The following is a 57,671-nucleotide window of genomic DNA, read 5'->3' as shown; positions in this document are numbered from 1 at the left end:
GCTGGCACCGTTCTTCGGTGTGCAGAGCGGAGAGTTATTTATTGCCACCACCGGTTATACCGGTGAGTCAGGTTACGAGATAGCGCTGCCGGCGGAGCAGGCACCTGCCCTGTGGCAGCGTTTACGGGAAGCCGGTGTCAGCCCTGCCGGGCTGGGCGCCCGTGACACGCTGAGGCTGGAAGCCGGGATGAATCTCTACGGACAGGAAATGGATGAGGGCGTGTCGCCGCTGGCTGCCAATATGGGCTGGACCATTGTCTGGCAGCCGGAAGAACGACAGTTTATCGGCCGTGAAGCCCTTGAAGCTCAGCGTCAGCAGGGCACCGAAAAGCTGGTGGGTCTGGTGCTGAAAGAAAAAGGCGTTCTGCGTAATGCACAACCGGTGCTGTTTACGGATACCGAAGGGGTCCGGCAGCAGGGCATTATTACCAGCGGTTCGTTTTCACCAACCCTGGGCGTCAGCATTGCCCTTGCCCGGGTACCGGCTTCCATCGGCGACAGTGCCGTGGTACAGATAAGACAGCGCGAAATGCCGGTCACCGTTTGCAAACCGGTGTTCGTTCGTGCTGGTAAACCTTTGGTATAACAATAATTTCAGGAGATAACCCGAATGAGCAATGTTCCGGCTGAATTAAAATACCGTGAGAGTCATGAATGGGTGCGTCAGGAAGCTGACGGCAGCGTTACTGTCGGGATCACCGAACATGCGCAGGAATTGCTGGGCGATATGGTGTTTGTTGACCTGCCGGATGTCGGCGCTCAGGTCACCCGGGGAGAAGATTGTGCGGTAGCGGAGTCCGTAAAGGCCGCTTCTGATATTTATGCACCGCTCAGCGGTGAAGTGATTGCGGTCAATGATGCGCTGGGTGAGCACCCGGAGCTGGTGAACAGCGCGCCCTATGCGGGTGGCTGGCTGTTTAAACTGAAACCTGCCGGCGACAGCCAGCAGGGACTGCTGGATGCGGATGCCTATCTCGCATCTATCGGCGAATAAACGCCCTCCCGTTACCGGCAGAAGGCTGCCGGTATCCTCTGCCAGAGCAGGAACTCTGTGTCCTGCTGTTTATCTTCAAGCCTGATTCAGGATGCAAAGCGAATGACCCGGACTCTCAGCCAGCTCGAAAATCAGAATGAATTTATTGCCCGCCATATCGGGCCTTCACCACAGCAGCAGGAAAAAATGCTGCAAACTATCGGTGCCGGTTCTCTGCCGTCGCTGATCGACGCGATAGTGCCACAGGATATCCGTCTGCCTGAACTGCCGGCAGTCGGTGAGGCCATTACGGAACAGCAGGCGCTGGCAGAGCTGAAGGCGATAGCCGGGCGTAATAAACGCTTTAAATCCTGGATTGGCATGGGCTATAGCGCGGTGATCACCCCGCCGGTTATTCTGCGTAATCTGCTGGAAAATCCGGGCTGGTATACCGCTTACACCCCTTATCAGCCGGAAGTTTCACAGGGGCGTCTGGAAGCGTTACTTAATTTTCAGCAGGTCACCCTCGATCTGACCGGGATGGATATCGCCTCGGCATCCTTACTGGACGAAGCCACGGCAGCGGCTGAAGCGATGGCGATGGCGAAACGGGTCAGTAAGCTTAAAAATGCCAATAAGTTTTTTGTGGCTGATGATGTGCATCCGCAGACCCTTGACGTAGTGCGCACACGCGCCGAAACCTTCGGGTTTGAACTGATTATCGATGCGGCAGAGAAGGCGGTGGATCATCAGGACCTGTTTGGTGTGCTGCTGCAATATTGCGGCACCCGCGGACATCTGCATGACTACCGGGATCTTATTGCTACGCTCAGGGAGCGTAAAGTCATTGTCAGCATGGCCGCCGATTTTATGGCGCTGGTGCTGCTAGCCTCACCGGGTGAGCAGGGGGCCGACATCGTGTTTGGTTCTTCCCAGCGCTTCGGCGTGCCGATGGGCTACGGCGGGCCGCACGCAGCTTTCTTTGCCAGCCGTGATGAACATAAACGCGCCATGCCTGGCCGTATTATCGGGGTATCCCGGGATGTCAGCGGCAACCAGGCACTGCGTATGGCAATGCAGACACGCGAACAGCATATCCGCCGCGAAAAGGCCAACTCCAATATCTGTACCTCGCAGGTATTACTGGCCAATATTGCCGGTATGTATGCGGTCTATCATGGTCCGCAGGGGCTTAAAAAAATTGCCGAACGTATCCATCGCCTGACCGATATTCTGGCTGCAGCCCTGCAGCAGCAGGGGCTCAGCGTACGTAACCGTCACTGGTTCGATACGCTGATGGTGGAGGTCAAAGATAAAGCCGCAGTCCTGAAGCGGGCAGCCGATCATCAGGTGAATCTGCGGACCGATTTACCGCAAGCCGTCGGTATTACCCTGGATGAAACGACCGGTCGGGAGGATCTGCAGGTATTACTGACGATCCTGACCGGCAATGATGCACCGATCGATTTTGACGCGCTGGATGCTCAGGCAGCGACAGAAAGTGCCTCTGTACCGGCGGCATTATATCGTACGGAAGCCATTCTGACCCACCCGGTGTTCAACCGTTATCATAGCGAAACAGAAATGATGCGTTATATGCACCGGCTGGAGAGCAAGGATCTGGCTCTGAATCAGGCGATGATCCCCCTGGGCTCCTGTACCATGAAGCTGAACGCGGTCGCCGAGATGTTACCGGTTACCTGGCCGGAATTTTCAGAGCTGCACCCGTTTTGTCCGACCTCACAGGCAGAGGGATACCTGGAAATGATAGCGACGCTATCCCGCTGGCTGGTCCGCCTGACAGGCTACGATGCCCTGTGTATGCAGCCGAATTCCGGCGCGCAGGGGGAATATGCCGGTTTGCTGGCGATCCGCCGTTACCATGAAAGCCGCCAACAGCCGGAACGGAATATCTGCCTGATCCCGGCCTCGGCCCACGGGACTAACCCGGCGTCTGCACAGATGGCAGGCATGTCGGTGGTCGTGGTCGCCTGTGACAAACAGGGCAATATCGACCTGAATGATTTGCGTGTTAAAGCGGAGCAGGCAGGGGAGCAGCTTTCCTGCATTATGGTGACTTATCCTTCCACCCACGGGGTGTATGAATCGACGATCCGTGAAGTGTGCAACATCGTCCATCAGTTCGGGGGACAGGTGTATCTGGATGGCGCAAATATGAATGCCCAGGTCGGGCTGACTTCACCCGGCTTTATCGGTGCGGATGTCTCGCACCTCAATTTGCACAAAACCTTCTGTATTCCGCACGGCGGCGGCGGGCCGGGGATGGGGCCGATCGGTGTTAAAGCGCATCTGGCACCGTTCGTGCCCGGGCACAGTATTGTCCGGGTGGCAGACGTACTGACCCGTGAAGGGGCGGTATCTGCAGCACCTTTTGGCAGTGCGTCTATTCTGCCTATCAGCTGGATGTATATCCGTATGATGGGGAGCGAAGGCCTGCGGCAAGCCAGCTCTGTGGCTATCCTGAATGCTAACTATATTGCCCGCCGTCTGGGAGAGGCTTATAACATTCTCTATACCGGTGAACAGGGGCATGTGGCGCACGAATGTATTCTTGATATTCGTCCGCTGAAAGAAAAGAGTGGTATCAGCGAAATGGATATTGCTAAGCGACTGATTGATTACGGGTTCCATGCACCTACCATGTCTTTCCCGGTGGCAGGAACGCTGATGGTGGAGCCTACCGAATCAGAAAGTCTGCATGAGCTGGACCGCTTTATTGAGGCGATGCTGGCTATCCGCGCAGAGATAGAGAAAGTTATCTGTGGCGAATGGCCTGCGGAGGATAACCCACTGGTCAATGCGCCGCATACCCAGCAGGAACTGGCCGGTGAATGGTCGCATTGTTATTCCCGTGAACTGGCGGTGTTCCCGGCAGGCAGTGACAATAAATACTGGCCGACAGTGAAACGTCTGGATGATGTTTACGGGGATCGTCATCTGTTCTGTTCCTGCGTTCCTGTCAGCGATTATCAGTAATATGCTCAGCACGGCTGTCCTTCGGGACAGCCGTTGTTTTACGATGAATCTGATCTGTTTGTTACCCGGGAATAGCAATGACTCCGTTTATTACCCCCCGCTTATCCGGCCGTCAGCTGAAGGCAGATGACTGGCCATTTTTCCTGCAACTGTACCGCGACCGGCAGGTCATGCGATTTATCAGCGACCCGCTGAGTGAAGAAAGTATCCGTGAGAAATTTAACAGCCGTCTGCCGCTGTGGCAGCGCAGCAGCGATCACTGGCTGTGTCTGTTGCTGAGTGAACGCGACAGCGGAACTCCTGTCGGCCTGACCGGATTTTGCCTGAAAGAAGATACCGGTGAGGCAGGTTTTATTTTTTCCCCGCAGGCACAGGGCAAAGGCTATGCTGCCGAATCGCTGAACATTTTGGCTGAGCGCTTTTTCAGCGAAGGCTACGGACTCCGTTTGTGCTGTCAGGTCACCGAAGGTAATGAGGCCTGTCAACGGCTGATGCAGCGCTGTGGTTTTCGCCTGACAGAACGGCAGTCACAGAGTTTTTATCTGGCAGGACAATGGCATGATGATCTGCATTTTGTCCGGTACGGCAACGACGTGGTGCCGTGAATGCCGGGTAATCACTGACCACACCGGCCCCGGGGTTTTTCGCTGCCGGTGGACATAGGCATTCACAAAAAAATTCAGCTTACACCTGTACACTGAAAATATTCTTCGCTACGCTACCTGTGCACTATCGGAAACAACGTACTGAAATCAGGAAGCCTGCATGACACAACATCGTTTATTTCCGAAGGGATATTCTCTGGCCGAAGAGGTGGCTAACAGCATCAGCCACGGACTGGGATGCCTGTTCGGAGTTGTCGGACTTGTACTGTTACTGACCCGGGCCATTGAACACAATGCGGGGGCAATAACCCTTATCAGTTATACCCTGTACGGCAGCAGTATGATCCTGCTGTTTCTGGCCTCAACCCTGTATCACGCTATTCCTTCGCCGAAAGCCAAGCCGTGGCTGAAAAAATTCGACCATTGTGCGATCTATCTGCTGATCGCCGGGACTTACACCCCTTTCTTACTGGTCGGACTGAAATCACCGCTGGCGCATACGTTAATGGTGGTGATCTGGGCCTTAGCCCTGGCGGGAATTATTTTTAAACTGACGATAGCGCATCGTTTTAAGATCCTGTCGCTGGTCACGTATCTGCTGATGGGCTGGCTGTCACTGATTGTGGTGTATCAGCTGGCGACCCGGCTTTCATCCGCCAGTGTCTGGCTGCTGGCGATCGGCGGCATTGTCTATTCGCTGGGGGTGATATTCTACGTATCGCGGCGCATCCCTTATAATCATGCGATCTGGCATGGTTTTGTGCTCGGGGGCTCTGTCTGTCACTTCTGCGCTATCTACTTCTATGTTCGTTAAGCTGCCGTGCGGAGCCGTGAAGGCTCCGTTATCGGCGTTAAAGTCGCTGGCCCGTCCGGCCAGCGTGGTTGTCTGCCGGGCCCGGTGAATACGTTTAACGGGCCACCGGCAGATTACTTTTCTTCGCTGAGGGAATAAGGCAGGGGTTGTACCGTTAATACTGCGCCTTCGTCGCCTTCAGGACGCAATACACTTTCTGCTTCCAGGTCATTATTCAGCACAGCCTGTACGGACACCCGGCCATCATTCAGCTTCACGGCGGCCAGCACAGTGCCGGTTTTACGCCACCGGTCTCCCATCTGTAATTCCAGCGCTCCGCCGGTGGCCGGCAGTTGTTCTGCCGTGCCCAGCAGCCAGTACAATGCACGTTTGTTGGCTCCGCGGTACTTCGCCCGGGCAACCATCTCCTGACCGGTATAACAGCCCTTTTTAAAGCTGATCGCCTGTAATGCCTGCAGGTTAGTGGCTTGCGGGATAAACTCACCGCTGGTGGCCGTATCGATCACCGGCTGACCGGCGGCAATGTCCAGCGCCAGCCACTGCTGACTGTCGCCGGTCTGCGCATGGCTTATTGCTGAGCGAAGGGCGGCGGTCTGTTCCTTTCCGGCAATCAGAATAAAGCGTTCCGCCGGACAGTCCTGCCATAGCAGCAGTTGATCTTCTGCCAGAACCCGGGGCTGGTTGTGATCCGGTAACTCACTGAAATGAGCCGCGAGAGCTTCGCGGGCACCTTGTCCGGCAATGCCGGTCAGCTGACGGGTGTCGTCGTCACTCAGCGTCACTTTGGCAAATACCGCATATTTTTTCAGCGCGGCCAGTTGGGCATCACGGACCTGACGGCGCAGGATATAGCCGTAATCTTCCGTATCATGGAACAGACGCAGACTGCTCCACATTTTTCCTTTGGCATCACAATGGGCGGCCAGCCGGTGGTCATTTTCCGGCAGGGCGGCAACATCCAGCGTCAGTTGCCCCTGCAGATAGCTGGTACTGTCCGGGCCGCGGGCAGTGACCAGTGCCCAGTCATCAAGGGCGACGATAGTCAGAGGCAGTGTCTCTGCGGCTGCCGGTTGAGAGAGAGTATTTTCTGGCATAGGGCATCCTGTGGCTTAAGTGGGCATCAGCACGGGGCTGAGCCGGGTTAGCAGTCGTATTCAGGGCATTATTCACCAAAGGCCGACCGCTGAAAAGGGCGAAACCACACGGGAAATGCGTTATACGGCGGGAGCCTGCCGGCAAATGATCACCTGAACAGCAATTTCAGGCCGGTGAAGGCCAGCAGACCGGCACTGCATCGGTCAATCAGGGTACGGTAACGCAGATAAGCATGACGCGGCCGGCGGGCAGAGAGCATGTAACTAGACCCGTTCTAGTTCCATGTGTTTTTTGAAATTTCGGCTCAATAATGGAGGTGTCGATATTACCCCTGCATCATATTATTCAGTGATTCATGTCCGTAAAATTTACCAGAGCGATACAGAGGGGCTGACCTCAGTATCGCTCTTAATATGGTCTTATGTTAACTATTTATTTTAGTTGGGTTTGCTTGTTTTTGTCCAGTTGTAGAATGGGTATTCAATACACAATGAAATAATTATTGATAGAATAATTATGACTAAAAATGTCAAGGTAGACATTTTTATTATATCTGAGTTATTTTTTATTAAATGGAACCCAATAAACCAACATATCCCATGCATTAAATAAATGCTGTAACTAACCACGCCAATCCGGCGTAACCCTTTTACTTCAAGCAATCCAAAAATAGATTTTCCATTTAGTATATTATAAAAAAACACAAAGGCGACCATGGCTGTAGGTATTCCGTAGGTACTTCCAGAAATAATAATAGCAATGGAAAGTAAAATTGTTAGTGATATTGTCGGTTTTGATGTTAAATATAGTGCTAATTTTTTCGACTTTATGAATCTGCAAATGTATCCACAGGAAAAGCAAAAAATGTATTTAAATATATTTGATAGATCAGTGTCATGCATATATTTTTTTATTGTACAATATGCGATTACGCATAGGCCTGCTAGCGCTACACTAGCAATTAACCGCCTTTCTTTTTTTAGAGTTAACGATATGAAAGGTAAGGACACGTATAGTAACCACTCCCAGTGAAGCGTCCATGTAACCCCGGCGTTTATTAAATTACTATTAGGGAATTCGAATAATTCGGGTCTTTTGTTTAATAAACCGCCATCAAGCCAATACGCTATATTTAAAGTATTGAAGGTTTCTTTATTACCCAAAGCGTAGGAAGTAAATATACATATGATAGAGCTAGCCAGGCAAACCGGTACTATTCTGAATATTCTTTTTTTATAAAATATAATCCATTTGGTTATGCTTTGTTTTTCAATTGATGAGAAAAGGTAGCCAGATATAATAAAAAAAAACATATACAGCAAGTGGTCCAATAAAACGGAATATATTGTATCCATTTACATCCCAATTGCCATTTCTCCATAAGAAATAGTTGAACATGTAGTGATGGAAAACTACCATTAATGCAAGCATCCCCCTTAATGAGTCAATGTTGTTGAGTTCTCGCGAGTCAACCTTATCAATGAATCCCATCCTCTTACTACTTAGCGTTAATATGATAAAAAATGATACAAGAAGAAAATATAAAATCATGAAGAATTGATTATGCACTTTTTCGCACCGATTTAACCAAAAAGATGTGCGTAGTGTATCTAATGACCCATAGGGAGTACATAAAAATAACGTGAAATGAAGCGACTATTAGCTGGCTTTGCTTTTGCACATATTCCCTTCAAAAATTTCATTGTGTGTGATATAGATGTCAGACCTTTATAATCACACTGTTTCGCTTGCTGTCAAATCAGATGCTCATTTTATCAAGTGCCAGTTTAAGGGCTTTGTTGCGGAACTCAGGCGTATACTGTTTGCGAGACTTTTTGGTCGTGGATACGGATTTTGTCATGTGAGTTACACCGGATCAAGGGGGGCTCACTTAGTCGCGTGTCCACGAATGCTGATAAGATCAGTTATGGATAATCTGCGGGATGGTGTGATATAGAAAAACTGTATCCCAACATAGCAGTGATGATCCCTTTAGGTAAATATGTATATGTAACGTTTGACGGAGGGTAGTACAATTTCATTGGTTACTTTTTCTGCCAGAATGAGTCAATTCCTCAAGCTCCGGTAATTAACTATATCAATCTGCCGAATGCTTATTCCATATTTCTCTAAATACAGGGTAAAAAAACACGGTAGCCTGACAAGTTTAGTATCGTAGCGGGGCTTTGATATGTGAATATCTTGAAAATCGCGTACATTTCAGCGGTCAGACTAACACGTATTTAATAGGAGAATAAGCATGAAGTACTTATACTCAGTCAGTGAAAACCTGGGTCTGACGTCACAGGCATTCCTTAAATCCGGGACAGTATTAGCCCGTACGCAGCGACAGGCCCGGGCAGGAAATTTCAGTATTCCTGAATAATTGCGTGCCCGCCCGTGTTTTTTAATTTCCGTCACGGGGGAGTGTCGCCTGTCTGTGCATTACGGGGTAAACTGAGTTTTCTCAGGAACCGTACACAGGACAAATCATGCCGGAACAAACCTCCCCGGGTATCAATGATAAAGCCCGTATTCAGTGGGCCTGCCGTCGGGGCATGCTGGAGCTGGATATCGCTATTATGCCGTTCTTCAGATATGAATATGACACGCTTACCGACCCTGAGAAGCAGACGTTTATCGCTTTATTACGGGCAGACGATCCGGATTTATTTAACTGGATGATGGGCAACGGAGAGCCGGCAGATGCGGATCTCCAAAAAATGGTGCAATTGATCCGTGAACGTAACCAGCAACGCGGCCCGGTGGCAGAGTGAATTAGTCCCCTCCCGGCTGGCCTGCCGTATTCAGTGCAGTGTCCAGGCGCTGATCGTGCTGGCTGTCGTTTTTACCCCCTGGACCTGGGGCGGAGGTATCTTAAAACTGATGGCTCTTTGTCTGGTATGGCGTGAGGGGCAGCTGGCCCGCAGACGTTTTCGCGAGCGTTGCGGTGTGCTGGAAGTGGATGCGCAGGGAAGATGGCGCTGGCAGCAACAGAGCTGGCGGACCCGGGGTAATCCGGGCTGGTTACCTTTTGCTGTGTTACTTTCTCTGGAAAACGCTGCGGGGCAGCGCCTGCGCTTCTGGCTGATGCAGGATGCGATGCCCGCACAGGACTGGCGGGCATTACGAATGCACTGGTTCTATTGCCGGAGTTATTCACGCTAGACGGGTTTACAGCAGTTCTTCCACTTCGGTCAGGATCTGTTCACACCAGCGTTCGACCCTGTCATCGGTCATTTCGAACTGGTTAACATCATCCAGAGCCAGCCCGACAAACTGATCACCCTCGGGCAGCACAGCTTTAAGGCTGATAAATTCAAAGCCTTCGGTCGGCCATTGGCCGATAAACTTTACGCCCATCGGTTTCAGCAGGTCATGCAACATGCCGAGGGCATCGAGAAACCATTCACTGTAGCCAATCTGATCACCCATACCATAGAGTGCGACGGGTTTACCGCGCAGCTGCAGGTCAGGCAGCATTGGCCAGATAGCTTCCCAGTCTTCCTGCAATTCGCCGAAATCCCAGGTCGGGATCCCCATAATCAGCAGGTCGTACTGCTGCATCGCTTCTATCGGTCCCTCTTTCACATTGTGTAATGTCACCAGGTCGTCACCGATAAAATCACGGATTTTTTCCGCGACGATCTCGGTATAACAGGTACTGGAACCGTAGAATAATCCGATTTTCATAATTACCTTGTTAATTCAGACAGTCAATTTTAGTGCCGTGAGTGAATTATCTAATAATGCCTGATAAACCCTAAGAAAAAATACATTCTGTCGTCAATTAATGGCTTTTGCGCTACGGATAGCGTTCCGATCCCCGGCTGACTGGCCGGAATAGTTTTTCTTTTTTACTCAGAGCAGGTTCCGCCCGTCATGCGTGAAGTAGTTTCAGTTGCCGGCAGCGTGGGCCAGGCAGCCTGCCTTACCACAAAGCGAACGGAATATTCACCGTGCTGATACAAACAAATTATCCGATTTCCCGCGTATCCACTCTGAGCAGGTTCCGCCCGTCATACGTGAAGTAGTTTCAGTTGCCGCGTGGCGGCGGCCGGGTTAAGGCCCGAAGGCGCGGGCCTTAACAATCCGCGCCTGGCGCAGGTCCTCGCTGTCCCCTCACTTATCGCTCCGGCCTGACGGCCCGCCCGGATTCGCCGTCCTGGCTCAACCGTGCTTTCGCCGGCGTCCCTGCCGGCTCAGCCTGGCCGTCACTCTGCGTTCGGCGCTGCGGATAGCGCCCCAAAACCTGCTCTCCGGGCAGTGGTCCCCGTGTTTAGTCTTTTAAAATACGAAAAATGTCTTCTTGTCTGATGCTTGCACCGTGGGTCGGGCGACATCGCACCGCTGAGCGAATGAATGTGGCCAGGACGAGCCGCATGGACGCGGCGAGAGGTCATGCTGAGCAGGAGCGAATCATGACCAGTCCGTAAAGGACACATGAATGAGTGAAGGCACCGCGAAGCGGCGGGCAGGCCTGTCGCAAGGCCGGGAGTGCAGAGGGCGCGGCCATGCGCCCTTTGCCCGGTCGCCCGCAGCGGGATGCAGGCAGCAAGCCTTACCACAAAGCGAACGGAATACTCACTGTGCTGACACGAACAAATCATCCGGTTTCCCGTGTATCCGCCCTGAGCAGGTTCCGCCCGTCATACGTGCAGTAGTTTCAGTTGCCGCGTGGCAGCGGCCGGGTTAAGACCCGAAGGCGCGGGCCTTAACAATCCCCGCCTGGCGCAGGTCCTCGCTGTCCCCTCACTTATCGCTCCGGCCTGACGGCCCGCCCGGATCCGCCGTCCTGGCTCAACCGTGCTTTCGCCGGCGTCCCTGCCGGCTCAGCCTGGCCGTCACTCTGCGTTCGGCGCTGCGGATAGCGCCCCAAAACCTGCTCTCCGGGCAGTGGTCCTCGTGTTTAGTCTTTTAAAATACGAAAAATGTCTTCTTGTCTGATGCTTGCACCGTGGGTCGGGCGACATCGCACCGCTGAGCGAGTGAATGTGTCCAGGGCGAGCCGCAGGGACGCGGCGAGAGGTCATGCTGAGCAGGAGCGAATCATGACCGGTCCGTAAAGGACACATGAATGAGTGAAGGCACCGCGGAGCGGCGGGCAGGCCTGTCGCAAGGCCGGGAGTGCAGAGGGCGCGGCCCTGCGCCCTTTGCCCGGTCGCCCGCAGCGGGATGCAGGCAGCAAGCCTTATTACAAAGCGAACGGAATATTCACCGGTCTGACATAAAGAATGCATCCGTTTCCCGTGTATCCACTCTGAGCTGGTTCCGCCCGTCATACGTGAAGTAGTTTCAGTTGCCGCATAGCGGCTGCCGGGTTAAGACCCGAAGGCGCGGGCCTTAACAATCCGCGCCTGGCGCAGGTCCTCGCTGTACCCTCACTTATCGCTCCGGCCTGACGGCCCGCCCGGATTCGCCGTCCTGGCTCAGCCGTGCTTTCTCCGGCGTCCCTGCCGGCTCAGCCTGGCCGTCACTCTGCGTTCGGCGCTGCGGATAGCGCCCCAAAACCTGCTCTCCGGGCATCGCCACTGTCTTTCGGTTTTAAAACAAAACCACATTCCGCTTTTCCGGTGATGTTTGCACCGTTGCCCGGTCGCCCGCAGCGGGATGCAGGCAGCAAGCCTTATTACAAAGCGAACGGAATATTCACGGTCTGAGATAAAAATAACAGGTGAGTTTAAAACCCGCAGACCGGCTAACGAAAAATCTTCCGCTTTCCCGCGGAACTACGTACCGACGCGGCGATAGGTGACGTAATAAATTGCGTCTCTGTTCACTGTTTTCTGCCAGGCCTGATGCTACTTTCGTGTCTCCTGGTCTGGATCCATACTGAAGCCTTCCATCAGTCGGCCTGGTGCATAGTCATGCATGTCTGGACAATTTTCGGCGTTCGATTCTGGCGAACTTTTGGTAAGAGGAGTTGTTTGAGTCTGTAAGAGCCTGAAGCGGTAAACGCAGTAAGTGAGATGCAGACAGAACGAACATAGGGAAAGGACACTCAGGATGAGTAAGCGATCAGAAATTATTGATGGCAGAGAGGCAAGCACAGCAAAGTACGGGATAGTTTATACGGAAGTACTTGGCTGGGTAGACCTGGGGCATGCCCGGGGCTCGGACATTCGGGATCTTTTGCGATTAATGTCACAGGGTGAATCATCAGGGAAGGAATTTTATGATGTCAGGTATGCACAGGGAATGACGTCACCTTTTGGATTGATCCGTTCAGGTAAGGTGATGACCTGGCGTATCCGTAGAGGGCGACCTTACCGGGAACAGAAAAGCATTGCCCTGGCGATGATGATGACGATGGCATGCAAGTTTGAGGCATTCCAGGAGATGTTTCCCAATAACTTAGTGACGGATAGCGGTTTCAGCGGTGAGGATTTGGTCTCCGATCTGTTGGGGTTTTACCGTGTGGTATCGATTCAGGATCCTTTTCCTCAGCTCCGGCCTGTAAGCAGGGAGGACGCTCTGAAACGCTGGGATTACTACGGCAAAATCGGTAACTGGAAGAACAAAACGTTTCAACCTCTGTTGTTCCCCGACCCGGAAAGATCCCCAAATTCCCGGCCCCGTAAAGGGGAGTTACCGCTGTTCATGAGAACGGTAATTCCTTATAACGACTTTCTGTCCGGAAACGTGATACTTCCCCGGCATGACAGGACGTTTGTGGTACTGGGTTCCAGCAATAGCAGGATGGGATTATGAGGAAGTCTGGCGTCGCTCTGATTGGGGTGATTGGCATAGTTGGTATTGGCCTGGTTATTGGCTGGCCGTATATCAGGATGGAATTTGCCAGCAGCGCATATTATACCAGGGAAAATCAACGCCAGTATGAATATTACACCCCGGAATTATTAAAAAAAATGCCAAGGGTATCAAGTGATTATAAATTTGAATTTGGGAGGATTACAGGCACAGAAGCTAATGTCTTCACTGTGAAGTTTTATGGTGTTTCTGACACCCGGAGTATCAGGGACTACCTGAAATCAGAGGGGTATGAGCCCCGGGCGTCTTGTGATGTTGAAGCCGAGTGTTGGAAAAGTCGGGCGACCAATGATGAGGTTACGGTCGGCAATATTCATTCTCAAACAGGGGTGTTTGTGCAGATATATCGGCGTTTATATTCAAGCCAATAAGCCGGACACAGAGAATGATCCTCTGGAGATCATTTTATCCGGGCAGTTGTCCCCGTGTTTAGTCTTTTAAAATACGAAACATGTCTTCTTATCTGATGATTGCCCGGTCGCTCGCAGCGGGATGCAGGCAGCAAGCCTTACCACAAAGCGAACGGAATATTCACCGTGCTGACACAAACAAATTATCCTGTTTCCCGTGTATCCGCTCTGAGCAGATTCCGCCCGTCATACGTGAAGTAGTTGCAGTTGCCGCGTGGCAGCGGCCGGATTAAGGCCCGAAGGCGCGGGCCTTAACAATCCGCGCCTGGCGCAGGTCCTCGCTGTCCCCTCACTTATCACTCCGGCCTGACGGCCCACCCGGATCCGCCGTCCTGGCTCAACCGTGCTTTCGCCGGCGTCCCTGCCGGCTCAGCCTGGCCGTCACTCTGCGTTCGGCGCTGCGGATAGCGCCCCAAAACCAGCTATGCGGCATCGCCACTGTTTTTCGGTTTTAAAACAAAACCCCAATCCGCTTAATAACAGATTTAGCACCGTTGATCGGGCGACATCGCACCGCTGAGCGAATGAATGTGGCCAGGACGAGCCGCATGGACGCGGCCATGCGCCCTTTGCCCGGTCGCCCGTGGCGGGGCAAAGGCAGCATGCCTGACAACAAAGCGAACGGAATATCCACCGTACTGAGATGAAAAACAAAGGATAAACTTATTACCTGCAAACCAGAGACAAAAATCTTATCCGCTTTTCCGCGGATGCCAACACCGTTGGTCGGGCGACATCGCACCGCTGAGCGAATGAATGTGGCCAGGACGAGCCGCATGGACGCGGCGAGAGGTCATGCCGAGCAGGAGCGAATCATGACCGGTCCGTAAAGGACACATGAATGAGTGAAGGTACCGCGAAGCGGCGGGCAGGCTTGTCGCAAGGCAGGGAGTGCAGAGGGCGCGGCCCTGCGCCCTTTGCCCGGTCGCCCGCAGCGGGGTGCAGGCAGCATGCCAGACAACAAAGCGAACGGAATATCCACCGTACTGAGATGAAAAACAAAGGACAAACTTATTACCTGCAAACCAGAGACAAAAATCTTATCCGCTTTTCCGCGGATGCCAACACCGTTGGTCGGGCGACATCGCACCGCTGAGCGAATGAATGTGTCCAGGACGAGCCGCAGGGACGCGGCGAGAGGTCATGCTGAGCAGGAGCGAATCATGACCGGTCCGTAAAGGACACATGAATGAGTGAAGGCACCGCGAAGCGGCGGGCAGGCCTGTCGCAAGGCCGGGAGTGCAGAGGGCGCGGCCATGCGCCCTTTGCCCGGTCGCCTGCGGTGGATTACAGGCAGCATGCCGGACAATAAAGCGAACGGAATATTCACCGTACTGATTAAAAAACTACAGATGAACCGAACACTCACAAACCTGAGACAAAAATCACCCGGTGTTCTCCGGGCCACCAACCCGTTGACTTACCGCGACATCGCACCGCTGAGCGAGTGAATGTGGCCAGGACGAGCCGCAGGGACGCGGCGAGAGGTCATGCTGAGCAGGAGCGAATCATGACCGGTCCGTAAAGGACACATGAATGAGTGAAGGTACCGCGTAGCGGCGGGCAGGCCTGTCGCAAGGCAGGGAGTGCAGAGGGCGCGGCCATGCGCCCTTTGCCCGGTCGCCTGCGGTGGATTACAGGCAGCATGCCGGACAATAAAGCGAACGGAATATTCACCGTACTGATTAAAAAACTACAGATGAACCGAACACTCACAAACCTGAGACAAAAATCACCCGGTGTTCTCCGGGCCACCAACCCGTTGACTTACCGCGACATCGCACCGCTGAGCGAGTGAATGTGGCCAGGACGAGCCGCAGGGACGCGGCGAGAGGTCATGCTGAGCAGGAGCGAATCATGACCGGTCCGTGAAGGACACATGAATGAGTGAAGGCACCGCGGAGCGGCGGGCAGGCAGCAGCCTTATTACAAAGCGAACGGAATATTCACCGTGCTGATAATAAAAAACGCATCCGGTTTCCCCGGTTATCCGCTCTGAGCAGGTTCCGCCCGTTATACGCGCAGTAGTTTCAGTTGCCGCATGGCGGCGGCCGGGTTAAGGCCCGAAGGCGCGGGCCTTAACAATCCGCGCCTGGCGCAGGTCCTCGCTGTCCCCTCACTTATCGCTCCGGCCTGACGGCCCGCCCGGATTCGCCGTCCTGGCTCAACCGTGCTTTCGCCGGCGTCCCTGCCGGCTCTGCCTGGCCGTCACTCTGCGTTCGGCGCTGCGGATCGCGCCCCAAAACCTGCTCTCCGGGCAGTGGTCCCCGTGTTTAGTCTTTTAAAATACGGAAAATGTCTTCTTATCTGATGCTTGCATCGTTGGCAAGGCGACATCGCACCGCTGAGCGAATGAATGTGGCCAGGACGAGCCGCAGGGACGCGGCGAGAGGTCATGCTGAGCAGGAGCGAATCATGACCGGTCCGTAAAGGACACATGAATGAGTGAAGGCACCGCGAAGCGGCGGGCAGGCCTGTCGCAAGGCCGGGAGTGCAGAGGGCGCGGCCATGCGCCCTTTGCCCGGTCGCCTGCGGTGGATTACAGGCAGCATGCCGGACAATAAAGCGAACGGAACACTCACCGTACGGAGATAAAAATAACAGATGAGTTTAAACCCCGAAAACCGGCTAACGAAAAGTCTCTCGTTTTTCTCCGGGCCACCCACCCGGTGAATTACCGCGACATCGCACCGCTGAGCGAATGAATGTGGCCAGGACGAGCCGCATGGACGCGGCGAGAGGTCATGCTGAGCAGGAGCGAATCATGACCGGTCCGTAAAGGACACATGAATGAGTGAAGGTACCGCGAAGCGGCGGGCAGGCTTGTCGCAGGGCCGGGAGTGCAGAGGGCGCGGCCATGCGCCCTTTGCCCGGTCGCCCGCGGCGGATTACAGGCAGCAAGCCTTACCACAAAGCGAACGGAATACTCACCGTACTTACACAAAAAAGCCACGAATGGGATACTCACCGGCCTGAGACAAAAATCCCCCGTTTTTCTCCGGGCTACCCACCCGCTTTCCCCTGGCCCCCACTTTGTAAAACTCTCCCCCCTCCCCATATTGTTTTAGCCATTACCCGGGAATTTCAGGCATAATAGCGCGTCAAAACCTGTGGCAAAGCACCCAAAAGAGCGGAGGAACAGTGCAGGATAATCAGCAACACGATGACAATCTGCGCATAGCAGAGGTGTTTCTCGATACTGTCTGGATTGAACGTAATCTGGCAGAAAACACTCTGTCTTCCTACCGTCAGGATCTGCAGCAACTGACCGACTGGATGAAACCTCAGGGGCTTTCTCTGCTAACCATCACCGCGGCGGATTTGCAGAACTTCCTTGCTGAACGCCTGGAGCAAGGGGCCAAAGCAAGCAGTTCGGCCAGGCAACTCAGTGCGATGCGACGACTGTTTCAGTACCTGTACCGCGAGAAACAGCGTAGCGATGATCCGACGGCCGTACTATCCTCTCCTAAATTGCCACAACGTTTACCGAAAGATTTAAGTGAGTCGCGAATAGAACGTCTGCTGCAGGCACCCTCGACCGAAATCCCGCTGGAATTGCGTGATAAAGCGATGCTGGAACTGCTTTATGCCACCGGCCTGAGGGTTTCAGAACTGGTAGGTTTATCGCTGAGCGATGTCAGCCTGCGTCAGGGGGTTGTGCGTGTGTTAGGTAAAGGCGATAAAGAGCGCCTGGTTCCGTTGGGTGAAGAAGCCATCTACTGGCTGGAACAATATCTGGAATACGGTCGCCCATGGCTCATTCAGGGGCAGACGCTGGATATCCTGTTTCCCAGTTCCCGCGCCCGGCAAATGACCCGGCAGACATTCTGGCACCGGATTAAACATTATGCCGTGATTGCCGGTATCGACAGCGAAAGTCTGTCACCGCATGTGCTGCGCCATGCCTTTGCTACGCATCTGCTAAATCACGGGGCAGATTTACGGGTAGTACAGATGCTGCTTGGTCACAGTGATCTCTCGACGACTCAGATTTATACCCATGTAGCCAATGAACGGCTGCGTCAGTTACATCAACAGCACCATCCCCGGGCCTGAGCTTCGGGATGAAAAGGACATCCGTTTCATGAAAAAAACTCTCTTAGCAGTCGCACTGCTGTGCTCCGCATTTACCGGACTGGCACAGGCAGATGATTCCGCCATTCAGAGCACCCTGCAGAAACTGGGGGTGAAAGTCACCGATATCCAGCCTTCACCCCTGCCAGGCATGAAAACAGTGCTGACCGACAGCGGTGTGTTTTACATCACCGAAGACGGCAAACAGATGATTCAGGGACCACTCTATGATGTCAGTGGCCCGCATCCGGTGAATGTCACTTTCCGCCAGTTGGATAAGAAAGTGGAACAGATGGTACCGGATATGATCATTTATAAAGCAGCGAAACAGCAGCATGTGGTCACCGTATTTACCGACATCACCTGTGGCTATTGCCACAAGCTGCATCAGCAGATGGCTGACTATAATGCATTAGGTATTACCGTACGTTACCTGGCCTTCCCAAGGGAAGGAATGGGCGGAGATGTTGCAAAAGCGATGACTTCCGTCTGGTGTGCTGCAGATCGTAAAAAAGCGTTTGATGATGCCATGAACGGTAACGTGCCGCCCGCAGCAACCTGCAATATCAACCTGGCCCGTCAGTACCAGCTGGGCCTGATGTATGGTATCCAGGGCACGCCGGCCATACTGACGGATACCGGGGTGATGATCCCGGGTTACCAGGGGCCGGAAGACCTGAAAAAATATCTCGATAGTCTGAAAGCAGGGCAGTAACTTTTGACAGAACAACAGGTTTCACAGCTGCGCCGTCGGCAGCCGGAAGGGGATGTGCAATTGCCGGCGGAGATGCCGGCATTATTGCGTCGTCTGTATCATCTGCGCGGGGTCACTGCGTCCAGCGAACTGGAGCGCGGGGCGTCAGCCCTGTTACCCTGGCAGGCGCTGAACGGTATTGAGTCGGCCGCTGAACTGCTGCACCAGGCGATCCTGAGCGGCAAACGCATTGTCGTGGTAGGCGATTTTGATGCCGATGGTGCGACCAGTACAGCACTTTCCCTGCTGGCACTGCGGGCGATGGGCACAGAAAATATCACCTTTCTGGTGCCTAACCGGTTTGAGGATGGCTACGGGCTAAGCCCGGAAGTCGTCGAACAAGCCAGATCCCTTGGGGCCGAACTTATACTCACTGTGGATAACGGGATCTCTTCCCACGCCGGTGTGGCGCTGGCAAACCAGTATGATATTCCGGTGGTGATCACCGACCACCATTTGCCTGGCGATACGCTGCCGGAGGCCGCAGCGATTGTTAACCCGAATCTGACCGGTTGTCGCTTTCCTTCCCGCTCGCTGGCCGGTGTCGGGGTCGCATTTTACCTGATGCTCGCTTTACGAGCCCGTTTGCGTGAGCACAATGGTTTTGCTGACCGTCCCCAGCCTAATCTGGCCGAATTACTGGACCTGGTTGCCTTAGGGACAGTGGCGGATGTTGTTCCGCTGGATGCTAATAACCGCATCCTGGTATGGCAGGGCTTGCAGCGGATCCGGGCCGGTAAATGTCGCCCGGGGATCCGTGCCTTGCTGGAGGTCGCAAACCGTCCTTCATCCCGGCTGGTCGCCAGTGATCTCGGTTTTGCCCTTGGTCCACGGCTGAATGCGGCAGGGCGTTTGGATGATATGTCGGTCGGCGTTTCATTGCTGTTAACCGACGATATACAGCAGGCGCGGATGCTGGCCAGCGAACTGGATGCGTTGAACCAGACCCGTAAAGAGATTGAACAGGGCATGCAGGCTGAAGCTCTGAGCCTGTGCGATTCCCTGGTACAGCAGCATCAGCAATTGCCTCACGGACTGGCATTTTACCATCCGCAGTGGCATCAGGGTGTGGTTGGTATTGTGGCTTCACGGCTGAAAGAACGTTTCCATCGGCCGGTGTTTGCGTTTGCTCCCGCCGGCGACGGCACGCTGAAAGGTTCCGGACGTTCGGTTCCCGGGCTTCATTTGCGTGATGTGCTGGAGCGGCTGGATACCCTGAACCCGGGGGTGATCCTGAAGTTCGGTGGACACGCGATGGCCGCCGGATTATCGCTGCATGAAGATCAGTTTGAAACTTTTCGTCAGCAGTTCGCGCTGATTGCCGGTGAGTGGCTGGATGCCGCGCAACTGCAGGGCGTGATCTGGTCTGATGGCGAGCTTGCCGGCAGTGAGCTGACGCTGCAGACGGCAGAGCTATTACGTGAAGCCGGGCCCTGGGGCCAGGCGTTCCCTGAGCCGGTATTTGACGGTAAATTCAGGCTGCTGCAGCAGCGACTGGTGGGCGAACGGCATCTGAAACTGATGCTGGAGCCGGTGGGCGGCGGCCCCTTACTGGACGGGATCGCGTTCAATATAGATACGCGCCTGTGGCCGGATAACAGTGTTCAGCAGGCCGAAATTGCCTATAAGCTCGATATTAACGAATTCCGTGGTCAGCGAAATGTACAGTTATTGATTGAGCATCTTTGGCCCGTGGCCTGAGCGGCAGACAATAGGCGGGACTTCCCCTGAAACAAAAGCCATTATGCGATGGCATAAGGGATACCCGAAACATCACCTTTCCGGTAGACTATGTGGCCTGAATTAAGCCATTAACCGACCAACTAAAAGATATCTGAAGCCATGTTTGAAATTAATCCGGTTAAAAATCGCATCCAGGACCTCAATGAACGCAGTCTGCTGCTTCGGGGGTATCTTTGACTATGATGCTAAAAACGAACGTCTCGAAGAAGTAAACGCCGAGCTGGAACAGTCTGATGTCTGGAATGATCCGGAACGCGCCCAGGCTCTGGGTAAAGAACGCTCATCTCTGGAAGCCGTTGTCAGCACACTGAACCAGATGACTCAGGGGCTGGAAGATGTCAATGGCCTGCTGGAACTGGCTATTGAAGCGGACGATGAAGAGACCTTCAATGAAGCGATAGCCGAGCTGGACGAGCTGGATAAGAAACTGGCTGATCTTGAGTTCCGTCGTATGTTCTCCGGCGAATACGACAGCGCAGACTGTTATATCGACCTGCAGGCAGGCTCCGGGGGTACCGAAGCACAGGACTGGGCCAATATGCTGCTGCGTATGTACCTGCGCTGGGCGGAAGATAAAGGGTTTAAAACCGAAGTTATCGAAGAATCCGAAGGGGATGTTGCCGGAATTAAATCGGCCACTATCCGTATTTCGGGAGAATACGCCTTTGGCTGGTTACGTACCGAAACCGGTGTTCACCGCCTGGTACGTAAAAGTCCGTTCGATTCCGGTGGTCGTCGCCATACGTCCTTCAGCTCTGCGTTTGTTTATCCGGAAGTGGACGAAAATATTGATATCGACATTAATCCGGCCGACCTGCGTATCGACGTTTATCGCGCCTCGGGTGCGGGTGGTCAGCACGTCAACCGGACCGAGTCGGCGGTGCGTATTACCCATATTCCGACCAATACCGTTACCCAGTGCCAGAATGACCGTTCTCAGCATAAGAACAAAGATCAGGCGATGAAGCAGATGAAAGCGAAGCTATATGAGCTGGAAATGCAGAAGAAAAATGCCGAGAAGCAGGCACTGGAAGATAACAAATCCGATATCGGCTGGGGCAGCCAGATCCGTTCGTATGTACTGGATGATTCGCGGATCAAAGATCTGCGTACCGGCGTGGAAACGCGCAATACCCAGGCAGTGCTGGATGGCGACCTTGACCGGTTTATTGAAGCAAGTCTGAAAGCAGGTTTATAAGGAAAACCCATGTCTGAACAACAACCACAGCAGGCTGATGCCATCCGGGAACTCAATAACGAGCTGAAAAGCCGTAGTGAGAAACTGGCCGCACTGCGCCAGAACGGCGTGGCATTCCCTAACGATTTCCGCCGCGACACTCAGTCAGATAAGCTGCATGCTGAGTTTGATGCGAAAGAAAACGAAGAGCTGGAAGCGACCGGTATCGAGGTGAGTGTTGCCGGCCGTATGATGACCCGTCGTATTATGGGTAAAGCTTCCTTTGTTACCCTGCAGGATGCCGGTGGCCGTATTCAGTTATATGTGTCACGGGATGATTTGCCGGAAGGTTACTATAACGAACAATTTAAAAAATGGGACCTCGGCGATATCCTCGGTGCACGTGGCAAGCTGTTTAAGACCAAAACCGGTGAGTTATCCATTCATTGTAGCGAACTGCGCCTGCTGACCAAGGCACTGCGTCCGTTACCGGATAAGTTCCACGGTCTGGCGGACCAGGAAACGCGCTATCGTCAGCGTTATCTGGACCTGATTGCTAACGAAGAGTCCCGCAATACGTTCCGTATCCGTTCAAAAATCATGGCCGGTATCCGCCAGTTTATGGTTGAGCGTGAGTTTATGGAAGTAGAAACGCCGATGATGCAGGTGATCCCTGGCGGAGCTTCTGCACGTCCGTTTGTTACTCATCATAATGCGCTGGACATTGATATGTACCTGCGTATTGCTCCGGAGCTGTATCTGAAGCGTCTGGTGGTGGGTGGTTTCGACCGTGTATTTGAAATCAACCGTAACTTCCGTAATGAAGGTATTTCTCCGCGTCATAACCCTGAGTTCACTATGATGGAACTCTATATGGCTTACGCGGATTACAATGACCTGATTGAGCTGACCGAAAGTCTGTTCCGTACACTGGCAGAGTCCGTGCTGGGCCATAGCCAGGTCACTTATGGTGATCAGATTTTCGATTTCGGTAAACCTTTTGCCCGTCTGACCATGCGCGAAGCTATCAAAAAATACCGTCCGGAAACCGAACTGAGTGATTTGGATGACTTTGATAAAGCCGTTGCGCTGGCGCAATCTCTGGGGATCAAAACAGAGAAAAGCTGGGGCCTGGGCCGTGTGGTTACCGAAATCTTTGAAGAGACCGCAGAAAGCCAGCTGATCCAGCCGACATTTATTACTGAGTACCCGGCAGAAGTTTCTCCGCTGGCCCGTCGTAATGATGAAAATCCGGAAATTACGGACCGCTTCGAATTCTTTATTGGCGGCCGTGAAATCGGTAATGGCTTCTCCGAGCTGAATGATGCTGAAGACCAGGCGGAACGTTTCCGTCAGCAGGTTAATGCGAAAGATGCCGGTGATGATGAAGCGATGTTCTACGACGAAGATTATGTCACCGCACTGGAACATGGTCTGCCACCGACCGCCGGTCTGGGCATTGGTATTGACCGTATGGTGATGCTGTTTACCGACAGCCATACTATCCGCGACGTTATCCTGTTCCCGGCACTGCGCCCGGAAAGCAAATAAGCCTGCGGGCAGCGTATTATTTGCACCTCACCACGCCTGGCTCCGGCCAGGCGTTTTAGTTTCATCCGGTAAATCGCGGGGCTGACGCGATCTTGTTTACTCCATCCTCTGATTAATGCCCTCCCGCGGCGTGATCGGCTGGCCATTCAGATTTCAGCACTGACGGTACCCGGTCGTTTGTCAGTATCTTGTGAGTCATTCTTTTGTCTGTGCAGATACGGTGTCTGGCCGGTTCTTCAATGCAGCCTGTGATCGTTTTTCCACGCCAGGCAGGCAGCTTCTGTCACCTCCGCTCCCTTTCGCTTCTTTATGCCAACTCACTGACTTTCTGCCCCCATGGGTCTGAATGTGGGTCCATATCGATGAACTATCAAAAAAGAGTAAATATATCTGTCACGATAAAGATTGCATGCAGGGTAAAAATCAGAGACTTATCAGTCATAAAAAGCAGATGTGGTGGTATTTTAATCAATATTGTCAGTAACAGTAAAAAACCAGGAATTTATCTATATCTTTGCCTTTATTAATTCTTAATAATTGTTCAGAATTTCCTGCGTTGTTTGGTCATTGTTAAGCATTTATCAGGGTTTTCTCAATAAATGAGTACACAATCACCGGCCGGCGAGCGGGATAAACGCAGTGTATGTGCAGGGAAAATATGTTGTCTTTTGCAGGGAGTGTACTGGTAGCTGTGAGCCAGGGGCGGTAGCGTGCCTGAATTTATAAGATTTTTACCATTTTGCGGTAAAATAACACCAGATATTTGTCAATTTCTGCTATTTTCATAGGCATTCAGTAAAGAAAGGGCAGGTGTGCCCGTCAGGCTGGCAGGTCTCCCCACGGACCTCCGGGGGCTGTGACACTTTTCGCAGCCGTATTGTTGGATTTCGTATAACAATACAAAAAACGGATATTATTTCATTATCACTTATTCTTAACCGTCGGTGGAGATCAAGCCGGTGTTCGCGGCGGGACAGCAAAGGAAAGGAGAAAGCTCAGATGCAGAAAACCTTTACCGGGGCGGAATTGCCGCCGGTCAGAAAGCAGCGCAGCATTAAAAAATGCCTGCTCGCCCTGGCTATCGGCCTGGCTGTGTTGCCAGCCACCAATAGTTTCGCCGCCGGCCTGGTTTTACCGGACAGTGATTTGCGCTCGGATCTGAGCTGGCTGGCCGACCGCGGGGTCATTAACCTCAGCCTGAGTACCTGGCCGTTAAGCCAGGATGCCATTGAAGCAGCACTGGACAAAGCCCATCCTTCTTATGCTTCTGAACAGCTGGCGATTGAGCGGGTTCAGCAGCGTCTGCGGACGCTGAAATCAGATGTTCGTGTCAATGCTTATACCTCCACCGGCGATTCCGGCCAGCCTAAACCCTTCGCACAGTCAACACCGGCCGATAACCGTTTGTCGGTGACGGCCAGTAACAGTGGCGACTGGTGGGATGTTAACCTGCAGGGGAACCTGGAGGGTGGCGAACAGATAGGATCGCCTTCCCGTGCCAACCTGAATAACAGCTACGGTGCAGTTAAAATCTGGGGGCAGTGGCTCTCTTTTGGCCAGACGCCGCAGTGGTGGGGCCCTGGCTATGAAGGCAGCCTGATCCGCTCCGATGCCGCACGACCGCTGACCGGCTTTATGCTGCAGCGTGACCAGCAAACAGCCCCGGAAACCTGGTGGCTGAACTGGGTTGGCCCGTGGCAGTACCAGCTTTCTGCATCCCGGGAAGCACAGTATACAGCGGTACCGGGTGTCAAAATTATCGGGATGCGTTTAAGCATCTCCCCGTGGCAGTCACTGGAACTGGGTGCCAGCCGTATTATGCAGTGGGGGGGAGAAAATCGCCCGGAATCCCTGCATAATTTCTGGGATGGTTTTGCCGGTGAAGATAATACTGCCGGTAATGACCCGAAGGAACCCGGCAACCAGCTGGCCGGGTTTGATGCGCGGCTGAAACTGGAACCGACCCTCGGGATCCCGATCAGCATTTACGGGCAGATGATCGGTGAAGATGAAGCCGGGTTATTACCATCTGCCAATATGTATCTGGCGGGGATTGAGGGCCATTACAGCCTCGGGAAAAACGCTCTGAACTGGTATCTGGAAGGGCATGATACCCGTACCGATATGGGCAAACGTACGAACTATAGCTATACACACCATATTTATACCGATGGTTACTATCAGCAGGGCTATGCCCTGGGTGACAGCATGGGCGGTGACGGCCAGTTGCTTGCCGCCAAAACCGAGCTGGTCACCGAAGATAACCAGCGCTGGAGCCTGCGGATGTTCTACGCCAAGGTAAACCCGGATAACCAGAGTATTAACCGTGCGTTCCCGCATGCGGATACCCTGAAAGGGGTCCAGGTGGGCTGGGGCGGAGATGTGTATAAATCGGTCCGTCTGAACCTGGGGACCTGGTATACCGATGCTAACCATAATGATAATAATGACCTGGGGGCCAGTGCCGCACTGGAAGTCCCGTTTAATCTGTAACGAATACTGACTATCAACGATTACAGCTCAGAAGACAGCGGCAGGGATGCCCGGCAGAGAGATGTAAATGCCACGGAACGGCCACAGTCAGCAGTGTCTACTATTAACTGATGAAATAACTTGATGAAAAAAAATGCACTTAAACTGACGGCCGCTGCAGCCCTGGTGGGGCTGCTGAGCGGCTGTACCATGATCCCCGGGCAGGGACTGAATAGCCTGCGTAAAAATGTGGTGGAGCTGCCGGACAGCGACTACGACTGGGATAAACTGGTCAATGTCTACCCGATGACTCCGGACCTGATTGATCAGTTACGTCCGGCCCCGGTGATGGCGCAGCCTAACCCGCAACTGGATAGCCTGCTCAGCAGCTACCAGTACCGTATCGGACCGGGTGATGTACTCATGATCACCGTCTATGACCACCCGGAACTGACTAATCCGGCGGGGACCTACCGCAGTGCCAGCGATACCGGTAACTGGGTCGGTGCCGACGGAAATATTTTTTATCCTTATATCGGCAAAGTCCAGGTTGCCGGTAAGACCCTTGACGAAGTGCGGATAGAAATTGCCCGCCGTCTGGCGACTTATATAGAGAGCCCGCAGGTGGATGTCGCTGTCGCAGCCTTCCGCTCCCAGAAGGCCTATGTGACCGGTGAAGTCAATAAGTCCGGTCAGCAGCCTATTACCAATGTGCCGTTGACGATAATGGATGCCATTAATAATGCTGGCGGACTTTCTGCCGATGCAGACTGGCGCCATGTGGTACTGACCCATAATGGTAAAGATCAGATTATCTCCCTGCAGGCTTTGATGCAGAAAGGTGATTTGATGGAAAATCACCTGTTGTACCCTGGCGATATTTTATTTGTCCCGCGCAATGATGATCAGAAAGTGTTTGTGATGGGGGAAGTCGGGCAGCAAAGCACCCTGAAAATGGATCGCAGCGGTATGACCCTGGCGGAAGCATTGGGTAATGCCCAGGGGATCAATCAGCAGTATGCGGACGCTTCCGGGATTTTCGTTATTCGCCAGATCCCGAAAGACAAAGGCGGGCGTATTGCCAATATCTATCAATTAAATGCGAAAGATGCTTCAACCATGGTGCTGTCTACCGAGTTCCAGCTGCAGCCATACGATATTGTGTATGTGACCACGGCACCAATCGTACGCTGGAACCGCGTGATCTCCCAGCTGGTACCGACCATTACCGGAGTACATGACCTGACCGAAACTGTTCGATATATCAAAACCTGGCCAAATTAATGTTTAATTCAATTTTAGTGGTATGTACCGGGAATATCTGCCGTTCACCGATAGGTGAGCGCTTACTGCGCCGTGCTTTACCCGGAAAAAAAATAGACTCGGCAGGAGTCGGGGCGCTGGTGGATCATGCGGCAGATGCCTCGGCCATCGCGGTTTCGGAAAACCATGGTCTTTCCCTTGATGGTCATAAAGGCCAGCAATTCACCGGTAAGTTAGGACGTCAGTATGATCTGATCCTGGTGATGGAAAAACACCATATTGAGCAGGTGACAAAAATTGCCCCGGAAGCCCGGGGGAAAACCCTGTTGTTCGGCCACTGGCTGGGGAATAAAGAGATCCCGGATCCGTATCGCCAGAGTATGGAAGCGTTTGAATTTGTGTATCAGCTACTGGACCAGTCCGCCACGGAATGGACCCGCAAGCTGGGCGGATAACTTTAGGAAGTAAATGCATGTCTCCTTCTTTAACAAATAAGCCGGCTTCGCCGGACAGCGATGAAATCGATCTGGGTCGCCTGATAGGTGAGCTGATTGACCACCGTAAACTGATTATCAGTATTACCGCACTGTTTACTGTGCTGGCCATTCTTTATGCATTATTTGCCACACCGGTCTACCAGGCTAACGCCTTGATTCAGGTCGAGCAAAAGCAGGGTAATTCACTGATTAATAGTCTGAGCCAGATGTTACCTGACAGCCAGCCGGAATCAGCCCCCGAAGTCATTTTGCTAGGATCACGAATGATCCTGGGTAAAACTGTCGATGATCTGAATTTACAGGCTCAGGTAGAACAGAAGTATTTCCCTGTAATAGGGCGTGGCTGGGCAAGATTGACCGGTCATCAACCAGGAAGTGTTTCTGTTGGAAGAATTTATGTCGCTCCACAGGCTGGAAAAGTACCCACTCTGACACTGACGGCAGAAGAAAACGGTAATTATCGATTAACCGGTGGTGGTTATCATCTGCAGGGCCATATTGGTCAGTTACTGGAAGCTGAGGGGTTGTCATTGCTGATTAGCGACCTTCAGGCAGTGCCGGGTACCGAATTTACTGTTAACTATATTAGCTGGCTGGAGGCTATTAATAACCTGAAACAATCTTTTTCTGCGGTTGACCAGGGGAAAGATACCGGGATGCTAAACCTGACCTTGGCAGGGAGTGATCCGAAACAAGTCCAAAAAATATTGCAAAGTATTAGTGATAATTATCTGGCACAGAATATTGATTTGCAGGCAGCACAGGACAGTAAAAGTCTGGAATTTCTGAATCAGCAATTACCGCAGGTACGAGCTCAGCTGGATAATGCTGAAGATAAACTGAGTGCTTACCGCAAGCGAAGCGATTCTGTCGATTTAAATATGCAGACGCAATCTGCATTAAACCAGATTGTTAATGTTGATAATCAGCTGAATGAACTGACTTTCCGTGAAGCAGAAATATCTCAGCTATACACTAAAGATCATCCAACCTACAAAGCCTTGTTAGAAAAAAGAGCGACATTGGAAAAAGAAAAGGCCCGCTTAAGTCAGCAAGTATCCAAAATGCCGGCAGCACAACAGCAAGTGTTGCAATTAAGCAGGGATGTTGAATCTGGCCGTGCAGTTTATATGCAATTGCTGAACCGTCAGCAGGAGCTAAATATCGCCAAAAACAGTGCTATCGGTAATGTGCGTATTGTAGATGATGCAGTGACTCAGCCTAAACCCGTTAAACCACAGAAAATGTTGACTGTAATTATCGGGATTGTTCTGGGAGCATTAATTTCTGTCGGGCTGGTGTTATTACGGGTATTTCTGCGTCGTGGGATTGAATCACCGGAACAGCTGGAAGAGCTGGGGATTAATGTTTACGCCAGTGTCCCGGTCTCTGAGTGGATGGCACGTCAAAATCCTAAACGTTCTCTGAAGGTAAAAGGTAAGAAACAGGAAAATACCAGTTTCCTGTCAGTGGATAACCCGGCCGACCTGGCTATCGAAGCGATACGTAGCCTGCGTACCAGCCTGCACTTTGCCATGATGGAGGCCGGTAATAATGTTCTGATGATTTCCGGTGCCAGCCCGAACGCCGGTAAAACCTTTGTTACCACCAACCTGGCAGCTGTGATCGCCCAAAGCGGTCAGAGGGTACTGTTTATCGATGCGGATATGCGTAAGGGTTATGCCCATCAGATTTTCAACCACGGTACAGAGCATGGGCTGTCGGATATTCTTTCCGGTAAATCCACGGTACAGCAGGGGATTAAACCGGTAGCGGCGGCAGGGTTTGATTTTATCTCCCGTGGTGCTAACCCGCCAAACCCGGCAGAGCTGCTGATGCATTCACGTTTTCAGCAACTGATTGAGTGGGCGAGTCAGAATTACGATCTGGTACTGGTGGATACCCCGCCAATCCTGGCGGTAACGGATGCCGCAATTATCGGCCGTTATGCCGGCACCACCCTGCTGGTGGCCCGTTTCGAGCAGAACACCGCAAAAGAGATGGAAGTCAGTGTCAGACGCTTTGAACAAAGCGGGATAGAAATTAAGGGCTGTATTCTGAACGGTGTTATCAAAAAGGCCAGCAGCTATTACGGCTATGGCTATAGCCATTATGGCTATTCCTACGACGATAAAAAGTAGTAAAAACGGCCCGCTCTGCGGGCTGTTTCTTATATAAGAGAACCTATTCTTATCTTTTAGCTAAGTTCTTTACCCCGCCCCTTTTATCACCCCCGGTTACGGGATACTGGTGAGGAAACCATGACGCGCGTAACACGTAATTTTTGGGTCAGTGTCATGCTGATCCTGTCAGATTTTATAGGCTTTACTCTGGCGATATATGTTGCCAAGGGAATACTGCAACTTACCCTGAGCCATTTTCCGCAACGAATTCCGGAAGGCCCTACCGAAGGCTGGATTAATCTGCACTGGGGACTGGCGATATGCTGTATTGGCTGGTTTGCCTTTCGTCTGCGTCATTATTTTTATCGTAAAACCTTCTGGTTTGAACTGAAAGAGATCCTGCGTACCCTGATTATTTTTGCAATTTTTGAAATTGCGATTGTTGCCTTTGCAAAATGGTATTTTTCACGTTATCTGTGGGTATTGACCTGGATACTGATCCTGATTATGGTGCCGGCATTACGGATGCTGACCAAAAAACTGCTGAACAGAGCCGGGCTCTGGCAGCGGGATACTATGATTATCGGTAGCGGCAAAAATGCTATTGATGCCTGGCAGGCTATATCGAGTGAGACTAATCTGGGGCTGCGGGTGACCGCGTTTATTAACAGCGACCCGGGCCTGACTGAAAAGAATGAACTGCATGGGATACCTCTGCTACACCATAAAAGTGACTGGCTGGGCGATGTGGTAGATAAACGAATGCAGTTTATTGTTGCCGTCGAAAACCATCAAAGTAAGTTACGAAATACCTGGCTGCGTGATCTTATGATTAAAGGCTACCGCTATGTCTCGGTGATCCCGACCCTGCGGGGTATGCCGCTGGACAGTACGGATATGTCTTTTATCTTTAGCCACGAAGTAATGATCTTCCGTGTGCATCAGAACCTGGCAAAATGGTCCTCCCGTTTTGTGAAGCGTGCTTTTGATATCACTGCATCGCTGGCGATTATTGTGCTGTTATCACCATTACTGCTTTATATCCGCAGTAAAGTAAAAAAAGATGGTGGTCCGGCTATTTACGGCCATGAACGCATCGGGAAGCACGGTAAACCGTTTAAATGTTTGAAGTTCCGTTCGATGGCCGTTAACTCGAAAGAATTGCTGGAACAGCTATTGGCTACCGATCCTGAGGCCAAAGCAGAGTGGAACGCGACCTTTAAGCTGAAAAATGACCCCCGTATCACGCGTATCGGCGATGTATTACGCCGTACCAGTATGGATGAGTTACCTCAGTTGTTTAATGTACTGAAAGGTGAAATGAGTCTGGTCGGGCCGCGACCGATTATTCAGGCAGAGCTGGAACGCTATCATGACCAGGTCGATTACTACCTGATGAGTAAGCCAGGTATGACCGGGCTCTGGCAGGTGAGCGGCCGCAGTGATGTCGATTATGAAACCCGGGTCTATTTTGATGCCTGGTATGTAAAAAACTGGTCAATGTGGAATGATATTGTGATTCTATTCAAAACAATATCAGTAGTTTTGGGAAAAGACGGAGCATATTGAACCGAGCCATGCTATGACAATAAATATCAAGATTCTCAGATCATTTATATTACTTATGTTATGCCCTATCTTAGGCTTCTTAGGTGTAATTCTAAATTTCACCCGTAAGAACCAGGGGTTTAGTATAGCATTGATATCATTGTTTTCCGGGATAATAGTAACAATGATTCCTCCATACGAAGATCTCTCCCGACGCTTTTATGAGACTTATAATATTTATGGAGATACTACAACCTTAAGCGAAGCAATTCAGGGACATGTCGATGTTATATATTATGTATTGACCCTTCTCATTAAAAAAGCAGGACTACCATTTTATTATGTATCAGTCATTGTAGTTACTAGTTCGGTCTTTAATCATCTGACTGCACTAAAGATGGCTGTTAATAAAAACTACGATGCTACCGATAGTAAACTTAAATATTATTATATATTTTATCTTTCATTTGTTAATATCATTGTTATTGCACTAGGTTTAAGAATGGGGTGGGGCGTCTCATTTGTTATACTGGGGGTGTCATCTTATTTTTTTGCAAGTAAAAATAACATGTTAAGATCAATGATATTATTGATTATTGCATGTCTAGTTCATTTTGCGATGATATTTTCCTTTATGATATTAGTGGCATCTTTTTTTATTAAAATACAAAAAAAACACGTACCTCTGTTAGTCGTTGCATCAATAATGTCAGGTAAGTTGATAGTTCCATATATCCTGGGTAACTTCAGTCTTGGCGGTATAAGCCAGTATGCTATAAATGGATACGTGGATAATGACTCGTTTGCTGATGCGAGTACAAACCTGCATGAAAATATGGTTAGCTATTATAATTATATGTTAGCTGCAGTACTTCTTATTTTTTCATTTACCCATGAAAATGAAAGTACACGAAAATACAACAGCTTTGTATCTCTTTATATAAGTGGTTGTTTTCTTTTTTCGTCCTTTTATATCGCATTTAATCGGTACTTCATAGAGTTGGGTGTTTATTTCTACCTGATATCTTTTCTCCTTTCCAAAAGGAAATCACTTGAAAAATACATGTTGTTTGTTTTTGTTTTCTCATTGCTAAATTTATCACTTTCAACAATTTATCTGCAGCGAAGACCGATTATGTTAGGTGAAATGTGGAAGTCATTAGTAACGCCCCCTGTATTTTATCTGAACAGAAGTGAAGAAGATTTCGAGAGTAAGTTGAAATATATAAATTCCGATGGTGACTGGATTGGACATGAATTGGGGAAATAAAGTAATGATGATTAAATTTGCGAAAGGCCTGAGGAAAATATCCTTTCTTTTTATTCGTAATGTACACTTAAGGGAAAAAATAAACAGTCTGTTACATAGAATTATACAGTCTAAAGTATCGGCGATTCTCAAAAATAAAAAATTCGAGTTTGTAACAGAAAAGAAGATCCTTAGTCAGAATATCAAGCATGTTTGGGTATTATGGTTACAGGGAGAAGAACATGCACCGCCACTGGTTAAGGCATGTATTGCCTCAATTAAACGACATGTCCCTGAGGACTATACCGTTACTGTAATCAGTGAAAGTAATATCAGCGAATACATAACATTGCCAGAGCATATTTTAACAAAGTATGCGTCAGGTGAGATTACAAGAACACATTTTAGCGATATCCTGAGATGGGCATTGCTCGCCGTTTATGGCGGATTATGGATGGATTCCACCATATATCTGACGAAAACATTATCCTTAGAAAATCCGAATGGCTTCCTTACCCTGAAAACACCTGCCGAGGAAGATGCTAAATATATTTCTAAGGGACGGTGGAGTATATTTTTTATTGGTGTGCCGGAAGGTTATGCTCCTGCCAAAGAAATGATGAATAGGCTATATCGTTATTGGATAACAGAAAACAAGCTTGTTGATTATTTTTTGGTCGATTATATTTTGGATGGTATCGTTAGTTCAAATTCAGAATTACGCCGTGATATTGAAAATAATAAAAACTTCACAAACAATATGTACTTTTTGCAGGACAATGTTGAGAGTGATATGACTCCCTTACTCTCAGATAAAATTCATGCCATTAATCCTGGTGTTTTCAAGATGAATTACAAATTTAATTTCGCAAAAAATTTATCATCAGAAAGCGTACTTAGTCTCATTTTAGCTGAAGAAATATAAGTATATAACCATGATATCGATTATAGTTACAGTATATAATCTTGAAAAATATATTTCAGATTGTCTTGAAAGTATCAGGAAACAAACTCACACTAATTTCGAAGTTATCATCATGAATGATGGTTCAACTGATAACTCAGAAAAAATAATCAATGAATTCATTCGTAGTGATGAAAGGTTTAAACTATTTAACACTGAAAACAAGGGTGTCTCAGAAGCAAGAAACAGGGCGCTAGAACTATCTTCCGGGGAGTATATCATATTTGTTGATGGTGATGATATGATCACAGAAGATTGCCTGTCGACATGCATGAGATCTATCGGGGACAATGATATTATAGTGTTCAACTATAAAAAACTCGATGATGCGGATGTTGCCAGTAATACAAGATATAATGCAAGCAGCCTGAAAAATCGAAGCATAGATACTCTCTGCATTGAGGCAATAGAGCTTGAGCCTAATCCCTGGGGTAAGTTTTATAAAAGTAGTATATTTATGAATATAAAATACCCTAAGGGATTATTATATGAAGATTATGCTATTTTTTATAAATTATTTAAAGGGAGAAAAGTCGATTTCATAGATGATGAATTTTATGTATATCGCATCAGAAATGGCTCAATTATGCGAAGTTTCGACAGACGTCGTATTGATGATAAGAAAATTATTCTTGCGAAGCTATATAATGATTTGCGAGACCAAGAAGCTGGGGAGATAAAAAAGGCTTATATCAATTCTTATCTATTCCATTTTGTCTTTGTTACGTTTAATGTAATATGTAATAGTAGTAAGGCCCCCTTACTGGATGGTAAGGCTTTGAAAAGCGCTATAAATAAAGAATATTTCACTTGTGCCAATATTTTATCCTCCGGCTCATTAAATTCAACCGCTAAAATTTTTCTGGTTTTAATTAAATTCTCAGTTCCGATATCCTTAATGGCGAAAAAATTATTCTCCTGGGTGAAAAAATAACTGTTAAATTGCATCTCTCGACTGATAAAATAATTATATTTTTTTTCAGTTAACTGGAACAGTTGGTCATATTTTAAAAGCTAAAGAAAAATAACTTTGAGGTATTATGGGTATTTCATTTGTAATTGATGGGGTCTCTAACAGTGGCGGAACTGATAGGGTTTTATCTATGCTGTCAAATACGTTCTCATCCAGGGGACATAAAGTTATAGTTCACTCATTATCTGATGGAGAAGCTTACTATAAACTGAATGATGATGTTGCTCTAAAAAGTTATGGTTCTTTAAGCAGGCTTATGGCCATAAAAAAAATCATTGAAAATGAGAAAAGGACTGGTAACAAAATAATCGTAATATCGATGGGCAAACTTTCTGTTCAATATATTATATTGTCCAGGCTTTTATTCGCAAAGAATGAAATTATATGTTCTGATCATGTTGGGATAAAATCTTTCCCTAAGCACATCAAGTTTCTTAAATTATCTTGCTATTCTCTTTATGATCGAATAGTAACACTGACTGAAAGCGATAGTCGTTATATCGCCAGCACACCTTTTATAAAAAAAAGTAAAGTGACATCAATAAAAAACATGTCTCCTTACCCTGCTTTAGAAGCATCAAAGCTGTCATCTCCCCTTCAGAAAAAATTAGCTATTGCTGTAGGGCGTTTATCCCATCAAAAAAATTTCCTTCGTCTTCTAAAAATCTGGAGTAAAAGTCAAACTGATGACTGGCGGTTATTGATTCTTGGTGATGGTGATGAACGTTCAACGTTAGAATCATTTATCATGAACAACAACATAACCAATGTTGAACTCTGCCATGCAACAAAGAATATTCAGGATTATTACCGCAAGGCAGCATGCTTATTGATGACCTCCAGATATGAAGGGTTACCAATGGTTTTAATTGAAGCCAAGAGCTTTGGGCTTCCTGTAATTGCTTTTGATTGTCCTTCTGGTCCATCAGAGCTGATTAATGGTGATGGGTATTTAATAGACTATAATGATGATGAATCTTATATTAAGCATTTGAATCTGTTAATGTCCGACGAGAATATTAAAAAAAATCTTTCCTGCAAAGCCCTGATAAATTCAGAAGATTTTAGTGAAAGTAAAATTTACTCTTCATGGTGTGATGTATTAAATGATGAAAAAAAATAAATTCTCCGTATTGATGTCTCTCTACCATAAAGAAACTGCAAATAATCTTATCCAGTGCCTCGATAGTTTGGTATATCAGACACTAAAAGCAGATGAGGTTGTTCTGGTTTTGGATGGACCTATACCGGAAGAACTAAGGGATGTTTTCCAAAAGTATATAACGGTACTGAATATAAAAATAGTTCCCATTGAAAATAATGTTGGTTTAGGACGAGCTTTAAACCTGGGAATTGAAAATTGTTCATATGATATTATCGCAAGGATGGATACTGATGATATTTGTCTTCCTGACAGGTTTGCACGTCAGATCGATGAGTTCATTAAAGATCCAACGCTAGTGATGGTTGGTAGTGGAATAATTGAGTTTGATGAGAATAATGAAGAAAGGTTAAAGGTACTTCCTCTGGATTATCCTTCTATTAGAAAATTTTCAGAGAAAAAAAATCCCTTCAATCATATGAGTGTTATGTTCAGGAAAGAGGATATCATCCGTTCGGGTAGCTATATTCATCATTACTATATGGAGGATTATAATCTCTGGCTAAGGCTGATTTCAGAAAATAAAAATATTATGAACCTCGAGGATATTCTGGTTAAGGCTCGAGTAGACAGTAGTACGATGCTCAAAAGACGAGGTCTGAAGTATATAAATAGTGAAATTCAACTTTATAAATTAAAACGCGAACTAAGGATTTCCAAAGGTCCTAAGGCCCTGCTTTATTTTATTATGCGTGTAATACCGAGGTTACTGCCAGTCAGTCTACTTAAGATATTATATTCGTTAGATCGCCACTAGCTGCCCTCGTATTTACAGGTTATATTATTAATATGAAATTTATGCGAAACAGGATTATATCAAATACAATCTGGCTTCTCTCAGAAAGAATTATTTCTATTGCTGGTTTATTCCTGGTGACTTCTGCAGTTGCCAAATATATCGGCCCAGCCAACTTTGGTAAGGTTAACACGGCAATCCTATATTTCTCAGTCCTTCAGGCATTTGTATTCTGGGGGAGTGACACTATCGGTGTGAAATTAATTTCTAAATTCCCAATGAATGGGGTTAATTTCCTGAGGTCATTTGCTTTATTCAAAGTTATTTCTTTTTTCCTTACCAGTGTTCTAGTAATCTTATACTTTTATTTCGAATATGACAGGCTAACTTTTATCTTCTCGCTAGCCGTGGGGATATCAACTTTCTTTGTTATAATTGATTATTTTAATACTTTCAATGAAGCAACTTTAAGATCTCATATAAATGTCATTGCTAACGTCATTGGTCTTTCTATTTCTTTTGGAATCCGTTATATTATAGTTGAGATGAAGTTATCCCCGGAATACCTCTCTATTCCAATTGTTGCCCAAGGTTTAATTCCTTTCGTTATCCGTTTTTGTATTTTTAAAAAAAATAATAAAAATTATACTTTTTTTTATAAGCCGAAGTTTACGCTTATAAAATATGGTATTTCTTCTGGCTTTGGTCTGGTTATATCGACAGTGTCGGTTATGGTATATTTGAATGTTGGTCGGGTTCTCTTATCAAAATTCGATTCTATGTTCGCTCTGGGAATTTATTCAGTAGCTATCGCATTAGGTACCTCATGGAGCTTTGTGAATAGTGCTATCATCGCGTCTCTTACTCCTATGCTGTATGGATCAAAGAAAGAAACTAGCTATGAGATAGCTTCTTTCCTGTCCATGATTTTAATTCTCGTTGGTGGTAGTTACTTCATTTTGTTTTTGGTTTTAGGTAAATATGTCATTACTCATCTTTATGGTGAAGTATATAGTCAGGTTTATTCTATATCTTTAATACTAATACCTGTAACTATACTTTCCTCATTAGGAGTTGTTGCCGCTAGATATATTATTTCTCAAGGGGGTTATAAATTCGAGGCAAAGAAATCATTGATTACAGCAATCTTCACTATATTCATATCGTGGCTTTTGATAATGAAGCATGGGATTTATGGTGCAGCCTGGGGTGCATTATTATGCGAAATGTTATCACTTACTGTTATTAATTATTTTTATAATAAAGCTGAGATATTTACAATTCATCTGAATATTTTCAATATCCCAAAAAATATCGCGGTATTAAAGAGTGCTTTAAAAACCCAATCATTAAAATAAAGCTAAATAGTTTAAACCCTGCTTGTGAATATTTGTGGTGTTTTTTAAAATAAGATTATAATGCAATAGTTAACACTGCGAATTAATTATATCTTTTTTGCTTTTTAGTAAAGGAAGGTTTTTCATTCCTAATTCTATGCCTTTGTTTTCTTCATGTGTTATTTTTAAATAATATATATGCTATTTGATCTATCTAATATTATGCACAGGTTTTATATCTTGGTGGTTCGACTCATATTCGAACATAAATGTGATTTACAAAGCCTTTTTAACCTCTAGCTTTTTCCTTTGAGTTAATCTAGATGGTTGATTGTTCACGATAAAAGCTATTTAATTGGATTTTTTATTTGTGTTTTTAAAAAACTTCTTTTAAAAGAGGTCAGTTAATGATGTTTTTTTATGCAATAATTTGTCATGAGGTCACCCAGCCTTTAATATATACAGTTAAAGAGTTATCAAGTTGCAAATCTAACTTTATTATTATTCATGTCGATAAAAAGTCTGATATAGAAGATTTTATTTTTTTACAGTCAGATAATGTTCTCCTATTTAAGGACAGGGTTGATATCGTTTGGGGGACATCGAGTCAGATCGATGTTACTCATAAAATTTTAAGATATTCACTCAATTTCGATTTCGATTATTTTTTCCTCCTTTCAGGAAATGATATTCCTCTGAAAACTCAGGGGAAGTTCCAGGATTTCATCAATGTTAATTCTGGTAGTGAATTTTTTGAGTTTCAGGGGGAGGGCGATAATTATGTCAACCCTTCGCATAGAGTTAAGTACATTTATCCTTCCTGGTACTTCAAAAGAAACAAAAATTTAGCTGATAAATTGCTGGCTAAACTATATAAGTTTGTAAGACCCTTGTTCTTAAGAAATAAAGTGTACTATAAAAATTTCAATGAATTCCCTGAGTTGTATAAAGGAAGTAATTGGTTTGGTATGTCTAATCGCGCAGTAAAATACACAATTGATTATATTGAAAGAAACCCCTGGTACTATGAATCTTTTATTCACTCTTACTGTTGCGATGAGGTTTTCTTTCACTCTATTATTAAAACCTGGCCGGATGCTGTTTTTTTTGAAAGTAGTGAAATAAGATCCAATTCATTAAGATATATAGATTGGGATACCGGACCAGAATTTCCCAGAGTTTTAACAATGGAGGATGTGGGAAAGGTACTTGACAGCGGATGTTTTTTTGCAAGGAAACTTCCTAACTCAATAAGTGATAGCGACATAGCACTATATAGAAAAAAATAGTTCAATATCCGAAAGGAAAATAATATTTTCACAGTTCTAATATGAAATATCTTGTCTTTACACTTTCTTCATTGCATTTAAAATTTCATATTGATTTAATGTTAAAAAATTAATTAATGATATTTTGGTTCAATGGTCAGTTGTATCTTATGATGTTAATTTATTCCTCTTTATTGAGTAATTCATAGGGTTTCATCTTATCGAAGACTCCTGGTATATTCTACCGGAGTCTTTTTTAATTATGATATATTCCTCGGTAATTTTACTTTTACTGTTAGTGTTCAATTAATTTCAATCTTTTTGGTATCGGTAGGGCGGGGCCAGATTTCAAACTCCCGTTTATCATTAAATTATTGGCGGTAAGTAATATTATAGGTGGTCATAGGTGCGAATATTTTTAACTTTCAATCAGACGGTATCTCCTTCATTTTGGATCGAAGTCCGTTCCCTCTGCCTGCAGACCTTCACGATAAGTACTGCTAATTGATTATTAAATCTTATCACAGTGATTTTAGCATCTCCTCTTTTTCTATCCCATCACTCATCCACCTCTTAATTATATTAGTAAGAGATGCCTGTGTGTCTACGTAAGCCCAACTAATTATTAACTTCAAATAATACTCAGCTTTAGTCAACTTCCTCACCCGTAATTGTGTTTATCCTTCCCTGAACCTCAACTTTTCTTGTTTACCCTTTTTCATAGTTCCAGTTCGTTCAGAAAATTATCAATAAGACAGACTTAATCTGAATTAGAAATTCTCTGATTTACTGATATAAGCTGTGATCCTGCTCTTAAATCCGGCTTCAGCACTTTGCCCCTTCTCCTTCCAGTCAGCATACTGCCTCTGAAGTTTCCCCAACCGTGAGCTTTCCTTCTTCCTGTACTGTGCTCTCCGTGAAATCATGCAGGGGTTTTATCTTCATTTACTGCTATCTGGAGTTGTTATGACATGGACGTATCAGGTGAGAACCCGCAGGTTTTATCATGACGGTATTTATCGGTTTTCTGCTTTGTATGCCGGAGCGCCGGGTTATAAGGATGATCCACAATATCAATGCGTTGTTAACAAAGGGCCTCTCCCTGCGGGCAAATACCGGATTACCGCACCGGTTAACTCTTCAACGACAGGTTATTATTCTCTGCCGCTGATACCGGATGCCGCTAACAGCATGTGTGGCCGCAGTGCATTTATGATCCACGGTGATAGCCGGAGGGACCCCGGTACAGCATCTCAGGGATGTATTGTTATGCGTCCCGGGGATCGCAGAGCTATCTGGCTGAGTCATGACCATGAGTTAATCGTTCTATGAAAATCTATCCTTTGATTCTTGCTTTGTTTATTGGTAATGCCTGCGCAGACAGCACACCTTGTGCTGTACCGGGGGCTGCACCGGAAATTATGCTGAAAGACCAAATCGAAAAAGACACAGGATTGGTCACCCGAAAATTTCCTGTTCCAGTGGTGGAGGTGTTATCTGCCGTCCCGGCAGGGGATTTACTGGCGGGCCAGTTAGCGGATGCGTCTTATGCGGCAGCCAGTAAGCTCCCGGGGGGGAGCATTCTTACCCGTGATGATTATTTCCGTATCTTTACAGAGGCGCATCCCGTGCTGGAGACGGTTCGTTATACCTACCATTTTCCGGATAACAAAACGAATATTTATATTGCAGCTTCGCTAATTAATGATAATGAATGCTCGGTGGGATCCGCAGGGTATATCACTCAGCAAAGAGAATTCTGATCTCAGTCACTATTATTAATTTTATTTAAATGACTTTTGGTTTTTGTGATTTGATTATCGTTTTATTATTGATTGTTCGTTATGTCTCTTTTTATGGTTCTTTTTCCGATATTACCGGAAGTTTAATTTGCGCCTGATCTCAATTTTAATATCTTTCGCCAGAAAGAGCGGTTTTTTCGGGAGTGACCAGGTTACGTTCTGTTGCTGATAATTTCAGAAACAGAGATCAGCCCATGTGGAAACTTATCAACCCGATACAGCATTATGACTGGGGTAGTAAAACAGCCCTCACTGATTTATATGGCATCAGCAACCCGCAACATCAGCCAATGGCTGAACTCTGGATGGGGGCTCACCCGGCGGCCAGCTCCGGGGTGATCATTGACGGTCGGCAGCAAAGCCTGCAGGCGCTTATTACGTCCGACAGCCGCGGGATGCTTGGACCGCAGATTTCAGCACGCTTCGGTCGCCTGCCTTATCTCTTTAAAGTCCTCTGTGCTGAAAGCGCTCTCTCCGTTCAGGTGCATCCTGATAAGCGTTCAGCTGAACTGGGGTTCGCCCGGGAAAACAGGGCCGGTATACCGCCGGACTCCCCGCTACGTAATTATAAAGACGATAATCATAAACCGGAGCTGCTGTATGCACTGACCCCGTTTCTGGCGATGAACGGTTTTCGTGAGCTCAGTGAAATCACGGAATTATTCAGTCCTCTTACCGCTGTCCACCCACAGATTGCCGCTTTTGTCCGGCAACCGGATCGGGCTTCCCTGCAACAGCTCTTTACCCGGCTGTTACGTTTGCAGGGTGAAGAGAAACGTCAGGCACTGCAGCAGCTGGATGAGTGCTGTCAGCGGCAACAGGGGCCAGCCCGGGACGCGGTACAAACACTCCGTCAGCATTATCCCGATGACGCGGGGCGTTTTATGCCGCTGCTGTTAAATGTGGTCACGCTGGCGCCGGGGGAGGCGATGTTTCTGCATACCCGTACGCCGCATGCTTACCTTTCCGGTTGCGGACTGGAAATTATGGCTAACTCCGACAACGTATTACGGGCTGGTCTTACCGCTAAGCATATGGATATCGATGAATTAGTCGCCTCGGTGAATTTCAGCAGTCGTCCGGCCTGTTCTTTACTGACTCCGCCAGAGTTGTTGCCCAGAGAGCAGGTTTTCCCGGTGCCGGTCAGTGATTTCTGTTTCTCTGTCGCAGAATTAACTGCATCACCCCGTCCGCTTCGCTGGCAGGGGCCGAGGATATTTTTCTGCCTGCAGGGGGAAGCCTGCTGTTCCTCGGCAGGGCAAACTCTGAGCTTAGCTCCCGGGGGATCACTATTTATTCCGGCATCAGAGCATGATGTTTTACTCAGCGGGCAGGGGAAGATTGCGGTGGCTTATACCTCATCCACTTAGCCTTAGGCGGTAAAAATGTACGCAGGAAAAATGACTCAGGAGGATTAAATTTATTTAATAAATTAATGAATCATTCTGATAGAAATAATTTAACGAAAGTCACAACGCTACATAACTAAAACACTTATTCTGTAAATTACTGTGACGCAGCGAAGGTTTTCATTCCTATACTTTATTTTCAATAATGTTTTTTTTGTGTGTTGAGTGAATTAATTCCCTCCATTTACCGTGTGTCATCACATATTTTATTTTTTTCAGGGAATAAAATAACTCCGTTCTGAATACGCTTCCCTGATATCTGTAGGGTTCTGAACATAACAATGGCAGATACAGGACTTTTGAGATGTAGTGCATACGGGAGGTAGCAAGTGACTATTGCTATTGTCATTGGTACTCACGGCTGGGCTGCTGAACAGCTGCTGAAAACCACAGAAATGCTATTAGGTGAACAGGATAACGTCGGCTGGATTGATTTTGTGCCTGGCGAAAATGCTGACACATTAATTGAAAAGTATAACGCGCGTTTAAACACGTTGAATACCGAAAAAGGAGTGCTTTTCCTTGTCGATACCTGGGGGGGAAGTCCGTTTAATGCAGCCAGCCGGATAGTGGTCGATAAAGAGAATTACGAAGTGGTGGCCGGGGTCAATGTACCGATGCTGGTCGAAACGTTTATGACCCGTGATGATAACCCGACGCTGGATGCGCTGGTAGCGGTTGCTCTGGAAACGGGCAGGGAAGGGGTGAGGGCGCTGAAATACAGCGCAGAGACGGCCCCGGTGACGAAACCTGTGGTTAACGCCGCTGCCGATATTCCTGTAAAGCCCATGTCCGATAGCGATTACATGAACATCGCTCTTGCCCGTATTGATGACCGGTTAATCCATGGTCAGGTCGCGACCCGCTGGACCAAAGAAACGAATGTCTCGCGCATTATTGTCGTCAGTGACGAAGTGGCGGCTGATGAGGTACGTAAGACGTTGCTGACTCAGGTCGCGCCTCCGGGAGTGACTGCCCATGTGGTGGATGTCGCAAAAATGGTCCGTGTTTATAACAATCCAAAATATGCCGGACAGCGTGTCATGCTGCTGTTTACCAACCCGGCGGATGTTGAACGTCTGGCGGAAGCCGGCGTAAAAATTACCTCGGTTAACATAGGGGGGATGGCATTCCGGCAGGGGAAAACCCAGGTGAACAATGCCGTATCGGTGGATCAGCAGGATATTGATGCCTTTAAAAAGCTGAATGCCCGTGGCATTGAGCTGGAAGTGCGGAAGGTCTCCAGCGATCAGAAGCTTAAAATGATGGCTCTCATTGGCAAAGTCGCACAGTAATCGACTGTCGCCGCTGCCATCGGGTCAGATTAACCTCACAGGAGAAGTACAATGGAGATCACCACACTTCAGATTGTACTGATATTCATCGTAGCCTGTATTGCCGGTATGGAATCGATACTTGATGAGTTTCAGTTTCACCGTCCACTGGTGGCCTGCACCTTAGTCGGTCTGGTCCTCGGTGATATGAAAACAGGGATTATTATCGGCGGTACCCTGGAAATTATCGCTCTGGGCTGGATGAATATTGGTGCGGCCGTTGCCCCGGATGCTGCCCTGGCATCCATTGTCTCAACCATCCTGGTGATTGCCGGGCATCAAGGGATCGGGACCGCTATTGCACTGGCCATTCCTCTGGCTGCCGCCGGACAGGTGTTAACCATTGTCGTACGCACCATTACTGTCGGCTTCCAGCATGCGGCAGATAAAGTCGCCACTAGCGGGAACCTGACGGCATTGTCCTGGATACATGTCTCGGCATTACTGCTGCAGGCAATGCGTATCGCTATCCCTGCCGTGATTGTTGCCATTTCTGTAGGCACCAGCGAAGTACAGAGTCTGCTGGACTCGCTCCCTGAAGAGGTGACCAACGGGCTGAATATCGCCGGTGGCATGATAGTGGTCGTTGGTTACGCTATGGTAATCAATATGATGCGTGCAGGCTACCTGATGCCTTTCTTCTATCTGGGGTTTGTCACCGCCGCCTTCACCAGCTTCAACCTGGTGGCTCTGGGGGTTATTGGTGCAGTGATGGCTATTCTCTATATCCAGCTTAGCCCGAAATATAATCGCTCTGCTGCAGCGCCTGCCGCCGCACCGGGCCGTAATGACCTTGATAATGAACTCGACTAAGAGGTGAGAAAAATGGTTGATTCAACTCGTCCGACAGTTAAAAAACTCACCCCCGGGGATATTCGTGGTGTATTTATCCGTTCGAATCTGTTTCAGGGATCCTGGAACTTTGAACGAATGCAGGCTCTGGGGTTCTGTTTTTCAATGGTACCGGCTATCCGTCGCCTGTATCCCGAAAACAATGAGGAACGGCGCCAGGCGATTAAACGTCATCTGGAATTCTTTAACACCCATCCGTATGTCGCCGCGCCGGTACTGGGCGTGACACTGGCCATGGAGGAGCAGCGTGCGAACGGGGCGCCAATCGATGATGGTGCGATCAACGGTATTAAAGTCGGTCTGATGGGGCCGCTGGCCGGGGTGGGTGACCCTATCTATTGGGGAACCGTACGTCCGGTCTTTGCCGCACTGGGGGCCGGTATTGCCATGAATGGCAGCCTGCTCGGGCCGTTATTGTTCTTTATTCTGTTCAATGCCGTCCGTCTGCTGACCCGGTATTACGGAGTGGCCTATGGTTACCGCAAAGGGGTAGATATTGTTAAGGATATGGGCGGCGGATTTCTGCAGAAACTGACCGAAGGAGCCTCGATACTCGGGCTGTTTGTGATGGGAGCATTGGTTAATACATGGACCCATGTGAATATTCCGCTGGTCGTTTCTACCGTCACAGACCAGACCGGGGTTGAAAAGGTCACTACCGTACAGACGATACTGGATCAGTTAATGCCGGGGCTGGTGCCTCTACTGCTGACCTTCGGCTGCATGTGGCTGCTGCGTAAGAAAGTTAATCCGTTATGGATAATTATCGGCTTCTTCTTTATCGGTATTGCCGGTTATCGCATCGGCCTGCTCGGGGTGTAATTGAGTACTCATCCGGGGGCAGAAAGCCCCCGTTTTTTCAGGAGTCACCTATGTCTCTGACTGATGCTGTAATATTACTGTTCACTGTCTGCCTGATGTGCTGGTTGCTCTTTGAGCAGGTGGTCACCGGCTGGCTGAAAGGAAAAACGCTGCTCAGGATCAGTCTGTTACGCGCTAAGGCTACCGACGGCATGATTTTTATCGTGCTGGTGGCTATTCTTCTCTATAACAATGCCGTCTCTGCCGGAAGTCCGTTGACCAGCTGGTTGCTTTCGTTGCTGTTGCTGTGTGGTATTTATCTGGTCTGGCTGCGGCGACCGTTATTGTTACTTAAACCTGAAGGCCTGTGGTACGGCGCGATCTATATTTCTTATGCACGAATTCAGCAGCTGAATTTGTCTGATGACGGTGTTCTGGTACTCGGTCTGGGAGCGCGTAACCTTTTGATCCGCGTCAGGGATATTGACTCTCTGGAACAGATTTATCAGACATTGAGTACCCTGCGGGCCTGAACCAGGGGAAGAGTATTTGGCCGGATGGCACGAAACCTCACTGCTATGATTATGAATAAAAACGTATGATTTGTTTGGTAGTTGTCGCGCCGGACGGCACAATAGCTATTATTTCGCTCTGCAGTAAGAGTGCAGAGCCTGGCAGCGTCATGCTTACTCAATGGACTTATGTACTATGAAAATTGCAATTGCCGGTACCGGCTATGTAGGGCTTTCGAATGGTATTCTGCTTGCACAGCACAATGAAGTGGTCGCATTAGATATCGATCAGGCTAAAGTCGATAAACTGAATCAGAAAATTTCCCCGATTGTTGACCATGAAATCGAGCACTACCTGGCGACGCGTGAACTTAACTTTACTGCTACTACGGATAAGCAACAGGCTTACCAGGGCGCAGATTTTGTGATTGTCGCTACCCCCACGGACTACGATCCTGTCAGTAACTACTTCAATACCAAAAGTGTTGAATCTGTCATTGCTGACGTGCTGGCGACTAATCCGCAGGCAACCATCGTCATCAAGTCAACCATCCCGGTTGGTTTCACCCGCGATCTGAAAAAACGTCTCGGGACAGATAATATTATTTTCTCTCCGGAGTTTTTACGTGAAGGCCGTGCGCTGTACGATAACCTTTATCCGTCACGCATTGTCGTCGGCAGCCAGTCGCCTGAAGGTAAAACCTTTGCTGAATTGCTGGTGGCCGGGGCCGAAAAAGAAGATATTGCGGTATTGTTTACCGACGATACCGAAGCAGAAGCTATTAAGTTGTTTGCTAATACCTATCTGGCATTGCGTATTTCTTACTTTAATGAACTGGATAGCTATGCCGAACACCATGGCCTGAATAGCCGACAGATTATTGAAGGTATTGGCCTGGACCCGCGTATCGGCAGCCACTACAACAACCCGTCCTTCGGTTATGGCGGTTACTGCCTGCCGAAAGATACCAAGCAGTTGCTGGCAAACTATCAGAATGTCCCGAACAATATTATCAATGCCATTGTGGATGCGAACCGCACCCGTAAAGATTTTATTGCCGAAAGTATCCTGAAGCGTAAGCCTAAAAAAGTCGGGATTTACCGTCTGGTGATGAAAGCCGGATCCGATAATTTCCGTGCATCCGCAGTCCAGGGGATTATGAAACGCCTGAAGTCCAAAGGGGTTGAGGTGATGGTCTATGAGCCAGTCCTGAACGAGCCTTTGTTCTTTAATTCCCCGGTCACTCATGATGTGAACGAGCTAAAGCAGCAGTGTGACGTTATTATTGCTAACCGTCTGGTGGACGAGCTGAAAGATGTCAGCGATAAAGTCTACACCCGCGATCTGTTTGGTAACGACTAACCGTTTTTAATACAGGCCCGCTCACTCCGGGCCTGTAAGCGGTAAGGGCAAAGGTAAGCACCCATCGAAAACATAATCGATGGAAATATGATTCATTCCTGCACAACTCTCGTTGGCTGTGATTGCCAGATTTTTATCCCTTCAGTATTACGGCGCTTGCATGCTGAGATTCGCCGCTATAAATGAAGTTATTAATGCTGAATTATGGTTTTATATTTCCTGTCGTCGTTTTAATCCGGTAAGGGGCGTGGTATCCGGTAGATAGCGATTTACAGCACCAAAAATCTACAGGCCAGACCAGACGAAACATATAACCGAAACTCGTGATTTCCTGTGAGGCTGGTACTCACCCGGCGGAAATCAGTGGGTGATCTGTATTTTTATGTTAAGAGGGCTTAATGGCTGTTGATCAATTGTGAGAGATAATAGCCATAGCCCGTTTTCTCTAATCTCCTGGCCTGCTCTGCCACCTGTTGCATGGAAAGCCAGCCATTGCGGTAGGCAATTTCTTCCAGGCAAGCAACTTTAAAGCCCTGACGTTCTTCAATAGTATGGATAAATTGTGAAGCATCGAGCAGGCTTTCATGTGTACCGGTATCCAGCCATGCAAAGCCTCTTCCCAGGCGCTCCACATTCAGTAAACCGGCTTCCAGATACATCTGGTTAATAGTGGTAATTTCCAGCTCACCGCGAGCAGAAGGCTTAACCTGTTTAGCCATATCCACAACCTGAGTATCATAGAAATAAAGTCCGGTGACGGCCCAGTTCGAGCGAGGTACTTGCGGTTTTTCCTCAAGCGATAAAGCGACAGTATTATCATCGAATTCAACAACACCATATCGCTGAGGGTCCTTAACCTGATAACCGAATACTGTAGCGCCATGGTTTCTTGCGGCCACATTCAGTAATTTACTGCCAAATCCCTGACCGAAAAATATATTATCGCCAAGCACCAGAGAACAGCATTCCTTTCCGATAAATTCTTCGCCAATCAGAAATGCTTCAGCCACACCCGCGGGGCGTGATTGTACCCTGTAACTAATATTAATACCGAAGGTAGTACCATCGCCTAAGAGTCGACGAAAAGATCCTATATCTTCCGGAGTGGTAATGACCAAAATATCCCTGATACCGGAAAGCATAAGCACCGAGATAGGATAATAGATCATGGGCTTGTCGTAGACAGGCAATAGCTGCTTTGATATTCCTTGTGTTATAGGATAGAGCCTGCTTCCAGTGCCACCGGCCAGTACAATTCCTTTCATTATTTTACCCTTATCATTTAGTGACGAACTGCTGCCGCTGCCAGCCATCATTTTTTGCCTGTACACTCTGCCACCAGCGTTGATTTTCCAGATACCACATTACTGTCTTACGTAAGCCGGTTTCAAAAGTTTCAATTGCTACCCAATCGGTCTCTGTGAGTATTTTTGTAGCATCAATGGCATAACGCTTGTCGTGTCCGGGCCGATCCGCAACAAATGTGATGAGATCACTATAAGCTGATATTCCCGCAGGCTTAGCCGGATGTAACTCTTCCAGTAACCGACAGATGTGCCGGACAACGTCCAGATTAGTCAGTTCATTACTGCCACCTATATTATAGGTTTCCCCGGGATTGGCGTGAGTGATGACTTCCCAAAGCGCCCTGGCGTGATCTTCTACATATAACCAGTCCCTGATTTGTTGTCCGTTGCCATATACAGGTATGGGTTTACCCATTAATGCATTAATGATAGCGAGTGGTATTAGCTTCTCCGGATAATGATACGGACCATAGTTATTTGAACAATTCGTCACAATAACAGGCAGGCCGTATGTTTTCCCCCAGGCTCTGACCAGATGGTCACTGGCAGCTTTAGAGGCCGAATAAGGACTGCTTGGTGCATAAGGAGTATCTTCGCGGAAGAAATCATTGCAGCTATGCAGGTCACCATAGACTTCATCGGTTGATATATGATGAAAAATGAATTTTTCGCCAGCCAGTGTTCGGTTATGTTGCAGATAGTGGCGAGTCGCTTCCAGCAGATGATAAGTACCCAGAATGTTGGTATTAATAAACTCAGCCGGACCATCAATGGAACGATCGACATGGCTTTCAGCGGCAAGATGCATAATGGCATCCGGCTGGAAATACTCAAATAATCGATCCAGCCCGGGGCGATCACAGATATCCAGATGCTGAAAGCAGAAACGTTCGTTACTTTCAACGGTAGCCAGAGAGTCCATATTGCCTGCATAAGTGAGGCTATCGACAATGGTTACATGGGCGGTTGTATTTTGAATGATGTGGCGAACAACTGCCGAGCCGATGAATCCTGCACCGCCAGTAACAATAATTTTCATAATAATAGGTTCACTTAATACAGAGGTATGACACTTAAAACCGATACCAGTAACTAAAGCTCTGCTTACCCACTACGGCATACGATTATCTGACCCGATAAACTTCATGGGTTATTCTCCCATACTATTGAGAAATTACCTGCATTTATCCGGTCAAAAAAAATCCGGTAGCGACCGGGAGCCCGGAGAGCCGTACACATTTTAGCGTGATAACGAAAACACTGATTATCAGAATAGGCCGTATTTTCGTTGTTAAGTGATGCTATGACTTATTGACGAAAAAGAGATGGCATGAGGTGGCGACTCCCCGAAAAGAGCCGCCGGAGGGAGTGGCGATTATTTCTGATGCAGTTTACGATCCGCCAGTAACTGATCAACATACTGCGTATCGGCAGGTTGTTCCGCCTCTATCCGGGCGATAGTGTCGGCGAACTGTGGCAGGTATTTTTTATGTGCGTACAGTAACTGATCCAGAACCTGTTTTGCGGTTTCCCCGGCGCGGATCAGCGGGTTAATGGTAAATGCATGCAACGCTGCACCGTAGTCGCCATTGACTGCGGCTTCAATCACGGTCTGTTCCATGGCCTTCATCACCTGCAACATACCACGCGCAGCCGGCGGGAATGTGCCCCAGTTAAGTGGCTCAGCCCCGTGAGAGGTGATCACTGCAGTCACTTCGGCAATGCTGTCGTAAGGCAAATCGGTCAGAGCACCGTTGTTACGGGTACTGACCACCATCATTTTACGGCTGTCATTATGGATAGACTCAATCAGGTCACAGGCCGCATCACTGTAATGGGCACCTCCGCGCTGAGCGAGTTCTTCCGGTTTTTCCTTCAGATCAGGATTTTTATACAGCTCAAACAAGCGGTTCTCTGTCTCTTTTACCACTTCTGCACGGGTCGCATACGCTTTGAAATCTGTGACTGAATGCGCCAGCATCTGCTCTTCCAGATAGTAGTAACGGTGATAACCGCAAGGCAGAATAGAAAGATGGCGCACCAGCTCCGGATAGAAAGGGATCTGATGAATATTGGTCAGCCCTTCATTTTGCATATGCTGACCATAAATAGCATCAATCAGTACCCGGGTTTGCTCTTTTCCGTGGCGATCCCAGACGCGATGCCAGTGGAAGTGATTGAGTCCGGCAAATTTAAAAAATAACGATTCTTCAGGCTGATTGAGAATTTTTTTCGCCTGCTCGATATGGCTGAACGGAACATTACACAGGCCGATAGTTTTTTCCCAATGCCCGTAGCGGATAGCTGCTTCAGTGACCATACCGGCCGGGTTAGTAAAGTTCACCAGCCAGGCCTCCGGGCACTGTTCACGCATATCTTTGATAATGTCCAGAATGACCGGGATGGTACGAAAGGCTTTCAGGATCCCGCCCGCACCGTTGGTTTCCTGTCCCAGATAACCGTGTGATAGCGGAATACATTCATCTTTTTGCCGGGCTTCCAGTAAGCCAACCCGGAACTGCGTGGTAACAAAGTCGGCGTCTTTCAGTGCGGCTTTCCGATCCAGGGTCAGGCGGATTTGCCAGTTCAGGCCGGCGGCTTCGACCATGCGGCGGGCCATTTCACCGACAATCTGTAGCTTTTCTTTACCGTCTTCAATATCTACCAGCCAGATCTCGGTAATGGGCAATTTTTTCTGGCGCAGAATCAAACCTTCAATCAGTTCCGGGGTATAACTGGAACCTCCTCCGATAGTGACAATTTTCATCAGGCATCCTTACTCTGTGAGGTGAGTGAATTAAACTTCCGGTACAGGCAGACGAGCTCCTCAGCCATTTCGCGGCATAGCATGGCATTCATAATATGGTCCTGAGCATGAACCATAATCAGGCTGACAGGGATTTTTCCGCAGCCTTCATCTTCTCCTATCATTCGGGTCTGAGCGTTATGGCACTCCCGGGCGGCATCGTCCGATTGCTTTAATAAGGGCGGTACATTGTCCCATTCACCGTTACGTGCCGCACGGATCGCCTCCATCGCACAGGACTTTGCTTCTCCGGCACTGATGATTAAGCTGATGAGCATCTCTTCATCGATTTCCATATCACTCCTCCGGGTCAGATTCTGCCGCGAGCAGGCTGCGCTCGTAGATCTTATAAAACGGGTAGTAGATCACTGCGGAGATAACGATCAACAGGATCACCAGTAATGCTGCATTGATATTCCAGCCGGCAGCCCATGCCGCACCTATCGGGGCGGGGGCGGTCCAGGGCACCAGTGAGACAATATGCTCCACCAGGCCATATTTAATGGCGAACCAGGCCAGGATGCCGTTCACCATCGGGCTGAGGATAAAGGGAATGAAAAACAGGGTATTCATAACAATCGGGGAGCCGAAAATCACCGGTTCATTAATATTGAAGATGGCCGGAACCAGCGAGATTTTCCCGATAGAGCGCAGGTGGGCAGATTTACTGCGCAGATACAGCAGGACCAGGCCAATGGTGGCACCGGAGCCTCCGAATAAAATAAAGAAGGCCCAGAACGGCTCAACAAAAATACGCTCCGGCGGAATGCCGCTGGCCATATTCATCTGATTCAGGCCAATGTTAGTCAGCCAGAAGGCCTGGAAAACGCCGCCGACGATGCTGGCCCCGTGGATACCGGCAAACCAGAGCACATGGCAGATAACCACCGCCAGGATCACCGCCGGTAATGAGTCCGAGGCGGAAAGCAGCGGACTGAATACCGCCATGATGGCCTGCGGGATAAGCATGCCGCTCAAAGACTGTACGCCGAGGCTGACGGGAAACAGCACAATCAGCATCAGGGCCATCGGGATCAACTGATTAAACGACTTACGAATATTATCCGGCACCTGTTCAGGTAAACGGATACCGATATCCTTCAGGACCAGCAGACGCGAGATTTCGGTAATAATGATGGCGACGATGATCGCGGTGAAAATACCGGTTCCGCCGAGAAACTGCCCCGCCATAACGCCCTCTGCCATCGGGCAACAGAGCAGCATAAAAGCGGCCAGAGCCAGCAAGGCAATATTCAATCCTTCCAGCTTATAATGGCGGGCCAGGCAATAGGCGATAGCCGGGCAGATATACACCGAAATAATGCCCATCGTCATATTATAGGGCGTCAGTAATTGTTCTTTATATTCGCTGGCAAACCACAGCCAGCCACGGGCAATAAAAAACGTATTACCTTCTGTAAATGGCGGGTAGGCAAAGATCAGAACAAAAGAACCTATAATCATAAATGGCATGACGGTAATAAATCCGTCACGGATAGCCATAATATGGCGCTGGGAAGAGAGTTTTGCCGCCAGAGGCAGCATAAACTTTTCCAGCGAGCCGAAAATTTTGTTTATATCCATATTACCCCCGGGTGCATTACATGGCTAAGGCGGATTCCAGGACTTTATCACCGCGCATCATTCCGTAATCCATCGTGTTGATTACCGCGACCGGGATATTCAGGGGGGAAAGTTTTTCTTCAATATCAGAAAGTTTATATTTTATCTGTGGCCCGAGCAGGCAACAGTCACAGTGGTGGATATGGTCTTCCAGCTCATTGATACTGATGGCATTGATTTCTACTGCCAGGTGATTTTCGCTGGCATACTTCTGCATGCGAGCCACCAGCATGCTGGTGGACATTCCGGCCGCACAACACAGTAAGATTCTTTTCATGGTGATTTCCCTGTCGTAGTTAATTTCATCCTGAACAAAAAAGACAACGCCTCTTTTATACCTCAGGGCAGGGATGAATATTGTGCGGGTAATCACATCGAATGAGAATGAACGCTGTGGGTAAATTAAACTTCTGCAGAAAGATCGCGTCAGCGGGTGTTATTAACACTATTAGTAAAATGCACCGGTAATACATTCCGTATTTTGGTTAATTACGATGCTGGCTGAATAATATCGTAATTTCTCCGGGGGTAAACTATAAAGGATGATAACGTAATCCCCCGTCGGCACCCGGGGATAAACGTGATTATTACCGCGTAATTATTGCGTTCAGTACAATAATCCTTTGCATTTTTTGCTATTTGTCTTACCTGACGCCTGTGCTTTACTTAACGAATAATAATTTTATCTCTCTCAGTTCAGCTATCGGCCATGTTTTAGTTTTCGTGCGCTGAACCCATTACCTGTTACAGGAGTCATTATGCCCGTCGCTTTGCTGGCTTTGGCACTCAGTGCCTTTGCCATTGGTACGACTGAATTTGTCATTATGGGATTACTGCCGGATGTTGCCGCTAACCTGCATGTGTCTATTCCTTCTGCAGGCTGGCTGATCAGTGGTTATGCTCTCGGTGTCGCTATCGGTGCACCGGTGATGGCAATGCTGACGGCCAGGCTGCCGCGTAAGCGAACCTTACTGCTGCTGATGCTGATTTTTATTCTCGGGAACCTGCTATGTGCTACCGCGTCAGGTTACTCTTTCCTGATGCTGGCCAGAGTGGTGACTGCACTCTGTCACGGAGCCTTCTTCGGTATTGGTGCCGTGGTAGCGTCGCGACTGGTCGCACCGGAACGGCAGGCGTCGGCGGTGGCATTGATGTTCACCGGGCTGACCCTGGCGAATGTCTTAGGGGTACCTCTGGGCACCTGGTTTGGTCAGTTATATGGCTGGCGAGCCACCTTTTGGGCTGTCAGTGGTATTGGTCTGCTGGCGTTTATTGCGCTGATGATCAGCCTGCCGGTAGATAAAGATGAAAAGCCGGTTTCTCTGATGCGTGAGGTCCGGGCCCTTAATAACGGTAAGCTATGGCTTTCTCTGCTGACGACCGTCTGGTTCTCGGCGGCGATGTTTGCTCTGTTCAGCTATATCGCACCGATGCTGATACATATTACCGGGATCAGCGCAGACGGCGTCAGCTGGACGCTGTTTCTGATGGGGGCAGGCCTGACGCTCGGTAATACCCTGGGAGGCCGGCTGGCCGATCGTAAGCTTTCGTTAAGCCTTCTGCTGAGTTTTAGTTTGCTGACAGTATTTTCGTTGCTATTCCGCTGGAGCAGCGGAGAGATTTTACTGGCGGAAATCACACTATTCCTCTGGTCGATGGCCGCATTTTCACTGGTACCTGCGTTGCAGATTAACGTGGTCCGTTATGGTCATGATGCCCCGCACCTGGTGTCTACCCTGAATATTTCTGCGTTTAATCTCGGTAACGCGCTGGGGGCCTGGCTGGGCGGTGTAGTGATAGAAAATAGCGCGGGCCTGCGCGGGGTGCCTGTGGCAGCCGCCATCCTGGCCGTGGCGGGGCTGCTGACCACCCTGATTATCTTCCGTGGTGGCTCACGCTCCCCCGGGCCGCAGGCACATCCGTAAACGCTGTCAGTCTGTCTGTAACTGACAGGCTATCTGCCGGACGAATTGTCCGGCTTGTTGCTGCAGGTGGCGGATAAAGGCCCCGGTCAGTGACGAGTCCGGACGGTGCAGCGGGCGGATCAGGCTGACAGTGAAGGGGACGCTGATGCTGAACTTCCGCATAACCACTCCCTGGCCGGCATAATCCAGCGCGGTCAGCGGATTAATGATCGATACCCCGACCCCTGCCTTCACCATGGCACAGACCGATGCGGCACTGTGTGTCTCCATCCGTAACTGCCGGCTGATATTATGCTCGCGGAACAGCGTGTCCAGTAGCTGACGATAGCTGTCATCCCGCGACAGACTGATAAACGGGAGCCCGGAAAAATCTTCCGGGGCCAGTTGCGGTCGGGCGGCCAGGGGATGACTGGCCGGCAGAACACAGACCTCGTCCACCGTCAGCAGGGGCAGTAGCTCAGTGCCGGCCGGTTGCTGGCAGGTTTCCGTCAGGCCCAGATCATAACGCTGGGCTGACAGCCATTCTTCAAGCAGCGGGGATTCCCGCGGGATAATGTTCATATTTACCCCGGGATAACGTTGCAGAAAAGGCTGGCACAACGAAGGCAGCAGTGACTGACAGAAGGCAGGCAGACAGGCTACCGTCAGCTCGGCCTGGTGGAAATCCCGTAATCCTTCGGCGGTCTCTCTGATGCGCTCCAGGCCATACCAGCTACGCTCGACCTCTTCAAACAAGCGCAGAGCCTGCACGGTCGGCTGTAGCCTGCCGCGCACACGGCTGAACAGCGTGACTTCCAGTTGCTGTTCAAAGCGTGCCAGCTCGCGACTGAGCGTCGGCTGTGATGTATGCAGAAACTCTGCCGCCTGAGTCAGATTGCCACGGGTCATAATGGCATGAAATATTTCAATCTGACGCCAGTTAATTTTTTGCATTCCCTGTTTACCTTATCCGCCCTGCACCCGGGGTTTAGCGGGTGCAGGGCCTCTTTGTTCGCGTTTCTCTGCCGGTAAGGCAGGGCAGAAAAACGGCTTATCAGAACATTGTGTTGTTATTGGCCGCAGTTGCCGGCACATCCTGCACCGAATCCCAGTGCTCTGTAATTTTTCCGTCTTTCACGCGGAAAATATCGACGATAGCCCGCCCGCGATCATCAGGATTGCGCACGGAATGTACCCGTAAAAAGACACGATCGCCGTAAGTGGCGTACTGACTGATCACGGAGTGTGCGTGCGGATTCGCTTTAAAATAGCCGGCAAAATAGTGCACAAAAGGCGCACGGCCATCCGGCACATGGGGATTATGCTGGATATACCCGGCCGAGAGGTCTCTGTCGGCGGCGCTGAGATCATGGTCATTAAAGAACTGATTATAAAAGTGATAGACCAGTTGCAGATTCCGGTTTTCCTGTGCCAGGTTTCTGGCCGGACTCTGGTCAGAGGGCGGCGGAAAAGGCTGGCTGGCGGCGGCCAGTGTGCTGGCAGAGCAGAACAAACCTGCTGCCAGAAGCAGTGCTTTCTTCATCAATTTCTCTCCTGTCCGGGGGGCGGTAACCGCAGAAAATAACGGTCCGTGTACATTACAGGGTAATCGATAACCGTCAAATGTGTGAGGAAGCGGGCGGTTCTGTAAGCCGCGCTTTCTGTCATCCCCGTTAATGGCTGTCAGGTGACAACCGGCACGGGTGCACACGGTCATATAATGTATATCAAAAATGAATAGGTTAAAGATAAATTGATATTTTTCAATATGGATTCCCTGTGGCTTACTGGAGGCTATCGTACAGGAGATATGAAATTATGCCGCGCCCGTTAGCCACCACTGAAACTGCATTAAACCAGAAAAATCTGCTGCCTCTGGCACAGCAATATACCGGTCCTTTCTGGGCCTATGATGCCGATGTCATCCTGCAGCAGATTGAAAAACTGCGTGATTTTGATGTCATCCGTTTTGCTCAGAAAGCCTGCTCCAATATTCATATCCTGCGACTGATGCATGCTGCGGGTGTCAAAGTGGATTCGGTCTCGCTGGGTGAAATCGAAAGGGCGCTGGTGGCAGGCTTTCAGCCGGAAGGTGACGATATTGTTTTCACCGCCGATGTGCTGGATAACAGCGTACTGCAGCGGGTGGCAGAACTGAAAATAGCGGTTAATGCCGGGTCTGTTGATATGCTGCACCAGCTGGCGGAAGTGTCGCCCGGGCACCGTGTCTGGCTTCGTATTAACCCGGGCTTTGGTCACGGACATAGCCAGAAAACGAATACCGGCGGTGAAAACAGCAAACATGGTATCTGGTATCAGGAGCTGGGGCAGGCGTTACAGGTGGTCCGTGACCGCGGGTTAACCCTCGCCGGGCTGCATATGCATATCGGTTCCGGGGTGGATTATCAGCACCTGCAGCAGGTCTGTGATGCCATGGTCGGCCAGGTCACAGAAAGCGGGGCAGATATTCCTGCCATCTCTGCCGGTGGCGGGCTTTCCGTTCCCTACCGTTACGGTGAAGATGAAATTGATACCCGGCACTATTTCAGCCTGTGGGATACGGCGCGTCAGCGTATTGCCAGCCACCTTGGGCATCCGGTAAAACTGGAAATTGAGCCGGGCCGTTTCCTGGTGGCGCAATCCGGAGTACTGGTCAGCCAGGTGCGGGCGGTAAAAGCTATGGGCAGCCGGCATTTTGTACTGGTCGATGCCGGGTTCAGTGACCTGATGCGACCGGCCATGTACGGTTCTTACCATGAAATCTCAGTCATGCCGGCAGATAACCGTGCGCCGGAAACCAATACGCTTCAGGACACCGTGGTTGCCGGCCCGTTATGTGAGTCCGGGGATGTGTTTACCCAGCTTGAAGGCGGGACCATCGCCCCACGGCCACTGCCCGCAGCCCGGGTCGGGGATTATCTGGTATTTCATGATACCGGGGCGTACGGGGCTTCCATGTCTTCCGGTTATAACAGCCGTCCGCTGATCCCCGAACTGATGTTTGAAGGTGGTCAGGTGCGTGAAATTCGCCGCGCGCAGACCATTGATGAGTTACTGGCGTTAGAACTGGATGCCGGCGTCTGACCTGCCGTCGCCGGGCGCTTCAGCCCGGCGGATTATACTGTGCCACTGAATGACGGATCACCAGTGTCGGATGGAACAGGTGTGTCACCGCAGGCAGGGGCTGACGTTTGGATAAAGCCAGAGCCAGGGTGGCAGCCTGCTGTGCCATCGTCACTACCGGATAGCGGATAGTGGTCAGCCGTGGCCGCACATACCGGCTGACCAGTACATCATCAAAACCCATCAGCGACATCTGCTGTGGCACAGGAATACAGTTATCGTTTAATGCCGCCAGCGCACCGGCCGCCATCGAATCGTTATAACAGGCGACAGCACTGA

The 57,671-nt window shown here is 49.0% G+C and carries 51 protein-coding genes (2 of these 51 running past the window's edge); 39 read left to right on the top strand and 12 right to left on the bottom strand.

Annotation, left to right across the window (positions count from 1 at the left end; all coding sequences use genetic code 11):
- From gcvT to CG67_RS09495, 5 genes are all read left to right on the top strand, one after another.
- A protein-coding gene (gene gcvT, locus CG67_RS09515) for a glycine cleavage system aminomethyltransferase GcvT (protein WP_025902716.1) crosses the window boundary here: on the top strand, window positions 1-586 show its 3' portion. Its footprint begins 509 nt before the window's first position; only the last 586 of its 1,095 coding nucleotides appear in the window; its start codon lies beyond the left edge, outside the window; it ends in the stop codon at window positions 584-586.
- Window positions 587-610: 24 nt separating this feature from the next.
- Window positions 611-994: a glycine cleavage system protein GcvH gene (gene gcvH, locus CG67_RS09510; RefSeq protein ID WP_025902715.1), complete on the top strand. Its 384-nt coding sequence runs from the start codon at window positions 611-613 to the stop codon at window positions 992-994.
- Between the two features lie 102 nt (window positions 995-1,096).
- On the top strand, window positions 1,097-3,970 hold the full coding sequence (gene gcvP, locus CG67_RS09505; RefSeq protein WP_025902714.1) for an aminomethyl-transferring glycine dehydrogenase: 2,874 nt from the start codon (window positions 1,097-1,099) through the stop codon (window positions 3,968-3,970).
- A 77-nt stretch (window positions 3,971-4,047) separates the two neighbouring features.
- Entirely contained in the window at window positions 4,048-4,575 is a 528-nt protein-coding gene (locus CG67_RS09500) for a GNAT family N-acetyltransferase (protein ID WP_025902713.1), read from the top strand.
- 160 nt (window positions 4,576-4,735) lie between these two features.
- Window positions 4,736-5,389 (top strand): hemolysin III family protein, encoded by a 654-nt coding sequence (locus tag CG67_RS09495; protein WP_025902712.1) that lies wholly within the window; start codon window positions 4,736-4,738, stop codon window positions 5,387-5,389.
- Window positions 5,390-5,502: 113 nt separating this feature from the next.
- On the opposite strand, the gene ygfZ is transcribed toward CG67_RS09495, so the two are convergent.
- Both ygfZ and CG67_RS18800 read right to left on the bottom strand, forming a co-directional pair.
- A complete protein-coding gene (gene ygfZ, locus CG67_RS09490; protein WP_025902711.1) occupies window positions 5,503-6,483 on the bottom strand; it encodes a tRNA-modifying protein YgfZ in 981 nt (326 codons plus the stop codon).
- A 438-nt stretch (window positions 6,484-6,921) separates the two neighbouring features.
- The gene (locus CG67_RS18800) at window positions 6,922-7,797 is read right to left on the bottom strand and encodes an acyltransferase family protein (RefSeq protein ID WP_371190682.1); all 876 of its coding nucleotides are present in this window, start codon (window positions 7,795-7,797) and stop codon (window positions 6,922-6,924) included.
- A 947-nt stretch (window positions 7,798-8,744) separates the two neighbouring features.
- On the opposite strand from CG67_RS18800, the gene CG67_RS18665 reads away from it, so the two are divergent.
- The 3 genes from CG67_RS18665 to CG67_RS09465 all read left to right on the top strand — a co-directional run bounded on the left by CG67_RS18665 (window position 8,745) and on the right by CG67_RS09465 (window position 9,652).
- Window positions 8,745-8,870, top strand: coding sequence for a hypothetical protein (locus CG67_RS18665; protein ID WP_256360148.1), 126 nt, complete (start codon window positions 8,745-8,747; stop codon window positions 8,868-8,870).
- Window positions 8,871-8,976: 106 nt separating this feature from the next.
- The gene (gene sdhE / locus CG67_RS09470) at window positions 8,977-9,261 is read left to right on the top strand and encodes an FAD assembly factor SdhE (protein ID WP_029991328.1); all 285 of its coding nucleotides are present in this window, start codon (window positions 8,977-8,979) and stop codon (window positions 9,259-9,261) included.
- Window positions 9,224-9,652: a protein YgfX gene (locus CG67_RS09465; protein WP_025902707.1), complete on the top strand. Its 429-nt coding sequence runs from the start codon at window positions 9,224-9,226 to the stop codon at window positions 9,650-9,652. The genes sdhE and CG67_RS09465 overlap by 38 nt, the downstream gene beginning before the upstream one ends.
- Before the next feature lie 6 nt (window positions 9,653-9,658).
- Here the strand turns inward: CG67_RS09465 and fldB are convergent, their stop codons facing one another.
- Window positions 9,659-10,177 carry a flavodoxin FldB gene (gene fldB, locus CG67_RS09460; protein WP_025902706.1) on the bottom strand — a complete coding sequence of 173 codons (519 nt, stop codon included), beginning with the start codon at window positions 10,175-10,177 and terminating at the stop codon, window positions 9,659-9,661.
- Window positions 10,178-12,490: 2,313 nt separating this feature from the next.
- On the opposite strand from fldB, the gene CG67_RS09455 reads away from it, so the two are divergent.
- From CG67_RS09455 to CG67_RS09310, 29 genes are all read left to right on the top strand, one after another.
- Window positions 12,491-13,195: a hypothetical protein gene (locus CG67_RS09455; RefSeq protein ID WP_025902705.1), complete on the top strand. Its 705-nt coding sequence runs from the start codon at window positions 12,491-12,493 to the stop codon at window positions 13,193-13,195.
- The gene (locus tag CG67_RS09450) at window positions 13,192-13,626 is read left to right on the top strand and encodes a hypothetical protein (protein ID WP_025902704.1); all 435 of its coding nucleotides are present in this window, start codon (window positions 13,192-13,194) and stop codon (window positions 13,624-13,626) included. Before CG67_RS09455 ends, CG67_RS09450 begins: the two co-directional genes overlap by 4 nt.
- A gap of 1,232 nt (window positions 13,627-14,858) precedes the next feature.
- A complete protein-coding gene (locus CG67_RS09440; protein ID WP_025902702.1) occupies window positions 14,859-15,116 on the top strand; it encodes a hypothetical protein in 258 nt (85 codons plus the stop codon).
- 89 nt (window positions 15,117-15,205) lie between these two features.
- Entirely contained in the window at window positions 15,206-15,463 is a 258-nt protein-coding gene (locus CG67_RS09435; RefSeq protein WP_152975051.1) for a hypothetical protein, read from the top strand.
- A gap of 1,343 nt (window positions 15,464-16,806) precedes the next feature.
- Window positions 16,807-17,721, top strand: coding sequence for a site-specific tyrosine recombinase XerD (gene xerD / locus CG67_RS09430; RefSeq protein WP_025902700.1), 915 nt, complete (start codon window positions 16,807-16,809; stop codon window positions 17,719-17,721).
- A 28-nt stretch (window positions 17,722-17,749) separates the two neighbouring features.
- Window positions 17,750-18,454, top strand: a complete 705-nt coding sequence (dsbC, locus tag CG67_RS09425; protein WP_025902699.1) for a bifunctional protein-disulfide isomerase/oxidoreductase DsbC — start codon at window positions 17,750-17,752, stop codon at window positions 18,452-18,454.
- Between the two features lie 3 nt (window positions 18,455-18,457).
- Window positions 18,458-20,194 (top strand): single-stranded-DNA-specific exonuclease RecJ, encoded by a 1,737-nt coding sequence (gene recJ, locus CG67_RS09420; RefSeq protein ID WP_025902698.1) that lies wholly within the window; start codon window positions 18,458-18,460, stop codon window positions 20,192-20,194.
- Between the two features lie 141 nt (window positions 20,195-20,335).
- Window positions 20,336-21,434 (top strand): peptide chain release factor 2 gene (gene prfB / locus CG67_RS09415; protein WP_111678386.1). Its coding sequence is split into 2 segments (ribosomal slippage): window positions 20,336-20,410 and window positions 20,412-21,434, totalling 1,098 coding nucleotides; the frame shifts between segments, so codons are not numbered across the junction.
- A gap of 9 nt (window positions 21,435-21,443) precedes the next feature.
- Window positions 21,444-22,964: a lysine--tRNA ligase gene (gene lysS, locus CG67_RS09410; RefSeq protein ID WP_025902697.1), complete on the top strand. Its 1,521-nt coding sequence runs from the start codon at window positions 21,444-21,446 to the stop codon at window positions 22,962-22,964.
- Window positions 22,965-23,963: 999 nt separating this feature from the next.
- Window positions 23,964-25,457 (top strand): capsule assembly Wzi family protein, encoded by a 1,494-nt coding sequence (locus CG67_RS09405; protein ID WP_051546377.1) that lies wholly within the window; start codon window positions 23,964-23,966, stop codon window positions 25,455-25,457.
- A 123-nt stretch (window positions 25,458-25,580) separates the two neighbouring features.
- Complete coding sequence (locus tag CG67_RS09400; RefSeq protein WP_025902695.1) at window positions 25,581-26,720, top strand: polysaccharide export protein; 1,140 nt, start codon at window positions 25,581-25,583, stop codon at window positions 26,718-26,720.
- Complete coding sequence (locus tag CG67_RS09395) at window positions 26,720-27,154, top strand: protein-tyrosine-phosphatase (protein WP_025902694.1); 435 nt, start codon at window positions 26,720-26,722, stop codon at window positions 27,152-27,154. The genes CG67_RS09400 and CG67_RS09395 overlap by 1 nt, the downstream gene beginning before the upstream one ends.
- A 17-nt stretch (window positions 27,155-27,171) precedes the next feature.
- A complete protein-coding gene (locus CG67_RS09390) occupies window positions 27,172-29,337 on the top strand; it encodes a polysaccharide biosynthesis tyrosine autokinase (RefSeq protein WP_025902693.1) in 2,166 nt (721 codons plus the stop codon).
- Between the two features lie 120 nt (window positions 29,338-29,457).
- The gene (gene wbaP, locus CG67_RS09385; RefSeq protein ID WP_025902692.1) at window positions 29,458-30,888 is read left to right on the top strand and encodes an undecaprenyl-phosphate galactose phosphotransferase WbaP; all 1,431 of its coding nucleotides are present in this window, start codon (window positions 29,458-29,460) and stop codon (window positions 30,886-30,888) included.
- 13 nt (window positions 30,889-30,901) lie between these two features.
- Window positions 30,902-32,137, top strand: a complete 1,236-nt coding sequence (locus tag CG67_RS09380; RefSeq protein ID WP_025902691.1) for an EpsG family protein — start codon at window positions 30,902-30,904, stop codon at window positions 32,135-32,137.
- Window positions 32,121-33,041, top strand: a complete 921-nt coding sequence (locus tag CG67_RS09375) for a capsular polysaccharide synthesis protein (protein ID WP_025902690.1) — start codon at window positions 32,121-32,123, stop codon at window positions 33,039-33,041. Before CG67_RS09380 ends, CG67_RS09375 begins: the two co-directional genes overlap by 17 nt.
- Before the next feature lie 10 nt (window positions 33,042-33,051).
- The gene (locus tag CG67_RS09370) at window positions 33,052-34,014 is read left to right on the top strand and encodes a glycosyltransferase family 2 protein (RefSeq protein ID WP_074011185.1); all 963 of its coding nucleotides are present in this window, start codon (window positions 33,052-33,054) and stop codon (window positions 34,012-34,014) included.
- Window positions 34,015-34,120: 106 nt separating this feature from the next.
- Window positions 34,121-35,176 (top strand): glycosyltransferase family 4 protein, encoded by a 1,056-nt coding sequence (locus CG67_RS09365; protein WP_025902688.1) that lies wholly within the window; start codon window positions 34,121-34,123, stop codon window positions 35,174-35,176.
- Entirely contained in the window at window positions 35,160-35,972 is an 813-nt protein-coding gene (locus tag CG67_RS09360) for a glycosyltransferase (RefSeq protein ID WP_025902687.1), read from the top strand. The genes CG67_RS09365 and CG67_RS09360 overlap by 17 nt, the downstream gene beginning before the upstream one ends.
- Before the next feature lie 32 nt (window positions 35,973-36,004).
- Entirely contained in the window at window positions 36,005-37,309 is a 1,305-nt protein-coding gene (locus CG67_RS09355) for a polysaccharide biosynthesis C-terminal domain-containing protein (RefSeq protein WP_025902686.1), read from the top strand.
- Between the two features lie 386 nt (window positions 37,310-37,695).
- A complete protein-coding gene (locus tag CG67_RS09350) occupies window positions 37,696-38,577 on the top strand; it encodes a beta-1,6-N-acetylglucosaminyltransferase (RefSeq protein ID WP_025902685.1) in 882 nt (293 codons plus the stop codon).
- Window positions 38,578-39,522: 945 nt separating this feature from the next.
- Window positions 39,523-39,888, top strand: a complete 366-nt coding sequence (locus CG67_RS09345) for a tlde1 domain-containing protein (RefSeq protein ID WP_025902684.1) — start codon at window positions 39,523-39,525, stop codon at window positions 39,886-39,888.
- On the top strand, window positions 39,885-40,319 hold the full coding sequence (locus CG67_RS09340) for a hypothetical protein (RefSeq protein WP_025902683.1): 435 nt from the start codon (window positions 39,885-39,887) through the stop codon (window positions 40,317-40,319). The genes CG67_RS09345 and CG67_RS09340 overlap by 4 nt, the downstream gene beginning before the upstream one ends.
- 233 nt (window positions 40,320-40,552) lie before the next feature.
- On the top strand, window positions 40,553-41,728 hold the full coding sequence (gene manA, locus CG67_RS09335; RefSeq protein ID WP_025902682.1) for a mannose-6-phosphate isomerase, class I: 1,176 nt from the start codon (window positions 40,553-40,555) through the stop codon (window positions 41,726-41,728).
- A gap of 368 nt (window positions 41,729-42,096) precedes the next feature.
- Window positions 42,097-43,062, top strand: a complete 966-nt coding sequence (gene manX, locus CG67_RS09330) for a PTS mannose transporter subunit IIAB (RefSeq protein WP_025902681.1) — start codon at window positions 42,097-42,099, stop codon at window positions 43,060-43,062.
- 51 nt (window positions 43,063-43,113) lie between these two features.
- Complete coding sequence (locus CG67_RS09325; RefSeq protein ID WP_025902680.1) at window positions 43,114-43,914, top strand: PTS mannose/fructose/sorbose transporter subunit IIC; 801 nt, start codon at window positions 43,114-43,116, stop codon at window positions 43,912-43,914.
- 12 nt (window positions 43,915-43,926) lie between these two features.
- Window positions 43,927-44,775, top strand: a complete 849-nt coding sequence (locus CG67_RS09320) for a PTS mannose transporter subunit IID (protein ID WP_038024755.1) — start codon at window positions 43,927-43,929, stop codon at window positions 44,773-44,775.
- 50 nt (window positions 44,776-44,825) lie between these two features.
- Window positions 44,826-45,287, top strand: a complete 462-nt coding sequence (locus CG67_RS09315) for a DUF986 family protein (protein WP_025902678.1) — start codon at window positions 44,826-44,828, stop codon at window positions 45,285-45,287.
- A gap of 175 nt (window positions 45,288-45,462) precedes the next feature.
- The gene (locus tag CG67_RS09310; protein ID WP_025902677.1) at window positions 45,463-46,629 is read left to right on the top strand and encodes a nucleotide sugar dehydrogenase; all 1,167 of its coding nucleotides are present in this window, start codon (window positions 45,463-45,465) and stop codon (window positions 46,627-46,629) included.
- A 395-nt stretch (window positions 46,630-47,024) separates the two neighbouring features.
- On the opposite strand, the gene rfbA is transcribed toward CG67_RS09310, so the two are convergent.
- The 6 genes from rfbA to CG67_RS09280 all read right to left on the bottom strand — a co-directional run bounded on the left by rfbA (window position 47,025) and on the right by CG67_RS09280 (window position 52,642).
- The gene (rfbA, locus tag CG67_RS09305; protein WP_025902676.1) at window positions 47,025-47,894 is read right to left on the bottom strand and encodes a glucose-1-phosphate thymidylyltransferase RfbA; all 870 of its coding nucleotides are present in this window, start codon (window positions 47,892-47,894) and stop codon (window positions 47,025-47,027) included.
- 13 nt (window positions 47,895-47,907) lie between these two features.
- Window positions 47,908-48,978, bottom strand: coding sequence for a dTDP-glucose 4,6-dehydratase (gene rfbB / locus CG67_RS09300; protein WP_025902675.1), 1,071 nt, complete (start codon window positions 48,976-48,978; stop codon window positions 47,908-47,910).
- Between the two features lie 333 nt (window positions 48,979-49,311).
- Complete coding sequence (locus tag CG67_RS09295; protein WP_025902674.1) at window positions 49,312-50,703, bottom strand: 6-phospho-beta-glucosidase; 1,392 nt, start codon at window positions 50,701-50,703, stop codon at window positions 49,312-49,314.
- Window positions 50,703-51,038 (bottom strand): PTS lactose/cellobiose transporter subunit IIA, encoded by a 336-nt coding sequence (locus CG67_RS09290; protein WP_025902673.1) that lies wholly within the window; start codon window positions 51,036-51,038, stop codon window positions 50,703-50,705. The genes CG67_RS09295 and CG67_RS09290 overlap by 1 nt, the downstream gene beginning before the upstream one ends.
- A 1-nt stretch (window position 51,039) precedes the next feature.
- Complete coding sequence (locus CG67_RS09285; RefSeq protein ID WP_025902672.1) at window positions 51,040-52,326, bottom strand: PTS sugar transporter subunit IIC; 1,287 nt, start codon at window positions 52,324-52,326, stop codon at window positions 51,040-51,042.
- Window positions 52,327-52,342: 16 nt separating this feature from the next.
- Window positions 52,343-52,642 (bottom strand): PTS sugar transporter subunit IIB, encoded by a 300-nt coding sequence (locus CG67_RS09280; RefSeq protein ID WP_025902671.1) that lies wholly within the window; start codon window positions 52,640-52,642, stop codon window positions 52,343-52,345.
- A gap of 481 nt (window positions 52,643-53,123) precedes the next feature.
- Between CG67_RS09280 and CG67_RS09275 the strand changes: the two genes are divergently transcribed.
- A complete protein-coding gene (locus CG67_RS09275; protein WP_025902670.1) occupies window positions 53,124-54,290 on the top strand; it encodes an MFS transporter in 1,167 nt (388 codons plus the stop codon).
- 6 nt (window positions 54,291-54,296) lie between these two features.
- Here the strand turns inward: CG67_RS09275 and CG67_RS09270 are convergent, their stop codons facing one another.
- Both CG67_RS09270 and CG67_RS09265 read right to left on the bottom strand, forming a co-directional pair.
- Window positions 54,297-55,223 (bottom strand): LysR family transcriptional regulator, encoded by a 927-nt coding sequence (locus tag CG67_RS09270; RefSeq protein WP_025902669.1) that lies wholly within the window; start codon window positions 55,221-55,223, stop codon window positions 54,297-54,299.
- A gap of 100 nt (window positions 55,224-55,323) precedes the next feature.
- Window positions 55,324-55,812 (bottom strand): nuclear transport factor 2 family protein, encoded by a 489-nt coding sequence (locus tag CG67_RS09265; protein ID WP_025902668.1) that lies wholly within the window; start codon window positions 55,810-55,812, stop codon window positions 55,324-55,326.
- A 275-nt stretch (window positions 55,813-56,087) separates the two neighbouring features.
- On the opposite strand from CG67_RS09265, the gene lysA reads away from it, so the two are divergent.
- Complete coding sequence (lysA, locus tag CG67_RS09260) at window positions 56,088-57,353, top strand: diaminopimelate decarboxylase (protein ID WP_025902667.1); 1,266 nt, start codon at window positions 56,088-56,090, stop codon at window positions 57,351-57,353.
- A gap of 19 nt (window positions 57,354-57,372) precedes the next feature.
- Here the strand turns inward: lysA and galR are convergent, their stop codons facing one another.
- Window positions 57,373-57,671: the 3' portion of an HTH-type transcriptional regulator GalR gene (gene galR / locus CG67_RS09255; RefSeq protein WP_025902666.1), read on the bottom strand. The gene runs 712 nt beyond the window's last position; the window shows 299 of its 1,011 coding nt (coding positions 713-1,011); its start codon lies off the right edge, out of view; the stop codon is at window positions 57,373-57,375.

This window comes from Tatumella sp. UCD-D_suzukii, assembly GCF_000611875.2.
Classification (GTDB): domain Bacteria; phylum Pseudomonadota; class Gammaproteobacteria; order Enterobacterales; family Enterobacteriaceae; genus Tatumella; species Tatumella ptyseos.
This window is presented reverse-complemented; position numbering and strand designations above follow the sequence as displayed.

Excerpts from the sequence above, each read along its gene's own strand:
- gcvH (WP_025902715.1), top strand. The coding sequence starts at position 611 with ATGAGCAATGTTCCGGCTGAATTAAAATACCGTGAGAGTCATGAATGG.
- gcvP (WP_025902714.1), top strand. The coding sequence starts at position 1,097 with ATGACCCGGACTCTCAGCCAGCTCGAAAATCAGAATGAATTTATTGCC.
- CG67_RS09500 (WP_025902713.1), top strand. The coding sequence starts at position 4,048 with ATGACTCCGTTTATTACCCCCCGCTTATCCGGCCGTCAGCTGAAGGCA.
- CG67_RS09495 (WP_025902712.1), top strand. The coding sequence starts at position 4,736 with ATGACACAACATCGTTTATTTCCGAAGGGATATTCTCTGGCCGAAGAG.
- ygfZ (WP_025902711.1), bottom strand. The coding sequence starts at position 6,483 with ATGCCAGAAAATACTCTCTCTCAACCGGCAGCCGCAGAGACACTGCCT.
- CG67_RS18800 (WP_371190682.1), bottom strand. The coding sequence starts at position 7,797 with ATGTTTTTTTTTATTATATCTGGCTACCTTTTCTCATCAATTGAAAAA.
- CG67_RS18665 (WP_256360148.1), top strand. The coding sequence starts at position 8,745 with ATGAAGTACTTATACTCAGTCAGTGAAAACCTGGGTCTGACGTCACAG.
- sdhE (WP_029991328.1), top strand. The coding sequence starts at position 8,977 with ATGCCGGAACAAACCTCCCCGGGTATCAATGATAAAGCCCGTATTCAG.
- fldB (WP_025902706.1), bottom strand. The coding sequence starts at position 10,177 with ATGAAAATCGGATTATTCTACGGTTCCAGTACCTGTTATACCGAGATC.
- CG67_RS09455 (WP_025902705.1), top strand. The coding sequence starts at position 12,491 with ATGAGTAAGCGATCAGAAATTATTGATGGCAGAGAGGCAAGCACAGCA.
- CG67_RS09450 (WP_025902704.1), top strand. The coding sequence starts at position 13,192 with ATGAGGAAGTCTGGCGTCGCTCTGATTGGGGTGATTGGCATAGTTGGT.
- dsbC (WP_025902699.1), top strand. The coding sequence starts at position 17,750 with ATGAAAAAAACTCTCTTAGCAGTCGCACTGCTGTGCTCCGCATTTACC.
- lysS (WP_025902697.1), top strand. The coding sequence starts at position 21,444 with ATGTCTGAACAACAACCACAGCAGGCTGATGCCATCCGGGAACTCAAT.
- CG67_RS09405 (WP_051546377.1), top strand. The coding sequence starts at position 23,964 with ATGCAGAAAACCTTTACCGGGGCGGAATTGCCGCCGGTCAGAAAGCAG.
- CG67_RS09400 (WP_025902695.1), top strand. The coding sequence starts at position 25,581 with ATGAAAAAAAATGCACTTAAACTGACGGCCGCTGCAGCCCTGGTGGGG.
- CG67_RS09395 (WP_025902694.1), top strand. The coding sequence starts at position 26,720 with ATGTTTAATTCAATTTTAGTGGTATGTACCGGGAATATCTGCCGTTCA.
- CG67_RS09390 (WP_025902693.1), top strand. The coding sequence starts at position 27,172 with ATGTCTCCTTCTTTAACAAATAAGCCGGCTTCGCCGGACAGCGATGAA.
- wbaP (WP_025902692.1), top strand. The coding sequence starts at position 29,458 with ATGACGCGCGTAACACGTAATTTTTGGGTCAGTGTCATGCTGATCCTG.
- CG67_RS09380 (WP_025902691.1), top strand. The coding sequence starts at position 30,902 with ATGACAATAAATATCAAGATTCTCAGATCATTTATATTACTTATGTTA.
- CG67_RS09375 (WP_025902690.1), top strand. The coding sequence starts at position 32,121 with ATGAATTGGGGAAATAAAGTAATGATGATTAAATTTGCGAAAGGCCTG.
- CG67_RS09370 (WP_074011185.1), top strand. The coding sequence starts at position 33,052 with ATGATATCGATTATAGTTACAGTATATAATCTTGAAAAATATATTTCA.
- CG67_RS09365 (WP_025902688.1), top strand. The coding sequence starts at position 34,121 with ATGGGTATTTCATTTGTAATTGATGGGGTCTCTAACAGTGGCGGAACT.
- CG67_RS09360 (WP_025902687.1), top strand. The coding sequence starts at position 35,160 with ATGATGAAAAAAAATAAATTCTCCGTATTGATGTCTCTCTACCATAAA.
- CG67_RS09355 (WP_025902686.1), top strand. The coding sequence starts at position 36,005 with ATGAAATTTATGCGAAACAGGATTATATCAAATACAATCTGGCTTCTC.
- CG67_RS09350 (WP_025902685.1), top strand. The coding sequence starts at position 37,696 with ATGATGTTTTTTTATGCAATAATTTGTCATGAGGTCACCCAGCCTTTA.
- CG67_RS09345 (WP_025902684.1), top strand. The coding sequence starts at position 39,523 with ATGACATGGACGTATCAGGTGAGAACCCGCAGGTTTTATCATGACGGT.
- CG67_RS09340 (WP_025902683.1), top strand. The coding sequence starts at position 39,885 with ATGAAAATCTATCCTTTGATTCTTGCTTTGTTTATTGGTAATGCCTGC.
- manA (WP_025902682.1), top strand. The coding sequence starts at position 40,553 with ATGTGGAAACTTATCAACCCGATACAGCATTATGACTGGGGTAGTAAA.
- CG67_RS09325 (WP_025902680.1), top strand. The coding sequence starts at position 43,114 with ATGGAGATCACCACACTTCAGATTGTACTGATATTCATCGTAGCCTGT.
- CG67_RS09320 (WP_038024755.1), top strand. The coding sequence starts at position 43,927 with ATGGTTGATTCAACTCGTCCGACAGTTAAAAAACTCACCCCCGGGGAT.
- CG67_RS09315 (WP_025902678.1), top strand. The coding sequence starts at position 44,826 with ATGTCTCTGACTGATGCTGTAATATTACTGTTCACTGTCTGCCTGATG.
- CG67_RS09310 (WP_025902677.1), top strand. The coding sequence starts at position 45,463 with ATGAAAATTGCAATTGCCGGTACCGGCTATGTAGGGCTTTCGAATGGT.
- rfbA (WP_025902676.1), bottom strand. The coding sequence starts at position 47,894 with ATGAAAGGAATTGTACTGGCCGGTGGCACTGGAAGCAGGCTCTATCCT.
- CG67_RS09295 (WP_025902674.1), bottom strand. The coding sequence starts at position 50,703 with ATGAAAATTGTCACTATCGGAGGAGGTTCCAGTTATACCCCGGAACTG.
- CG67_RS09290 (WP_025902673.1), bottom strand. The coding sequence starts at position 51,038 with ATGGAAATCGATGAAGAGATGCTCATCAGCTTAATCATCAGTGCCGGA.
- CG67_RS09285 (WP_025902672.1), bottom strand. The coding sequence starts at position 52,326 with ATGGATATAAACAAAATTTTCGGCTCGCTGGAAAAGTTTATGCTGCCT.
- CG67_RS09280 (WP_025902671.1), bottom strand. The coding sequence starts at position 52,642 with ATGAAAAGAATCTTACTGTGTTGTGCGGCCGGAATGTCCACCAGCATG.
- CG67_RS09275 (WP_025902670.1), top strand. The coding sequence starts at position 53,124 with ATGCCCGTCGCTTTGCTGGCTTTGGCACTCAGTGCCTTTGCCATTGGT.
- CG67_RS09270 (WP_025902669.1), bottom strand. The coding sequence starts at position 55,223 with ATGCAAAAAATTAACTGGCGTCAGATTGAAATATTTCATGCCATTATG.
- CG67_RS09265 (WP_025902668.1), bottom strand. The coding sequence starts at position 55,812 with ATGAAGAAAGCACTGCTTCTGGCAGCAGGTTTGTTCTGCTCTGCCAGC.
- lysA (WP_025902667.1), top strand. The coding sequence starts at position 56,088 with ATGCCGCGCCCGTTAGCCACCACTGAAACTGCATTAAACCAGAAAAAT.